Source organism: Photobacterium sp. MCCC 1A19761, from assembly GCF_037389125.1.
Taxonomy (GTDB): Bacteria; Pseudomonadota; Gammaproteobacteria; order Enterobacterales; family Vibrionaceae; genus Photobacterium.
In genome coordinates this window covers 57672-115342 of record NZ_JAZGTF010000002.1, presented here as the reverse complement: position 1 = coordinate 115342, position 57671 = coordinate 57672, and the positions used below count along the sequence as shown (strand labels likewise).

The 57671-nt window shown below is 51.2% G+C and carries 47 protein-coding genes and 6 tRNA genes (1 of these 53 only partly in view); 33 read left to right on the top strand and 20 right to left on the bottom strand.

The features are described 5' to 3' along the window. The first annotated feature begins 319 nt into the window (after positions 1–319). The 10 genes from VV869_RS03260 (at position 320) to map (ending at position 13028) form a co-directional block, all read left to right on the top strand. On the top strand, positions 320–2107 hold the full coding sequence (locus tag VV869_RS03260) for an extracellular solute-binding protein (protein WP_337733883.1): 1788 nt from the start codon (positions 320–322) through the stop codon (positions 2105–2107). A 44-nt stretch (positions 2108–2151) separates the two neighbouring features. Continuing rightward, the gene (locus tag VV869_RS03255) at positions 2152–3237 is read left to right on the top strand and encodes a microcin C ABC transporter permease YejB (protein ID WP_337733557.1); all 1086 of its coding nucleotides are present in this window, start codon (positions 2152–2154) and stop codon (positions 3235–3237) included. 5 nt (positions 3238–3242) lie between these two features. Beyond that, the gene (locus tag VV869_RS03250) at positions 3243–4259 is read left to right on the top strand and encodes an ABC transporter permease (RefSeq protein WP_337733556.1); all 1017 of its coding nucleotides are present in this window, start codon (positions 3243–3245) and stop codon (positions 4257–4259) included. A 3-nt stretch (positions 4260–4262) separates the two neighbouring features. Beyond that, positions 4263–5855 carry an ABC transporter ATP-binding protein gene (locus VV869_RS03245; protein ID WP_337733555.1) on the top strand — a complete coding sequence of 531 codons (1593 nt, stop codon included), beginning with the start codon at positions 4263–4265 and terminating at the stop codon, positions 5853–5855. Between the two features lie 171 nt (positions 5856–6026). Continuing rightward, the gene (gene zwf / locus VV869_RS03240; protein WP_337733554.1) at positions 6027–7526 is read left to right on the top strand and encodes a glucose-6-phosphate dehydrogenase; all 1500 of its coding nucleotides are present in this window, start codon (positions 6027–6029) and stop codon (positions 7524–7526) included. Then, complete coding sequence (gene pgl, locus VV869_RS03235) at positions 7526–8242, top strand: 6-phosphogluconolactonase (RefSeq protein WP_337733553.1); 717 nt, start codon at positions 7526–7528, stop codon at positions 8240–8242. Before zwf ends, pgl begins: the two co-directional genes overlap by 1 nt. Before the next feature lie 10 nt (positions 8243–8252). Then, the gene (gnd, locus tag VV869_RS03230) at positions 8253–9701 is read left to right on the top strand and encodes a decarboxylating NADP(+)-dependent phosphogluconate dehydrogenase (protein WP_337733552.1); all 1449 of its coding nucleotides are present in this window, start codon (positions 8253–8255) and stop codon (positions 9699–9701) included. Positions 9702–10347: 646 nt separating this feature from the next. Then, entirely contained in the window at positions 10348–11895 is a 1548-nt protein-coding gene (locus tag VV869_RS03225; protein ID WP_337733551.1) for an alanine/glycine:cation symporter family protein, read from the top strand. 154 nt (positions 11896–12049) lie between these two features. Further along, positions 12050–12256, top strand: coding sequence for a ParD-like family protein (locus VV869_RS03220; RefSeq protein ID WP_337733550.1), 207 nt, complete (start codon positions 12050–12052; stop codon positions 12254–12256). Next, entirely contained in the window at positions 12249–13028 is a 780-nt protein-coding gene (gene map / locus VV869_RS03215) for a type I methionyl aminopeptidase (RefSeq protein ID WP_337733549.1), read from the top strand. The genes VV869_RS03220 and map overlap by 8 nt, the downstream gene beginning before the upstream one ends. A 120-nt stretch (positions 13029–13148) precedes the next feature. Here the strand turns inward: map and VV869_RS03210 are convergent, their stop codons facing one another. Further along, on the bottom strand, positions 13149–13910 hold the full coding sequence (locus VV869_RS03210) for an isocitrate lyase/PEP mutase family protein (protein ID WP_337733548.1): 762 nt from the start codon (positions 13908–13910) through the stop codon (positions 13149–13151). 161 nt (positions 13911–14071) lie between these two features. Here VV869_RS03210 and VV869_RS03205 point away from each other — a divergent pair, with 161 nt between their 5' ends. The 6 genes from VV869_RS03205 (at position 14072) to VV869_RS03180 (ending at position 18775) form a co-directional block, all read left to right on the top strand. Continuing rightward, positions 14072–14995, top strand: a complete 924-nt coding sequence (locus VV869_RS03205) for a LysR substrate-binding domain-containing protein (protein WP_337733547.1) — start codon at positions 14072–14074, stop codon at positions 14993–14995. A gap of 110 nt (positions 14996–15105) precedes the next feature. Then, the gene (locus tag VV869_RS03200; protein WP_337733546.1) at positions 15106–15705 is read left to right on the top strand and encodes a hypothetical protein; all 600 of its coding nucleotides are present in this window, start codon (positions 15106–15108) and stop codon (positions 15703–15705) included. Between the two features lie 190 nt (positions 15706–15895). Continuing rightward, a complete protein-coding gene (locus tag VV869_RS03195) occupies positions 15896–16114 on the top strand; it encodes a VF530 family protein (RefSeq protein ID WP_337733545.1) in 219 nt (72 codons plus the stop codon). A 151-nt stretch (positions 16115–16265) separates the two neighbouring features. Next, positions 16266–16745 (top strand): GNAT family N-acetyltransferase, encoded by a 480-nt coding sequence (locus VV869_RS03190; protein ID WP_337733544.1) that lies wholly within the window; start codon positions 16266–16268, stop codon positions 16743–16745. A gap of 187 nt (positions 16746–16932) precedes the next feature. Next, positions 16933–17892 (top strand): restriction endonuclease, encoded by a 960-nt coding sequence (locus tag VV869_RS03185; RefSeq protein ID WP_337733543.1) that lies wholly within the window; start codon positions 16933–16935, stop codon positions 17890–17892. Between the two features lie 271 nt (positions 17893–18163). After that, positions 18164–18775 (top strand): DUF6624 domain-containing protein, encoded by a 612-nt coding sequence (locus VV869_RS03180; protein ID WP_337733542.1) that lies wholly within the window; start codon positions 18164–18166, stop codon positions 18773–18775. 68 nt (positions 18776–18843) lie between these two features. On the opposite strand, the gene VV869_RS03175 is transcribed toward VV869_RS03180, so the two are convergent. From VV869_RS03175 to VV869_RS03150, 6 genes are all read right to left on the bottom strand, one after another. Further along, positions 18844–19272, bottom strand: a complete 429-nt coding sequence (locus VV869_RS03175; protein WP_337733541.1) for a GNAT family N-acetyltransferase — start codon at positions 19270–19272, stop codon at positions 18844–18846. 126 nt (positions 19273–19398) lie between these two features. Beyond that, on the bottom strand, positions 19399–19995 hold the full coding sequence (locus tag VV869_RS03170; RefSeq protein ID WP_337733540.1) for a DUF998 domain-containing protein: 597 nt from the start codon (positions 19993–19995) through the stop codon (positions 19399–19401). 1640 nt (positions 19996–21635) lie between these two features. Further along, positions 21636–22100, bottom strand: a complete 465-nt coding sequence (locus VV869_RS03165; RefSeq protein ID WP_337733539.1) for a hypothetical protein — start codon at positions 22098–22100, stop codon at positions 21636–21638. Between the two features lie 21 nt (positions 22101–22121). After that, entirely contained in the window at positions 22122–22409 is a 288-nt protein-coding gene (locus VV869_RS03160) for a hypothetical protein (RefSeq protein WP_337733538.1), read from the bottom strand. A 295-nt stretch (positions 22410–22704) separates the two neighbouring features. Beyond that, on the bottom strand, positions 22705–24573 hold the full coding sequence (locus VV869_RS03155; RefSeq protein WP_337733537.1) for a methyl-accepting chemotaxis protein: 1869 nt from the start codon (positions 24571–24573) through the stop codon (positions 22705–22707). A gap of 257 nt (positions 24574–24830) precedes the next feature. Continuing rightward, complete coding sequence (locus VV869_RS03150) at positions 24831–25937, bottom strand: phosphoribosylaminoimidazolesuccinocarboxamide synthase (protein WP_337733536.1); 1107 nt, start codon at positions 25935–25937, stop codon at positions 24831–24833. A gap of 290 nt (positions 25938–26227) precedes the next feature. Here VV869_RS03150 and VV869_RS03145 point away from each other — a divergent pair, with 290 nt between their 5' ends. Together VV869_RS03145 and VV869_RS03140 are read left to right on the top strand one after the other, a co-directional pair. After that, complete coding sequence (locus tag VV869_RS03145) at positions 26228–28627, top strand: ATP-dependent helicase (protein WP_337733535.1); 2400 nt, start codon at positions 26228–26230, stop codon at positions 28625–28627. A gap of 339 nt (positions 28628–28966) precedes the next feature. Then, a complete protein-coding gene (locus tag VV869_RS03140; RefSeq protein ID WP_337733534.1) occupies positions 28967–30913 on the top strand; it encodes a tetratricopeptide repeat-containing diguanylate cyclase in 1947 nt (648 codons plus the stop codon). Positions 30914–31062: 149 nt separating this feature from the next. Here VV869_RS03140 and VV869_RS03135 read toward each other — a convergent pair whose 3' ends face one another. Continuing rightward, the gene (locus VV869_RS03135; protein WP_337733533.1) at positions 31063–31503 is read right to left on the bottom strand and encodes a L,D-transpeptidase family protein; all 441 of its coding nucleotides are present in this window, start codon (positions 31501–31503) and stop codon (positions 31063–31065) included. 857 nt (positions 31504–32360) lie between these two features. Here VV869_RS03135 and VV869_RS03130 point away from each other — a divergent pair. After that, positions 32361–33728 (top strand): cytochrome ubiquinol oxidase subunit I, encoded by a 1368-nt coding sequence (locus VV869_RS03130; protein WP_337733532.1) that lies wholly within the window; start codon positions 32361–32363, stop codon positions 33726–33728. A gap of 8 nt (positions 33729–33736) precedes the next feature. Beyond that, positions 33737–34735 (top strand): cytochrome d ubiquinol oxidase subunit II, encoded by a 999-nt coding sequence (gene cydB / locus VV869_RS03125; RefSeq protein WP_337733531.1) that lies wholly within the window; start codon positions 33737–33739, stop codon positions 34733–34735. A 235-nt stretch (positions 34736–34970) separates the two neighbouring features. On the opposite strand, the gene VV869_RS03115 is transcribed toward cydB, so the two are convergent. Beyond that, on the bottom strand, positions 34971–36278 hold the full coding sequence (locus VV869_RS03115; protein ID WP_337733529.1) for a YjiH family protein: 1308 nt from the start codon (positions 36276–36278) through the stop codon (positions 34971–34973). A 309-nt stretch (positions 36279–36587) separates the two neighbouring features. Here VV869_RS03115 and VV869_RS03110 point away from each other — a divergent pair, with 309 nt between their 5' ends. The 7 genes from VV869_RS03110 to VV869_RS03080 all read left to right on the top strand — a co-directional run bounded on the left by VV869_RS03110 (position 36588) and on the right by VV869_RS03080 (position 40760). Then, the gene (locus VV869_RS03110) at positions 36588–37067 is read left to right on the top strand and encodes a GNAT family N-acetyltransferase (protein ID WP_337733528.1); all 480 of its coding nucleotides are present in this window, start codon (positions 36588–36590) and stop codon (positions 37065–37067) included. Positions 37068–37144: 77 nt separating this feature from the next. Beyond that, positions 37145–37564, top strand: a complete 420-nt coding sequence (locus tag VV869_RS03105; protein WP_337733527.1) for a GNAT family N-acetyltransferase — start codon at positions 37145–37147, stop codon at positions 37562–37564. An 85-nt stretch (positions 37565–37649) separates the two neighbouring features. Further along, a complete protein-coding gene (locus VV869_RS03100; protein WP_337733526.1) occupies positions 37650–38453 on the top strand; it encodes a GNAT family N-acetyltransferase in 804 nt (267 codons plus the stop codon). 74 nt (positions 38454–38527) lie between these two features. Continuing rightward, entirely contained in the window at positions 38528–38950 is a 423-nt protein-coding gene (locus VV869_RS03095; protein WP_337733525.1) for a DUF1801 domain-containing protein, read from the top strand. Between the two features lie 83 nt (positions 38951–39033). Continuing rightward, positions 39034–39735, top strand: coding sequence for a hypothetical protein (locus VV869_RS03090; RefSeq protein ID WP_337733524.1), 702 nt, complete (start codon positions 39034–39036; stop codon positions 39733–39735). Between the two features lie 108 nt (positions 39736–39843). After that, on the top strand, positions 39844–40263 hold the full coding sequence (locus tag VV869_RS03085) for a GNAT family N-acetyltransferase (RefSeq protein ID WP_337733523.1): 420 nt from the start codon (positions 39844–39846) through the stop codon (positions 40261–40263). Between the two features lie 44 nt (positions 40264–40307). After that, complete coding sequence (locus VV869_RS03080) at positions 40308–40760, top strand: GNAT family N-acetyltransferase (protein ID WP_337733522.1); 453 nt, start codon at positions 40308–40310, stop codon at positions 40758–40760. 94 nt (positions 40761–40854) lie between these two features. Here VV869_RS03080 and VV869_RS03075 read toward each other — a convergent pair whose 3' ends face one another. Both VV869_RS03075 and VV869_RS03070 read right to left on the bottom strand, forming a co-directional pair. Next, positions 40855–44034, bottom strand: coding sequence for an efflux RND transporter permease subunit (locus tag VV869_RS03075; RefSeq protein WP_337733521.1), 3180 nt, complete (start codon positions 44032–44034; stop codon positions 40855–40857). Further along, positions 44034–45134 carry an efflux RND transporter periplasmic adaptor subunit gene (locus tag VV869_RS03070; RefSeq protein WP_337733520.1) on the bottom strand — a complete coding sequence of 367 codons (1101 nt, stop codon included), beginning with the start codon at positions 45132–45134 and terminating at the stop codon, positions 44034–44036. The genes VV869_RS03075 and VV869_RS03070 overlap by 1 nt, the downstream gene beginning before the upstream one ends. Before the next feature lie 220 nt (positions 45135–45354). Between VV869_RS03070 and VV869_RS03065 the strand changes: the two genes are divergently transcribed. The 3 genes from VV869_RS03065 (at position 45355) to deoR (ending at position 47531) form a co-directional block, all read left to right on the top strand. After that, positions 45355–46305: a M23 family metallopeptidase gene (locus tag VV869_RS03065; RefSeq protein ID WP_337733882.1), complete on the top strand. Its 951-nt coding sequence runs from the start codon at positions 45355–45357 to the stop codon at positions 46303–46305. An 8-nt stretch (positions 46306–46313) separates the two neighbouring features. Then, positions 46314–46616, top strand: a complete 303-nt coding sequence (locus VV869_RS03060) for a bactofilin family protein (protein WP_337733519.1) — start codon at positions 46314–46316, stop codon at positions 46614–46616. A 156-nt stretch (positions 46617–46772) separates the two neighbouring features. Next, positions 46773–47531, top strand: coding sequence for a DNA-binding transcriptional repressor DeoR (gene deoR / locus VV869_RS03055; protein ID WP_337733518.1), 759 nt, complete (start codon positions 46773–46775; stop codon positions 47529–47531). A gap of 125 nt (positions 47532–47656) precedes the next feature. On the opposite strand, the gene VV869_RS03050 is transcribed toward deoR, so the two are convergent. Together VV869_RS03050 and VV869_RS03045 are read right to left on the bottom strand one after the other, a co-directional pair. Beyond that, a complete protein-coding gene (locus tag VV869_RS03050; protein WP_337733517.1) occupies positions 47657–50836 on the bottom strand; it encodes an ExeM/NucH family extracellular endonuclease in 3180 nt (1059 codons plus the stop codon). Positions 50837–50882: 46 nt separating this feature from the next. After that, the gene (locus tag VV869_RS03045; protein ID WP_337733516.1) at positions 50883–51965 is read right to left on the bottom strand and encodes a porin; all 1083 of its coding nucleotides are present in this window, start codon (positions 51963–51965) and stop codon (positions 50883–50885) included. A 329-nt stretch (positions 51966–52294) separates the two neighbouring features. Here VV869_RS03045 and VV869_RS03040 point away from each other — a divergent pair, with 329 nt between their 5' ends. The 3 genes from VV869_RS03040 to VV869_RS03030 all read left to right on the top strand — a co-directional run bounded on the left by VV869_RS03040 (position 52295) and on the right by VV869_RS03030 (position 56197). Continuing rightward, positions 52295–53650, top strand: a complete 1356-nt coding sequence (locus VV869_RS03040) for an MBL fold metallo-hydrolase (protein ID WP_337733515.1) — start codon at positions 52295–52297, stop codon at positions 53648–53650. 102 nt (positions 53651–53752) lie between these two features. Next, on the top strand, positions 53753–55264 hold the full coding sequence (locus VV869_RS03035; RefSeq protein WP_337733514.1) for a thymidine phosphorylase family protein: 1512 nt from the start codon (positions 53753–53755) through the stop codon (positions 55262–55264). Positions 55265–55276: 12 nt separating this feature from the next. Beyond that, positions 55277–56197 (top strand): ribose-phosphate diphosphokinase, encoded by a 921-nt coding sequence (locus VV869_RS03030; protein WP_337733513.1) that lies wholly within the window; start codon positions 55277–55279, stop codon positions 56195–56197. Between the two features lie 118 nt (positions 56198–56315). On the opposite strand, the gene VV869_RS03025 is transcribed toward VV869_RS03030, so the two are convergent. From VV869_RS03025 to VV869_RS02995, 7 genes are all read right to left on the bottom strand, one after another. Continuing rightward, positions 56316–56392 (bottom strand) — tRNA-Val (locus VV869_RS03025). Positions 56393–56439: 47 nt separating this feature from the next. Further along, positions 56440–56516 (bottom strand) — tRNA-Val (locus VV869_RS03020). A gap of 59 nt (positions 56517–56575) precedes the next feature. Then, positions 56576–56652, bottom strand: a tRNA-Val gene (locus VV869_RS03015). A 47-nt stretch (positions 56653–56699) separates the two neighbouring features. Then, a tRNA-Val gene (locus VV869_RS03010) sits at positions 56700–56776 on the bottom strand. A 59-nt stretch (positions 56777–56835) separates the two neighbouring features. Further along, positions 56836–56912, bottom strand: a tRNA-Val gene (locus tag VV869_RS03005). A 45-nt stretch (positions 56913–56957) separates the two neighbouring features. After that, positions 56958–57034: transfer RNA gene (locus tag VV869_RS03000), tRNA-Val, on the bottom strand. A gap of 193 nt (positions 57035–57227) precedes the next feature. Continuing rightward, positions 57228–57671, bottom strand: partial view of a ParA family protein gene (locus VV869_RS02995; RefSeq protein ID WP_337733512.1) — the 3' portion only. It continues 366 nt past the right edge of the window; the window shows 444 of its 810 coding nt (coding positions 367–810); its start codon lies beyond the right edge, outside the window; its stop codon occupies positions 57228–57230.

The window sequence follows — 57671 nt, the reverse complement described above, 5'->3', positions numbered from 1 at the left end:
CTGATAGCCTGGGACACCAGTATGACAAACGTGAGACAGGTCCGGATGAATGCCAAGGCGGCGGATTGTGAGATAAATATATGTGCACAGGTGCTTATTTGGTGGGTTTGTCCCGCGGCAAATCGCATCTGTGGAACTATCGTTTGCTTTCATAAACCCGGAATCGATGACCGTTGAATTGACAACATCTGTGGTTGGGGCATTGTTGAAAGTTGATTCCTGTCCTATCGTAGAATAATGATAACTTGAACTTTTTTATCCTCGGGAACGATGCACAGTCAGGGAGAGGCAGATGCAGAAGACGATACCCTTGTTATGGATGCTGTGCTGCGCCGCCGGTGGCCTTCAGGCGGCGGAAGTGATTGAGTCGACCAGCTTGGTCGGGTTCGGCAGTGCAAAATATCCCAGTGACTTCACCCATTTTGATTACGTCAATCCGAATGCGCCGAAAGGCGGCACAGTGACTTTCGCCGAAGTGGGCTCGTACGACAGTTTCAATCGGTATGCCAGCCGGGGCGTGTCAGCCGCCGGGGCCGATGAAATGTATGACACCTTGTTTGTCTCTTCAGCCGATGAGATCGACAGTTACTACCCGCTGATTGCCGAAAAAGTGCGCTACGCCGATGACTATGCCTGGATGGAAGTGGATATTAACCCCAAGGCACGCTTTCATGACGGTCATGCGATTACTGCTGAAGATGTCGCCTTTACCTTTGATAAATTTATGAAAGAAGGGGTGCCGCAGTTCCGTGTCTATTATAAGGACGTGCGATCCGTGACGGCGAAATCCAAGCTGACTGCCCGGATTGAGATGGTAACCCCCAGCCGCGAAACTTTATTCTCCCTGGTGCAGGGGATGAACGTGCTGCCGAAGCATTTCTGGCAGGACAAAAATCTCAGCGAACCGCTGACTACGCCGCCACTGGGTAGCGGGCCTTACCGAGCGACCGATTATCAGCCCGGCCAGAGCGTGACTTATACCCTGGTGGAGGATTACTGGGCCAAAGCGCTGCCGGTCAATGTCGGTCGTCACAACTTCCAGACCAAACGCTATGACTATTACCGGGATGAAACGGTCACGCTGGAAGCGTTTAAAGCGGGGGAATATGATTTTCGTCAGGAGAACGCGGCGAAATTCTGGGCCACCATGTACGAAGGGACGAACTTCGACAAGGGCTATATTGTGAAGGAAGAAATCCCGCATGAGATCCCGCAGGCGATGCAGGCTTTTGTCTTCAATACTCAAAGTGCTTATTTCCGTGACGCACGGGTTCGCGAAGCCCTGAATTACGCGATGGATTTTGAGTGGATGAACAAGAGCCTGTTCTACAACCAGTACACCCGAACCCGTAGTTATTTCCAGAATACGGACTACGAAGCCAAGGGGCTGCCGAGTGATACCGAGCGTGCTGTGCTTGAACCGATCAAGGACAAGATTCCGCCGCGTGTGTTTACGGCCGAATACCAGCCCCCGGTCACAGATGGTTCCGGGCGGATCCGCCAGCAAGTTCGTAAAGCACTGCAACTCATGAAAGAAGCCGGCTGGGAAGTCAAAAATCGGGTGATGACGCACACCAAAACTGGCGAGCCATTCACGTTTGAGCTGCTGATTTATAGTCCGACCACGGAGCGCTTGGCCATTCCAATTCAGAAAAACTTCAAATTGATGGGGATTGAGATGAAGATCCGCACGGTGGATGTCACTCAGTTCACCAAGCGTTTGCGGGATCGGGACTTTGATATGGTCTCGGGCGGGTACAGCGCAAACCCTTACCCCAGTCCTAACCTGCTGATTGTATGGAACAGCCAGTACATCGACAGTACCTACAATACGGCAGGGGTAAACAATCCGGCGATTGATTATCTCACGACGGAAATTGCCAAGAATCAGCAAAACCCGCAGGCCTTGCTGAATTTAGGACGAGCGTTGGATCGGGTGTTGCAGTGGAACTTTTTCGTGATGCCGCAGTGGCACATCAGCAAGTTCCGGGTGGCGACCTGGGATAAGTTTGCCCGCCCGGCAGTGCGGCCGAAATTCGCGTTGGGGCTGGATACCTGGTGGATCGATGCTGCCAAACTTTCCAAGCTGCCGGTTGAACGTCGTTAGCGGTTACGGTTACAGGCTCTCTTTAGTCGTCGGGGTCAGGGAAGATGTCAGCATATATTATCCGTCGTTTACTCTTGGTGATCCCTACCTTGTGGGCGATTATCACGATTAACTTTTTTGTGATCCAAATTGCACCGGGTGGTCCGGTCGAGCAGGCGGTGGCCAAGCTGGAAGGGCGTAGTTCCGGGATCATGGAACGTTTCACCGGCGGCGGCCAGGAAGTACTGGCCACGGCGCAGGAAGAGAGCGGGAGTGGTTACCGGGGTTCACGGGGGCTGGATCCTGAGGTCGTGGCCGCGATCAAGCAGCAGTTTGGCTTTGATAAACCGCTCCTCGAGCGCTATTGGGATATGCTGAAAAACTATGCCACGTTTAATTTCGGCGAAAGCCTGTTTCGTGGCGGCAACGTGATTGATTTGATTATCGAGCGGTTGCCGGTCTCGGTTTCACTCGGGCTGTGGAGCACCCTGATTATCTACCTGGTGTCGATCCCGCTCGGGATTGCCAAAGCGGTGCACCACGGTTCCCGGTTTGACATCTGGAGCAGCGCGGTGGTGATAGTCGGTTACGCCATTCCCGGATTCCTGTTCGCGATTCTGCTGATTATCTTCTTTGCCAGCGGCAACTACTTCAGTTGGTTTCCGCTGCGCGGGTTGGTGTCGACCAATTTTGAACAGCTAACCTGGTATCAGCAGATCATCGACTACTTCTGGCATTTGACGTTGCCGATCTTCGCGATGGTGATCGGCGGCTTTGCCACCTTGTCGATGCTGACCAAAAACTCTTTTCTGGATGAAATTAACAAACAGTATGTGGTCACTGCCCGGGCCAAGGGGCTGGATGAGCAGAACATTTTGTACCGCCATGTGTTTCGCAATGCAATGCTGATCATTATTGCAGGGTTTCCGGCTGCATTTATCAGTATCTTCTTTACCGGGGCCATGCTGATTGAAGTGATGTTCTCACTTGAGGGCATCGGGCTGTTGGGCTTTGAATCAACCATCCAACGGGACTATCCGGTGGTTTTCAGCTCCCTCTATATCATGACGCTGCTCGGCCTGATCCTGAATATCGTGTCTGATATCACCTATACCCTGGTTGATCCCCGTATTGATTTTGAGGCGCGCTAGTGAAAATGAACCCGTTAACCCAGGAGCGATGGGCCAGATTCCGGGCCAACAAACGGGGCTACTGGTCGTTATGGCTGTTTAGCCTGTTGTTTGTGATCAGCTTGTTCGCTGAGGTGATTGCCAATGATAAGCCGTTGCTGATCCGGTTCGACGGCGGTTGGTTTTTGCCGATCGTCACAGAATATGCCGAAACCGAGTTTGGCGGCGAGTTTGAGTCGGCCGCTGATTACACCGACCCGTACGTGGCGGAGCTGATCCAGGCGGACGGCTATATGATCTGGCCCCTAATCCGCTTCAGCTACGACACCATCAACTACAACCTGCCGGGTCCGGCGCCGTCACCGCCTGATAGTGTTAATTGGCTGGGAACCGATGATAAAGGGCGGGATGTCCTGGCCCGGATCATCTACGGCTTTCGCATCTCCGTGCTGTTCGGTTTCGCCCTGACCCTAATTTCCACGGTGATCGGGGTGATTGTTGGTGCCTGTCAGGGGTATTACGGCGGCTGGGTGGATCTGTTCGGCCAGCGGTTTATCGAAGTCTGGTCGGGAATGCCGACGCTGTTTTTGCTGATCATTCTGTCCAGTTTTGTCGAGCCAAATTTTTGGTGGCTGCTCGGAATCATGGTGCTGTTTAGCTGGATGGGGTTGGTGGGGGTGGTACGCGCCGAGTTTCTTCGCTGCCGCAATTTCGATTATGTCCGCGCCGCGCAGGCGCTGGGGGTTGGTGATGGCCGGATCATGCTGCGTCACATGTTGCCGAATGCCATGGTCGCTTCGCTGACCATGATGCCCTTTATTCTCAGCGGCTCGGTGACGACCTTAACCTCGCTGGACTTTCTGGGTTTTGGTCTGCCGGTCGGCTCGCCGTCGCTGGGCGAGTTGCTGGCGCAGGGGAAAACTAACCTGCAAGCGCCTTGGCTGGGGCTGTCAGCCTTTGTGGTGCTCTCAATTATGCTCAGCTTGCTGGTGTTTGTCGGTGAAGCGGTCCGGGATGCCTTTGATCCCCATCATCAGAGATAAATTATGGCGAAACCATTATTAACCATTGAAAATTTATCCGTTGGTTTTCAAACCGGCGGTGGGGTGAGTCAGGTGACGCAGGAGGTCAGTCTGTCGATCCGCCGTGGGGAAACGCTGGCGCTGGTGGGGGAAAGCGGCTCGGGGAAGTCCGTGACCGCCAATGCTATTTTGCGTCTGCTGCCGAAATCATCGACCCGCTATCTCGGCGGTCAGATCCGCTACGACGGTATCGACATGCTGACCTGCAGCGAGCGGGAAATGCGCGGGATCCGCGGCAACCGGATCGGGATGATTTTCCAGGAGCCGATGATGTCGCTCAATCCCCTGCACAAAATTGGCCGCCAGCTGTGTGAAACGCTGGCGATTCACCACGGCACCCGGCAAAACGTGGCCGAGAAGCGGGCGTTGGGCTGGCTGAAAAAAGTCGGGATCCGTAATGCGGAACGGCGGATGCAGGCCTATCCGCATGAACTTTCTGGCGGAGAGCGCCAACGGGTGATGATTGCCATGGCGCTGATTAATGAGCCGGAGTTGTTGATCGCCGATGAGCCGACGACTGCACTGGATGTGTCGGTCCAGGCGCAGATCCTGGAGCTGCTCAAAGATCTGCAACAGGAAATGGGGATGGCGATGCTGTTCATTACCCATGATTTGAGTATCGTGCGCCGGATTGCGGATCGCGTTGCCGTGATGCAGCTGGGCAAACTGGTCGAAACCAATACCCGGGAGATCATCTTCACACACCCCTCTGATCCGTATACGGTGAAGTTGATCAATTCAGATCCCAGCGGTCAGCCGGTCCCGGTCGATCCGCAGTCGCCGGCGTTGTTTACGGTCGATCATCTTCGGGTCTGGTTTCCCGTGACCGGTGGGATCCTTAAACGGGTCCGGGATCACATCAAGGCGGTGACGGACGTTAGTTTTGTTTTGCGCCGCGGCCACAGCGTGGGGCTGGTGGGTGAGAGTGGCTCCGGCAAGTCCACCACGGGAATGGCCTTGCTGAAGTTACTGCACAGTGAAGGGCGAATTGAATTTGACGGGCATGATATTTCGACCCTGAACCGCAAGCAGATGTTGCCTTACCGGAGTCGGTTACAGGTCGTGTTTCAGGACCCGTTCTCGGCGCTGAATCCGAGGATGTCGGTGGCGCAGATCATCGGTGAAGGGCTGAAGGTCCATCAGGCCATTTCAGATGAAGCCGCAGAGGCGGTGATTTGTCAGGCCATGCGCGAAGTTGAACTGGACCCGGCGACCCGCCACCGTTTCCCGAACGAGTTTTCTGGCGGCCAGCGCCAGCGAATCGCGATTGCCCGGGCGCTGGTGCTGAAGCCTGAGTTTATCCTGCTTGATGAGCCGACCTCCTCGCTGGATCGCACCGTTCAGTTCCAGGTGCTGACGTTGCTGAAGAAGCTCCAGCAGAAGCACGGACTGAGTTACTTATTTATTAGCCATGATTTACACGTTGTGAAATCTTTGTGTCATTACACGCTGGTATTAAGGAATGGAGAAGTGGTGGAGCAGGGGGAAACCCGGCAGCTGTTTACGGAGCCCCAACATGCGTATACGCGGGAGTTGGTGAATTTATCATCAGTTTGAGAGCAGATTAAGACATTTAATGCCAGAGATTGCATATATTGTAAAGCAAAATATTAGGTTTTGCCTATTAAAATAATAGGCAAAACCATGTATCTCATATTAATTTAGATGTTAATATCTCGGTCCATCAGGAACGCGTTCACCGTATGTGTGATCTGAATGGATAAACTCATGGTTAAGCCAGAAAATAATTGCATTGTTATTTTTGGTGCGTCAGGCGATCTGACTCATCGGAAATTGATCCCCGCTTTTTACCACCTCTATGCCAACGGCCTGCTCTCAGACAAATTCGCGATTCTCGGTGTCAGCCGGACCGAGTATTCTGACCAAGCATTCAGAGACAAGCTGAAAGCTGCGTTGGTAGCTTCGGAAAAAGTCGACGAAGCGACGCTGGAAGCATTTTGCCAGCATCTATACTACCAGGCGGTCAATACGTCTGATGTCGAAGAATACGCGCAACTGAAACATCGCCTCGATGATCTGGGTCAACAATACGACACCCAGGGCAATACCACCTTCTATCTCGCGACCCCACCAAGCCTTTACAGCGTGATCCCGGAATGTCTTGCCGCCCACGGCATGAACGATGAGTCTCAGGGCTGGAAACGTCTGATTGTGGAAAAACCATTTGGTTATGATCTGGCTTCTGCAGAAGTGCTGGATGACAAACTGCATCAGCATTTTAAAGAGCACCAGATCTACCGTATCGACCACTACCTGGGCAAGGAAACTGTGCAAAACCTGCTGGTGTTCCGTTTTGCCAACGGGATGTTTGAGCCGCTGTGGAACCGTAATTTCATCGACTATGTTGAAATCACGGCTGCGGAGTTCCTGGGTGTGGAAGAGCGCGGCGGCTACTATGACGGTGCCGGTGCGGTGCGGGATATGTTCCAGAACCACCTGCTTCAGGTGTTGTCGATGGTGGCGATGGAGCCGCCGGCAGCGATTAATGCCGACTCCATGCGTGACGAAGTCGTCAAAGTGATGAACAGCTTCCAGCCACTGTCGGAAAGCGATCTGCAGAATAATCTGGTCCTGGGCCAGTACACGGCTTCGGATGTTCGTGACGATCACCTGCCGGGTTACCGTGAAGAGCAGGGCGTGGCCGATGACTCCCGGACCGAGACGTATGTCGGTCTGAAAATGTTCATCGACAACTGGCGCTGGAGCGGCGTTCCTTTCTATGTCCGGACAGGTAAACGTTTGCCAACCCGAGTGACGGAAGTCGTGATTCACTTTAAGAAAACCCCGCATCCGATGTTCAGTGCTAATGCACCGAAGAACAAGCTGATCATTCGCATTCAGCCGGATGAAGGCATTTTAATGAGATTTGGCCTCAAAAAACCGGGTGCAGGCTTTGAATCGAAAGAAGTTTCGATGGATTTTCGTTATGAGAGCCTGGAAGAGACCAACATGCTGACGGCTTACGAGCGTCTGCTGCTGGACTCGATGAAAGGGGACGCGACCCTGTTTGCCCGTTCCGATGCAGTCACGGCCTGCTGGAAATATGTTCAGCCGATTCTCGAATATAAAGAGAATCCTGAGCATCTTTATGGCTATGCGGCGGGTACTTGGGGACCGAAGGAAGCTGACACATTGCTGGCCAACGACCAGCGTGAATGGCGCTTCCCATGTAAGAACCTGACAGATACCGACTACTGCGAGTTATAATGATGAACTATCAAGTATTTGAAACACCTGATCACGTCGTAACGTCACTGGCCGAAACCCTGCTTGCGTACGGCAAGGAAAATCGCCCGGTCCATATTTCACTGTCTGGTGGCAGTACACCGGCCCTGCTGTATAAAACACTGGCTCAGTCGCCGTGGGCGGAGTCGATTGCCTGGCAGAACCTGCACTTCTGGTGGGGTGATGAGCGTTGTGTCGGTCCGGAAGATCCGGAAAGCAACTACGGCAAAACCAAAGCGCAGTTGTTCGATCACATCGCGATCCCGTCGGAAAACATCCACCGTATCCGCGGTGAGAATTTTGCTGCTGAAGAAGCCGGTCGATTTGCCGAAGAAATGCTGGCCGAGATCCCGCTGAAAGACGGTGTTCCTGTGTTTGACTGGATTATTCTGGGCATGGGGGCGGATGGCCACACGGCGTCACTGTTCCCGGGCCAGACCGACTACGAAACCACAGAGATCGCGGCCATTGCGGCGCACCCGGAAAATCGTCAGATCCGAGTGACCAAAACCGCGCATCTGATCCGTCATGCCAAACGCATCACTTACCTGGTGATGGGAGAGAGCAAGGCGTCAGTGATTAAAGAAATTCATGACGAAGCGGAGCAAGCGTCAGCTTATCCGGCTGCCCAAGTCAAGGCCATTGACGGCCTGACAGAGTGGTATTTAGATTCAGAAGCAGCCCAAGAGCTAGCGTGAGGAGTATGAAATGAAAGCAGATATTGGTGTAATTGGCCTGGCGGTAATGGGCCAGAACCTTATCCTGAACATGAACGACAACGGGTTCAAAGTGGTTGCTTACAACCGTACCGTGTCGAAAGTTGACGAGTTTTTGAATGGTCCGGCGAAGGGTACCAACATCGTGGGTGCTACCTCGCTGCAGGATCTGGTCGACCAACTGGAGCGTCCGCGCAAAGTGATGCTGATGGTTCGCGCAGGTGATGTGGTTGATCAGTTCATCGATAACCTGGTGCCGTTGCTGGAAGAAGGCGACATCATCATCGATGGCGGGAACACCAATTATCCTGATACCAACCGTCGTTATGCCGCGCTACGTGAAAAAGGCATTCGCTATGTTGGCGCAGGCGTTTCCGGCGGTGAAGAAGGTGCCCGTTTCGGACCTTCCATCATGCCGGGTGGCGATCCGGAAGCATGGCCGCATGTGAAGCCGATCTTCCAGGCGATTTCTGCCAAAACGGACAAAGGCGAAGCGTGTTGTGACTGGGTTGGTAAAGAAGGCGCCGGCCACTTCGTCAAAATGGTCCACAACGGGATCGAATATGGCGACATGCAACTGATCAGCGAAGCTTATCACTTTATGAAAGAAGGTCTGGGCATGTCTCATGATGAGATGCAGCAGATCTTTGCCGAGTGGAACAAAACCGAGCTGGACAGCTACCTGATTGAAATCACTGCCGACATCCTGGGCTACAAGGATGAAGACGGTGAAGCGCTGGTTGAGAAAATCCTCGACACGGCGGGCCAGAAAGGGACTGGTAAGTGGACCGGGATCAACGCCCTGGAGCACGGCATTCCACTGACGCTGATTACGGACTCTGTATTCGCCCGTTGCCTGTCTTCACTAAAAGATCAACGTGTTGAAGCCGAGAAGCTGTTCAATAACCCAATCAGCAGCATCGATGGTGATAAAGCGCAATGGGTTGATGCCCTGCGCCAGGCGCTGCTGGCGTCGAAAATCATCTCTTACGCGCAAGGCTTTATGCTGATCCGCGAAGCGTCTGAAGAGAATGGCTGGGAACTGAACTACGGTAACGTGGCGCTGATGTGGCGTGGCGGCTGTATTATCCGCAGCGCGTTCCTGGGCAATATCCGTGACGCCTTTGAAACCAATCCTGAGCTGGCATTCCTGGGTCTGGATCCGTACTTCAAAGAGATTCTGGAAAACTGTCTGCCGGCATGGCGCAAAGTGGTTGCTAAGTCGTTCGAAGCAGGCTTGCCGATGCCATGTATGTCATCTGCGCTGACGTTCCTGAACGGCTACACCACAGCACGTCTGCCAGCGAACATGCTGCAGGCGCAGCGTGACTACTTCGGCGCGCACACCTATGAGCGTACCGACAAGCCACGTGGTGAGTTCTTCCACACCAACTGGACCGGTAAAGGCGGCGACATTTCGTCGACGACTTACGACGTTTAATCTCAGTCTGCTGAGAAAGTCATTTAACAATAAGCGCGGTTGATAGAACCGCGCTTTTTTTATCTCTGAATCGTGAACAGTATATCCTGCTAAGGCCGCAGTAAACGTATGAGAACACCGTCAGGAAAAGTCGAACAAATTTCGCTGATCAGCGATGAGAGAACTCATCTTATGTGTTTGCCGCTTGGGATTAATTGAATTCATCCTAAATTGTGACTTAAAACCCCGTTTCATTGCTCACCCTGAGAATTTTCTAAAATTTCTATCTGAATAGCATAAAATTTTACACATTACAGCAGTTCGATGAATTGAACTCACTTTGTATAAATATTGCTCTTTTTGGGCATCAAAACGATGCGATTGACTGGCTAAATGCTGAAATAAGTGTGATCGCTAACATAAAAACTGGCTGCCCGGTCAATAAGTAAACAAATCGAATGTTTTGATCATTTATGCGCAATGAAATGAATACCTATGTGATCTGAGGCAAGAAGAGGAACTTTCTGGATGTTGTTTTATTGTTGTTTAAGTGTGCTAAGGTTCACGCTAAATTGAGTGACAAAATAAAAATCTTAACATTCGGCTTACAATCTGCTTATTATACTGACTGAGCATTAACCATAATCTATAAGACAGGGAGATTTTAATGCAGTCGTTAGTAGATTTTTTGAACGGAATTATATGGAGCCCGGTACTGATTTATTTGTGCCTCGGTGCGGGTTTGTTCTATTCCATTACCACGCGTTTTGTACAAATCCGTCACTTTCGTGAAATGTGGCGTCTGCTGCTTTCCGGTAAAAGTTCTGACCAAGGTATTTCCTCTTTTCAAGCACTCGCCGTTTCTTTGTCAGGACGTGTAGGTACCGGTAACATTGCAGGTGTTGCTGCCGCGATCGGATTTGGTGGTCCAGGTGCAGTATTCTGGATGTGGGTTGTTGCCTTCCTGGGTGCTGCGACTGCATACACTGAATCTGCGCTGGCGCAGATTTATAAAGAAGAAGACGAAGACGGCCAGTTCCGTGGCGGCCCGGCTTATTACATCGAAAAAGCGATGGGGCAGAAGTGGTACGCTTGGACCTTTGCCATTGCAACTGTGTTCGCCTGCGGCATGATGCTGCCGGGTATTCAGTCCAATAGTATCGGTAACGCGGTCGAAGCTGCGTTTGGTACCGGTGGCATGATTGAAACCACCATGGGTACCATCAGCCTGGCGAAAATCCTCACCGGGACCATTGTGTCGATTATCCTGGCATTCATCATTTTCGGTGGTGTGAAACGGATTGCGAACTTCACTCAGGTCGTCGTGCCTTTCATGGCTCTGGCGTACATCGTGGTTGCTTCTGTGATTATCCTGCTGAACATCGATATGGTTCCAACCGTTATCGGAATGATTGTGGGTGATGCCTTCACACCGATGGCTGGTGTGGGTGCCGCAATTGGCTGGGGTGTAAAACGAGGTGTTTACTCGAACGAAGCCGGTCAGGGTACAGGTCCACACGCTGCTGCAGCGGCGGACGTCCAGCACCCGGCACAGCAAGGTCTGGTTCAGTCGTTCTCAATCTACATCGATACCCTGCTGGTTTGTTCTGCGACAGCCTTCATGATCATCATCACAGGTGCGTATAACGTCCACGGTGGTGCAGAAGGGACATTCCTGGTACAAAACCTGGCGGCTGATATTGGTGCCAATGGTCCGGTCTTTACCCAGATGGCAATTGAAAGCACGATGCCTGGTTTCGGTAAGCCGTTCATTGCTTTCGCACTGTTCTTCTTCGCCTTCACCACGATTCTGGCGTACTACTACATCGCGGAAACTAACATTGCTTACATTCGTCGCTCTGTGAAAATTCCGGGCATGATGTTCGCGCTGAAAGTGGTTCTGACAGCAGCGGTATTCTACGGTACGGTGAAAACAGCGAACCTGGCGTGGGCCATGGGTGATGTGGGTGTTGGTCTGATGGCATGGCTGAACATTGTCGGTATTCTGATCATCTTCTTTATGTCTAAACCTGCACTGGCTGCGCTGAAAGATTACGAAGCGCAACAGAAAGCGGGCGTCAAAGAGTTCACTTTTGATCCAGTGAAGCTGGGCATCAAAAATGCGGACTTCTGGGAAAAACGTCTGAAAAATTCAGGCAAGCCTGCAGCGCAGCCTGAAGAAGTCGAAGGTGAGCCGGTGAAGCCGATTGCCTAATCAGGACAAACGATTCATGACGAATAAGGGTTAGCTTCGGCTAACCCTTTTTTTATTTTGTGCTTTTTCGTCGTTATGCACCATTGCACCGAGTATGCCCGGGATATACAATTCGTATATGTTTCGTATTTGAAGTGTATCAAGGTGGCCTATTTTGGGTATTGTGAAAATTTCCGATGACCTCCACGAGGAGATCCGTAAAGCCAGTCAGGTGATGTCCCGCTCCATCAATGCTCAGGCCGAGTTTTGGGTGAAAATGGGCATGCTGGCCGAAATGAATCCGACCATGAGCTATAACGAGTTGGTTCAGAAGCTGTTGCGTGAAGTTGTGGTACCGCCGGTGGAGGCGGTTCATGAATAAGGTGGTGATTAAAACGGCGCAGGAAGCCGATTTGATGCGCGAATCCGGCCGCTTGCTGGCACAGGTTTTCGCTATGCTAGATGATTTTATCGAACCTGGCGTTACGACCATGGCAATCAATGATCGGGTTGAGGCATTTATTACCGCTGAGCTGAATGCCCGACCGGCCAGCAAAGGCCAGTATGATTATCCGTATGCGCTCAACACATCGATCAATGAAGTGATTTGTCACGGAATGCCGAGCGAGCAGAAAAAGCTGGGGCAGCGTGACATTATCAATGTCGATATTACGCTGGAAAAAGACGGCTTTATTGCCGATTCCAGCAAGATGTATGTGATGCCGGATGCAACCCCAATCGCCCGTAAGCTGGTGGATGTGACCTATCAGGCAATGTGGCAGGGGATCCGAATGGTTCGCCCCGGCGCCAGGCTGGGAGATATCGGCCACGCGATCCAACAGCATGCCGAACGCTTTGGTTTTAGCGTCGTGCGTGAATACTGCGGTCATGGCATCGGCCGGGAAATGCATGAAGAGCCGCAAGTGTTGCATTACGGCTTGCCGGATACCGGCCTGGTACTGCGTGAGGGAATGACGTTCACCATTGAGCCGATGATTAACCAGGGCACGGAAAAGACCAAAACTAAGCGTGATGGCTGGACGGTGATCACCCGGGATAAAAAGTTGTCGGCCCAGTTCGAACATACTGTGCTGGTCACCGCCGATGGGGTGGAAGTGCTGACCCTGCGTGAAGGGGAGCAGATTCCGGCTTGAGCGCAGTAACCCGCATTCACAGCAGCTTCTTCATTGTGATGCGAAGAAGTGTCGCGACGGACACTTCTTCTATTCGCTGGTTCTTATCACAAATTCTTTTTACTGAGCTTGGTGTGCGTATTAGCTGAACAACGTTGCGCACGAACCGTGCTGCTTGATTGCAGCCAGTTGTTGGCCCAAATGCGTGTACATCTGTTCAAAAGCGAAATTACCCGTGCTGATACGCTTGACCCCTAATTGTGCCAAGACTTCAAAACTTGGCAGATCCGGCATTGCCATGACATTCAACGGCAACCGGATTGCCTCGGCGACAGCTTTGATATCATCCACTTGGGTGATGCAGGGGACAAACAAGCCATCAGCCCCGGATGCCTGATACAACCGTGCACGTTTGATGGTTTCGGCACGCGCCTCGTCAACGCCCAATAAGAATGCATCACAGCGGACGTTGATAAAGACGTTCACCTGGCGCTGTTGCAAGATTTCACGCACCTTGAACAGCAGGCTCGCAAACTCATCAGCATCACAAAGGTTGCGGCTTGTCTCCACCCGGCTATCTTCAAGATTGATCCCGACCACGCCAAGCTCGGCCAGTTGCTGAATATGATTCGCAATCACTTCCGGCACCTGGCTGTAACCTGCTTCGATATCCACACTCAAAGGCAGTGCAGTTGCGGTGGCAATCCGCTGGACCATAAACACCAACTCTTGAAATGGCATCTGTTCACCATCGTCATACCCAAGCAGGCTGGCCATTGCTGCACTGGAAGTGCCGAGTGCCTGATAACCGGTTTGCTCTGCACAACGGGCGCTGGTGGCGTCCCAAACGTTACCGAGTAATAATGGGTTCGATAGTTGGTGTAACTGGGTAAATGTATGCATTCGATTTGTTCCTCAATAGGGGCTTGGTGACTGTTGCGCCGTTCCTGTTTTGCTGTATTCATTGTGCTTTCCGGTATTGATGAACACCAACGATACAAATCGACTTTTAAAATAAGAAATTCTTATAATACGTGTTTGTGAAACGCCTATAGATCTCTGAAATGTATAAAAATATCAATCTACTCGTCACGTTTGAATGTGCAGCCCGGCACAACAGTTACAGCTTGGCCGCGGGAGAGCTTTGTATTTCTCAGGCCGCCGTCAGCCAGCAAATGCGGCAATTAGAACGAGACTTAGGATGTCGGCTGTTTCTCAGGAAAAATCGGCAAATGTTGCTGACGCAGCAAGGGCAAGCCCTGTTTGATGGCGCGCGACCGGCATTGCGAATGATTGACCGTACATTGAATCAAATACATACAGAGGAAGTTGCAGGGGAGTTGACCATCAGTTCAACCCAGGCGTTTACCACGTTATGGCTGATGCCGCGGCTGCAGCGATTTTCCGATGAACATCCGGAGATTCAGGTGCGTATCGTCTCTTCGCCGGGCTTTGACGATCTCAAGCAATCGCATATCGATCTGGCGATCCGTTTTGGGGTTGATGTGGAGAAACATACACCGCGAAGTCTTGCCTGCGACTATTTTGGCGAAGATTTTGTGTATCCGGTGTGCTCGGCCCGGCTGATGGAAAAGTTGGCGTTCGCATCGCCGCAAGATTTGCTCTCCACCTGGCTTGTGACGCTGGAAAACCCTGGTCACTATAGCTGGCACCACTGGTTTGAACATGCTGGCGTTGACGGTTCTGAGCACCATGAACAGTGGACGCGTGTCAGCAGCACGGATATGGCTTTAAATGCGGTTCAAAGTGGTCATGGTGTCACGCTTGCGGCGACATACCTCTGCCGTCGGCAACTTGATACAGGTGAATTAGTGATCCCATTTGACCAGCCGCATCCGAATTCGGTGAAACGCTACTTCGTGTACGATCCGCATTCAGCGAAAAAGGCTCGCTTACAGGTGTTTATGCAATGGCTGAAAACGGAGATGTCGAGTGAAGGCGAAAATGATTTTTCATCATCGAAGTGAATGATCCATCCAAGTTCCGGATGTATCTGACTGTATGCACCGCTCGGCGCTGTGTCCCCGATTTCTATTCTGATAGCGTTTGTTTGTACTTTTAACCAGAGCGACTGAAGATGAAATCGACTGGGCTACCGGAAGTTTGTGGCATCCAATCCATCCTTTATGGTGCAGAAAAGACCACCGACAGGGTATATGTTTACCTTCATGGCGCGGGTGAGTTCGGCCAAGGGGCTGAAGGGCAATATCAGTATCCGGGGTTTGCCACCATGCTCAGAGATGGCAATCTTTCACTGAAGCAGCCATTGATAATCGCGTGTTGTATGGCGGGCACGCATTGGTTGCCGGACGCCCTCAAGTCATACCTGGATGAAGTTAGCGCGCATTTGGGGCATGCTCAGATTGATCTCATTGGTTACAGTCGCGGCGGTGAAGGGATTTATACGCTCCTTTCACATATACGCAATCCTGATCTTCGAACTGCGACCATCATCAATTCAGAAATACCACCGATGGTTTTACCTCACCCAACCGTTCCGCTGCATGTGATCCATGCATCTCAGGATCAATTCACGTCATTGGCGAGCGTCAAAGCCTTTGTGGAAAGCCATACTGACAGCAATATTAAATTCACTGAGTGGGAAGGCGACCACTTTTCAATAGAAGCCATTGCGCGATCAGGTGTGTGGAAAGACTGGCTTGAACTGCCGAAGTGAAGTTGCGTTGATGGACTTGAAGTGTCTTGAGGCAGTGTCGACCAATCTGATATTGACCGTCTGTGACATTGTACGAGAGTATGATAATCGCGTGGTTGACGGTGTTTTCTGGTAATATCCTGAAATTGTGTCTGTGACGGTCCCCCTGAGTCAGGCACGGCATTGACTATTTTACAAAGGAAACCGCTCCATGAGCCAGCAACAACCGAACAACCCGTTACATGGCCTGTCGCTTGAAAAGATCCTCACACGCTTAGTCGAGCATTATGGTTGGGATGGCTTATACAACGAGATCAAGGTGAACTGCTTTAGCAACGATCCATCCATCAAATCTTCCCTGAAGTTCCTGCGAAAAACGCAGTGGGCGAGGGACAAGGTTGAATCCTTGTATATCCGTACGTTTAGCTGAGCCTGAACACAAGCGGAATAGGTCATTTATACGCCCCGGAGGTAAGGAATAACGCCGGGGTCGTAAGTCTGAGGTTATCTTGCCTTGAGCATATGATTCCCATCTGGAAACGGGACATTCAGCCACATTCATTATTTGTAAAGGACGACGTATGAAAGAAACCGTTGATGCAGTTGTTGAATTAGACCGGATTAATATGGCGCCCATAATTGCTGAATCCGGGGGTGCATTTTCCGTATCCAGACGGAGAAACAAGCTGATTGAAGAGCTTGAAAGTGGTTCGGTGATCCTGACGCAATATCTCCATGATAAACTTGCCGGGTATATTCAATATATTCCAAGAGAAGCGGGTGATGTTTATATCCTCTCGATTCAGATCCATCCTGAGTATCGCTCTGGGCTTGTCTTAAAAAAATTATTGAAGTCAGCTGCGATTGATTTGTTACAGCGACAGCCGAAGTCTCTTACCAGTTCGGTGCACCGAAATAACGGACCATCAATTGCGCTGCATACGCGTTTAGGATTCCTGGTGACGAGTGAGACCGACGAACGAATTGAATATATTTATGATGGTATTGCATTAAGGCATAAGCTGAATCAATTTTCGGGAAATCTTGGCAAGGTTTGCTGACATCAAAGAGCGGCCACAGAGGAAACGGTGAAGGTAGATTTCGGACTGAGCTGTAGCCACGTTGTTATGCCCAATTTCGATGTCATAGTCATTTTTTGAATCTGTACCTTGCCTACATGCTTCTTGAATGGATACTGGGTTGATATTTATAGGCTCTATCCGCTTACCTTATAGAAGGAGAGTGATCGTGAAAGCTTTTGTTCTAAGAATATCACCGAGTAGCGTTGATCAAGTGCAAGAGGCATTGGCATCCAACCAAATCATCATTGGTTGGAGCAAAGCCAAAGGGCTTCTTCAGCCAAATCTAAGTCGAAGTGCATTCAGGACCATTTTGAGTGAAACTTATTATAGTAATGAAAAAAGTCTGAGAAAAGCGGGGTCTGCTACTGGGCATATGTGGCGGTTTATTCGTGATATGGAAGAAGGCGATTTGGTTGTTGTGCCGCATGGATCCAAGTTCTATGTCGCAGAAGTTTCTGGCGCTGCGATTTACCTTCCTGAAAATATTCATGATGACACATGTTATCGAAGGGCGGTGAAGTGGCTGAATAACGCAAAACCAATTCCGAGAAAACGAGCCAAAGCAGCGCTCGTCTCCCGAATGAAAACGTATGGAACATGTGCCCCGGCAACTGACTTAGTCGATGAAATTCAGGATTGTTTGGATAACGAGAAAGATAAGCATAAACCGACGTTTGATAGCGATTTAAAACAAGGATTAGTTTTACAGACGCTGAACGAACTCAGAAATGGGCGACTTGACAGTTTTGCATTTGAACACCTGATCAAAGATGTCTTACTCAGTATGGGGGCAACCGAGTCTATTGTTGTTGCTCGGAGTAAAGATGAGGGAGCTGATGTGCTGGCTACATTCATGGTAGCTGGTATGTTTCAGCAAAAGGTTGCTGTTCAAGCCAAGCACTGGCAACCTAAACCGCCAGTTGGTGCGGATGTTGTTGAACAGTTGATTCAGGGTTTAGAAGCGGAGTCTGCTCATTACGGTATGGTGATAACATCCGGCACCATTTCTGATGAAGCTATAAAAACGGCAGAAGATTATTACGAGCAAACTGGAACCAATATTGAGTTGATTGATGGAGAGCAATTTGCACAAATGGTTGTCGAACACTACGTCGCTAAAAGCTAACGTGTTTTCATTCAAACTTGAACTTTCCCAATGACGCCAAACTGACACGGTGCGTTTAGAGGTTGGGGTACTCTCTGAACAACTGGAAAGCAAATGAATAATACCCCACGTATTGCGAATATTTTATAGATGCTCTCTTTGTTGACCTCCGCTATCGAGGCCAAGGCTTTGGCTAACTAGCGTTAGCCGCGTTGGTGCGTTAGCCTGTGAACTGTGATTGTCGACCAACTATACCGGGCTTGCCTCCCGTTCGGCTTGCAGGAGAATTGAAGTGAAAGTACGTCCTTGGCTCTTGAGCCTTCTATTGTTTTTCTCACCAATGCTTCTCGCAGCCGTCGTGGAACACCCGGACATACGTCACGAATTACTTATTATGGAATCAAGAGATCAGGACGCTCGTCGGGCGTTTCATCGGCTGGATGCTGCTGAACTGGGGAAAGAGGCTGTCAAAAGCAGGGTTCAACAGTTGCAAGCCATTGATCGGGAAAATACACAACGGCTTGAGCAAATCATTGCCAGAATCGGCTGGCCGACACCGGCGCTGGTGGGAGATGATGGCGCTGGTGCGGCTTGGTTAATTGCACAACATGCCGATCAGAAACCGGCGTTTCAGAAATACGTGTTAGGCCTGTTAGAACCCTTGGTTAAAGCGGGGCAGGTCAAGCCGTCACGTTACGCCTATCTCTATGATCGAACCCATATTCCACAACGATTCGGAACTCAAGGCCGCTGCATTAATGGCACCTGGGTTCCTCTTGCTATCGAATCTGTTGAGAAGGTTGAAAGCTTGAGAAAGGAATTTCAGATGCAACCTTTTGATGAATACCGAAAGCTTGCGACGGAGAAACTTTGTCGTGGGTCGAAGTCAAACCACATTGATTGAGGTGGTGTGATTTCTGTTTGATTTGAGGCTACTTGCGTGTTCACTCTGCCCCCTGAAATCGAGAAGGCTTATTGGTGTGATGTGAGTGTTTTCCGGTGGCTGAGATGCTCCTCATGAACAGCGACATAGCCACAAGATTCATAGAATCGACCTGCTGCCAAAGTGTCAGTAAACAACACAACTTGAGAAAATGAGCTGGAAGCATAGTTTTCAAGTTGCTTGAGTAATCTCCGGCCAACACCTGCTCTGCGATACAGTTGACTGACATAGAATCGACGGAGTCGCCCAACACCATTGCAATTACTCATACCGCCAATCGCGATTAAAGTACCATTGTCTCGTATGGCCAACAGAATTTCGCCAGGCCCGTTGAATCGATTTTCGTCACTGTCAAATTCGTCAATGAGGCGCTGTAAGAACCGAAATCCTTCTGACTGACTTTCAAGAACTAACCCCTGGATATCTTGAGGTAATGTTATTATTTGCTCGATTTCCATAAATTTACCTAACAAATGAAATGGATGTTTTTCATCAGGATTTATTATGCCGGGTCAGTCTGATGACGAAATCACGTCTATTTTGTTCCGGCCACGTGGCGATTGTGATGATGCGTAGTTTCGCTTTTAAGCTATCTCGAAGATAGAAAAAACAAACAGCCATAAAATTTGAAAGCCATAACTCAGCCGCTGATGCAGACCAGGATTCGTCTTGGCTTTGAAAGCTAAACTCAGTTTGTATGAAAAGAACAAGCTGCTAATCAGGCAAACAAAGGAAATTGTCCGGAGCGAGAATGGGAACGAACTTGAAAAAATGACGATGGCTGGAGCAATGATGAATGAAAGCAGCATGACCGCGCCAGAGTAAGAATGAATATTGCAACTTGTCGATGGGGTCGCTGTGTAAGGGTCAGCATCCATTGGGAAAAATCCGCAAACCCATGTACATAAGCCGTGAATTATGACCATTGAGCCGATTGCAACGATCACGACGGAAGCGGCGTGGGTCGATACAAGGTAGTAGCCAAATACAATGAAAAGAAAACCCAGGGGATAATTATTGATTGCTGGCGACAACTTCTGCGTGGGGCTGTCCAATGCACCCAGCTCACTACAAAATTGTGTGGCATGGCTGTAGTTGGGATAGAAGAGGGAAGCGATATAAATACCAAGAACTATCCATATGGATGCAACGATACCAGCATACTGAATCAAACTTTCCATGTTTGAAATCCTCCTTGAAAACTCATCAATGACATGGAATCCACCTCATCAGGCTTTTCCAACGGGGTATGTCTGATTTCATACACACCGGAAGCCACCATGTCCAAATCCGTCTATGGCATTGATTTCGCCAAATTGGGCTTCAGTATCCATGGTGAGGACCATCAAGGCAAGTTGTTGATTCACAGAATTTTACCACGCTTGAAAGTTCTTTCTATTTTGCCAGTTTCCCATACATTATCGTTGGTGAGGTGTAGTACGCAATGCTGAATGGCGAAAAGAACAAAGCGAAGTAGACTGCGGTGTTATTCTGAACTATTGGCTTCTCCACAGCTAAAGGATTCGCTTTCCTCCTTGACATCGAGAAGGCTCATATGTGTTATGTCATGATTTATTCCACGTAACTTTTGTTATGACATATATCAATGTAAACAATAATAGGACCGAAAAAAGAGCTAGTGCGTCCGCATACAAAAAAGCGATTAAGCTACATGATATTGTTAGAGTAAATAACTTTTCATGCCCTAATTCGATAATGTAAGCTGCGATAATCACAAGCAATGTAGCAAAGTAATAAAGGTCATCAACATAGTCGGTTGTCTGGAATTCATCACCATAAAAATGACCAGCCCAATACGCTATCAAGAATTGAAAAAATGCAAGCAGTGCATATCCAGATGCTACAAATCGAAAATATAGTGATTTTTGACGTGACATCAAACTTTCCTTCTCATATCGAATATTAATTTAGAATATGATTCTCGCATCAAGATCTGATTGATGACATAACGCTGCAGCTGAGCGCTCTAGTTCTTACTTAGTAAACAGAGGATAAAAGTTTAAACCAAGAGCTTCCAAATTGGCACGGCCTGAACTCTCTCGGTCAAGTACACACAGCACATTCCTCACCACTTTTTAACTCCTTGACTGCATCAATGATAGCCCCATCAGAAGTGACAACGTCTTCAATGATTACGAGCTCTTTACCTGTATTATCACCACCCTCAGCTAACTTACAAGTACCGTATACTTTGGCTTCTTTTCGCATAAACAATACTGGATTGTCTGTTGCTAAAGAGATAGCAGTCGCAAATGGGAGCTCACCCTAGCTTCCATTGGTTCAAACAGAGTTTAATTCCCAATCAAATCTATATAGTAAACCTTATCAGTATATCGACGATACAAATTAGTTGCGATCAATTTTGTCGCTTGATTCATGGCCTGAGGCGAGGATTTAGGGTTATTTCTAGCCTTCTCATCAGGCTTTGCCATACTTGGTATGTCTGATTTCATTCCAACCGGAAGTCACCATGTCCAATTCCGTCTATGGCATTGATATTGCAAACTGAACTCCAGTGTCTACGGTTAAAACCAACAATTCAAGTCATTGAACTGCAAAACAATAATGCGGTTGAAAGTTCCTTGAACGCCTGCCAACATTTCACTTGTCATCAGCGTACTAGCCTTCAAGTGGGGACGTATCTTCTTCCGCTGCTGGCAGAACAGTAAACCTTACGATGAAGCAAAATACATCAATACTCTGGTAGAGAAAATGTCATCGATAGTCGGTTGCTTAGCAGTAAAACAGTAAAGTTAAGATGATGATATTAACTATGGACCGTCCATCTCAGAGCGTGTTGTTATGCCTGTGCTGATAAGTGCGACAATATCACCTTGTAGCAGAATTCAAAGTCACGTTCCAAGCCCGGGTCAGAGTAGTCTTTTAAGTGGATACGAAAATCAGCGATACCATCGTCTGTTGTTTCAAAAGTCTCTAGAAACTCGTTTTCACGTGCAATTATTACTGATGGATTGTCATAACCTCTTGTGTTGAATTGGTCTGCTGTTATGTCAATTTTCAAACCACCCAAGTTAAGCCATACATGAGATTGCAACTCTTTGTGATTACCACCATACTCACCACGAATTAATGTTGCGCCAGAAAACCCATTGTCAGTTAAATACGCAGCTAAAATCTGAGAAGAATCGTCACAACAAGCCGAAGGAAACTGACTAGCAGATAGTGACGTTCCATCAAAATTAGATGGATTTAAACACTCCATTATCCGACGAAAATCCAATACAAGGGCACGCAACTCTTCCATTTTTCCTCCAAAAGCGCTTTGTTATGTGTGTTGCTTAAACCTAGCGATATGACGTTTATACTTCTTCTCACGCCACCACCAAATCACAAAACTAAAAGGAAAGGCACCAATCAATGCCCAGAATCCACTCATTAATATGTCGGTAGTTTGTGCCCAACTTAAAGCGATTTCTGATATAAATATTGGTTCAATACTACGTCCGATCATCACGCCTAAAATAGCAGGAAACGAAGTACGGACAGCAAAACTAAAGCTTCCCTTTTTTCGCTCTAGTTTCCACTTGGAAAATTCGACATCCGGGTCTTTCATTATCTCCTCCATAAGACATTCGGTATGGATACATAACATCTAAATAGCAATATCATGCATATAATCTTACTTAGAATTTAAACACATCAGGTCGAATATCAAGCACTTAAGTCTTTTTTGATATCTATAAATAGTTTTTAGTTTGGGCAAAGTAAGCATTGTGATTTTGTGAGACCTCGTATGCGCTCGAGGTTTTTTAAAAATATCATTCTTATCAAATGGATAGGGTCCAGAATTTTGCAAAAAAAAAGCCACGATGCAACATCGTGGCTTTTGGGTCTTCGGGGTAGGGTCTTTAGACCGTGAACTTGCTCATCACTTCTTCTTGTTGATGAACTTTACGGATTTGCTGTTCCATCGCCTGATTGGTGTTTTCAGCGCCATCCGCAACCTGGACCGACAGCTCTTTGATGTTGAGGGTGTTGTTATTGATCTCTTCTGCGACCAGGCTTTGCTCTTCGGCTGCCGAGGCGATTTGCAGGTTCATTTCGTTGATCTTCTCAATGGCGACATTGATTTGATTCAGCGCTTCGTCCGCTTCCTGAGCTTTGATGACCGTATTGGCAGCGGTTTGCTTACTTTCACCCATCACGGTGGCGGCAGTGGATGCTCCGGATTGTAACTGCTCAATCATCTGACGAATTTCTGTGGTCGATTCCTGGGTGCGTTGGGCCAGCGTTCGGACTTCATCGGCAACCACAGCAAAGCCACGACCGGATTCCCCAGCACGGGCGGCTTCAATCGCGGCGTTCAGGGCCAGCAGGTTGGTTTGATCGGCAATTTCGTTAATCACCTGTAAGATGGACTCGATATTACCGGTATCGCTCTCCAGCTGCTTGACGACGTCTACGGTGCGGTCGATTTGAGTCGACAAGTCGTGGATCGCCGCAGTGGTATGGGAAACAATCTGGCTGCCTTCCGAGACTGAAGATTCAGCCGCCTGGGCCGCCGCCGCCGCATGCTGGGCATTGCTGGCAACGTCGGCAGAGGTCATCGCCATTTCATGCATCGCAGTTGCCAGCTGATCCAATTCCTGCAATTGTGAAGACATGGCATCGGCGGAATGTTTCGCGCCGGCTGCGGTTTGCTCAGTGCTGTGCAGAATATCCTGGCTCAGGGATTTGGACTCGATGATCAGGCGTTGCAGTTTGTCGGTGAAGGCATTGAAACCTTTTGCCAGCTCCGCAAACTCCTGGTCGGTGTTGGTATCCAGGCGGCGGGTCAGATCGCCATGACCCGAGGCGACATCCTGAATGGCGTCGTTGAGATCCTGGATCGGGCGCATCAGCACTTTGATCAGCATAAGCAGGGCAATAATCCCGGTGATCAAGGCAAGTGCAGAGTAGATGATTGAATCTGTTTTCAGTTTATTGACTGCGGCAAACGCCAGGCTCTCATCCAGAACGGCGCCCACAAACCAATTCTGACCCGGAATTTGGGTGAAGGAAACATTCAGCTGTTTGCCGTCTTGTGCCAGGGTCGTCGGTTGCTTGCTAATAGGCAGATTCCCCAGGAAAGAAGACATGCTCTTGCCGTTGAAATCGGCATTCGGGTGCGCGATCACGGTGCCGTGGTTATCAACAATAAACAGGTAACCGGCATCAAACAGCGAGACTTGGTTAACCAGCTTCGCCAGGCCACTCAGGCTGACATCAAAGAAAATTGCGCCCACAAACTGGTTGTTCTCAAATAAAGGGGTGGCGATGGACACCAGCATTTCTTTGGTCAGCGTATCCGGATACGGCTTGGTAATGATCAGCTCGCGACTTTGTTGAGTGGCTTTATACCAGGGACGGCTACGGGGATCCCAGTTGGCGCCCGGGTTCCAGTTCGGATCGCTGCTGGTGTAGCTGCCGTCACGCTCAAAGCCCTGTCCGGCCAGCAGAAAGGCATCGTGAATGGTCGGCTGGTTCAGCACGGTCTGGATATTGTCTTTCGACAGATCCTGTTCGATCAGGCTGGTTGCGTAACGGGCCAGCGATTTACTGCTGTTGAGCTCCGCGTTAATGGTGTTACTCATGCCGGAAACAATTTCATCAATGCTGTGTACGACAAGCGACTGTACTTCAGCTTTGGTTTTGAAGTATTGATTGGCAGAAAGCAGAGATAGGGCAGCAAGCAAGATGGTAGAAGATGTTGCGACAATCTTATGGCTGAACTTCATAGAATGAGACCTCAACAAGCACATGGTTAAGGCCTATTTTCCCCTTGCGCGGATAGGGATGTTAATCAAAGATTTCAAAATATGTGATCATGGAATATGAATTATTTGTGCTAAGTCATTTTTTGATGAAAATTTGAACGATTATGTATGTAATCTCAGCGGATTGTTGTTCATCTCAGCAATTTGTTAGCGTTTAAATATGCAACAAAATGAAAAATGGCGGCAATGATGCCGCCATTTTTAACAAAATCGAAACCTTATTCTGCAATCAAGTCATACTCTCGACGCAAGATATCGATGATTTCTGCTTTTGGATTGTCACTCAGGTGGATTGGCTGACCGGTCACTTTTTCGGCAATCCCGGTATAGACTTTGGACACCTGCATCAGGACTTCTTGCGGCAGGGCGTTATCGCGCGCCAGGGCTTCGCGCTCATCCATCCGATCTTTGTTCAGCAGAATGTCCGGATCCGGAAAATAGTTGAGCAGGAGCTGGCGGAACTCTTCTTTTGAGTTTTCGACAATCTTGCCGTCACGATAGGCCGCGCCATCCCAAATGCGTGATGAGTCCGGCGTACCGACTTCATCCATGTAAATGAGTTTCTCTTTGCCTTCGGCATCGGTGACATAACCAAATTCAAACTTAGTATCGACGAAAATCTGATCCAGTTTGGCCAACGCGTCGCTAATGACGTTGAAGCCTTCTTTCAGCAGGGTTTCGTAACGGCTGATATCTTCGGCGGACGAGAAATTGAAGGCCGCAAAGTTCTCTTCGATGTTGCGGCGGGTAATATTGACGTCGTCAGCTTCCGGCACCCCAGGAATACCTTTGAGGATCCCTTTGGTTGATGGGGTGATCAGCAGCTCAGGCAGCTTCTGATCTTTGGTCAGTCCTTCCGGGACTTCAATCCCACAGAATTCACGCTCGCCTTTGTCGTAGGCGCGCCACATTGAGCCGGTGATGTACTGGCGGCAGATCGCCTCGATTTTCACCGGTTTGGCTTTCTGAACAATCCAGACAAACGGATGCGGAATATCCAGGATGTGGCTGTCGGCCAGGCCATTGTCACGGAACAGCTGGAACCAGTGATTGGAAATCGCATTGAGGGCAGCCCCTTTGCCCGGAACGCCTTTCATCCCACCTTCACCGTGCCAGATACAGTCAAAGGCAGAGATACGGTCACTGATCACCATGATGGCCAGTGGCGCATCCGGCTGGACGTTGTAGCCTTTTTCCTTGATCAGGCGGCGGCTGTCGGCTTCAGTCAACCAGTAGACAGAGCGCACTTTACCACTGTGAACAGGTTGGTCAGTACGGATCGGGAGGTCATCATTTACAGCGAGAACTTGATCGGCAAGGCTCATGGTGAATTCCTATTTCAAGAGTCGGGATACAGTCAAACCGGCAGGAAAGCGTGACTGAATAAGCAACAAAATAGCGGCTTCCGCTGCCAGTGGCGCTGATCATAGCAGAAGCTCAGGCGGCTTTCAGCAACTAAAGCAAACGTTTGCGCAAATATTTTCACCGGTCCGTTCAGATGCGTGGTTACATCTTGGGCAAATGAAATTTTTGTCAGGCGAATTCGCCGCGCCTGTGGCAAAATCTCCTGTTTTCTCGTTTAATTTTCTTACTCACGATCAGGCTATCGTTATCTATGACCCGCTATACCCCCGAGCAGATCGCATTTATCCACCACGATGCAGGGAACGCCCTGTGCATCGCGGGGGCTGGTACCGGTAAAACCACCACGCTGGTGGGCTTGATCGAACAAAAGCTGGCGCACATACCGGCGACGGAAATGCTGGTGTTGATGTTCAACCGTGATATCCGGACCGACTTCCAGCAAAAGCTCCAAGATAATGGAATTGGGCAAGCGGTCCCGGTGCATACGTTTCACAGTTTCTGTCTTCGGTTGCTCAATCAAACCGGGTTTCTGGCCCAGACGGGGTTTCAGGTCGATTATCAAAGCGGCGAGAGTGATAAATCCCTGGTCAAGCAGGTGTTGCGCTCGATTGCCGCCGGAGAGCAGAACTATCAGCGCCAGCAGATGATCAAAGATCCCAAAACCATCGAGCTGCTGCTGAGCTTTATCGGCCTGGTCAAAGCCTATATGTTGTCGCCACGCGAAGTGTTTCAGCTGGCAGAGATCAGTCGGGACTATCTGTTTATCCTGGATGGATTTGAGCAGTTCGAATCCCTGCGCAAACAGCACCGAGTACTGTTTTTTGATGACTGGCTGGTGGAATCCGTCAAGTTGCTGGAAGACAATGTGGCGATTCGCAGCCATTATCATCAGCATTGCAAACTGGTTGTTGTTGATGAGTTTCAGGACATCAATACCACCCAGTATCGACTGCTCAAGCAGCTGCTTGGTCCGCAGACCCAGTTGCTGGCCGTGGGGGATGTCGATCAGTGTATCTATAAATGGCGGGGCAGCGCGCCGCAGTTTATGCTCAACTTCGAGCAGGATTTTTCGCCGGCGAAAACCTACACCCTGTCGCGAACCTTCCGCTTCGGCCACAGTCTGGCGCTGTCGGCCAGTCATCTGATCGCCAACAACAAGCAGCGCTTCCATGATTTTCTGACGGTTTCGGATACCGGCGTGGATGATACCCGCATCGAGGTATGCGGCACGTCACGTCAGGTCGGAGAAATTGCCCAGTCAATCCAGAAAGATCTGGCCGCCGGTGGCGATCCGTCTCAGCAGGCCATTCTGGTTCGGCGCTGGTCGCAGACCTTGCTGTTTGAGCTGGCATTTCTCAGCAAGCAGGTGCCGTATCACATGCCGGTGCCGTCTGTGCTCGCCAGTAGCCGGGAAGTGAAACTACTGATTGAGTTGATGTCGCTGGCAACCGGCCGTTATGACCAGTGGCCGGTGCCGAACAAAGGGCAGTTGCTGTTTAATCTGATGAGTTTTCCGCACTGTTATGTGCCGAACAAAACCTTGCGCCCGCTGTGCGATCAGCTGGCCGGGATGGACAGCGGTCAGTGGCTGACCTTTATCGGTCGTTATGAAAAAGCCAACAGCAACCTCAAGCTTGAAAATCTCATTGAGCGGCTGGACTTGCTGGTGCGGCTGCAACGCAAAGGCAGCTTCAAAGCGCTGGAAGTGTTTAATCAGTACCGTAACGAAAGCGGGTTGGATAACTGGATCTGGAAAACTGAAGCCACCGCCACCGAGATTGAAGAAGCGGTGGAGCGGCTCGACAGTGTCGCGACCGTGCTGGAAACTATGGATCAGCCGTGCGAGAAAGCACTGCAATATTTTGAATACTATACGCAGCAATCGGTCAATCACGACAGGGAAGCGGGCAGCCGCGGGGTACAGCTCACCACAATTTTCCGTGCCAAGGGTTGTGAGTATGACCGGGTGTACCTGCCATTCTGGGACAAAGATGCCTTTCCGTATATGAATAAATCTTCCGGCAGTATCGGGGCGGACATTGAAGAAGAACGGCGTCTGGCTTATGTGGCGATGACCCGGGCCAAGCAACAAGCGACGGTTTATTTTACCGAGCCGGAGGTCACGGCGGCGAATGCCGGTAAAGCCACCAATGCCAGTACCTTTGTGCTCGAAGCCAAAGCCGGATTAGCCAAAGAAGTCGGCCCGCTGTTGTACGAAGAAGGTGAGTTGCCGTACCACGCCTCGCCGATTGTCACGGAATACTACAAGCGACTGGGACGGGAAGCCGATGTGCAAGCACCTTGCAAAGAACCACCTAAGCAAGAGGCACCGCGTAAAGAAGCACCTGAGCAGGCGGGGCCCGCTTTGGATGCGGAAGCGTCCCATGATTTAGAGTCCGGATTGGCTATCGCCGCAGGTCAACGTGGCGGACAACCGGATTACAGCTATGGATGGGCGCTGCGCCAGCCCTTGCCAGACAATGCCACCAAGGTGCTGCAGGCGATGATCCGGACCAAAACGGCCAAGTACCTGGATGGGGAGCTGAGCCGTCTGCGTCGTGAACTGAAATCCGCCGCGGCGACCAAACAGCAGGTGCTGGTCAATCGTTTGATTGTTGCTGCGCACGCCCGCAGCCGGGTGCGGCGTTGACCCTTCTTGCTCGTCTCAAGCTCGGGCATGAAGCGAATGTTTGAGAAAAGGTACATGGGCCAGGCATACACGCCCGGCTCGTTTTTTCTCGGGGCAGGGGCTGGGGGACAAGTTCCGAAGCCGATACGAGACGTGCCGTGATGCTTGCTTTTTTCCGACCGTCGAAAGCATGGATCACACGGCATCGCAGTGCAACGTCGCTGTTTATCCGCTTGGCATCGTGAAGGATTCATTCATAAAGCCTATATTTTCGACATAAACTTTGTTACAAATACAAATCAGGGATTGAGGTTAGGGAGTGACAGTGACTTAAATTCTTAAGGTAGTATGCTATTTCTTATGCCTCAGCGTCGATGCGCGCTTTTTCTTGTCTTCTCTTGTCTGTTTGTCGGCCTTCTCATACCTGTCTTACCGGCTAAAGCAGATATTCTTCAACCTTACCTGCAAGCGCAAGTATCGCCTGTCGATCAGCTGTATCTCGAAACGTACCTCAAAGCCACGAATTGTCCGAACCGAGCGAAAGAGCAGCTCCGTCAATTGGAACGAACCCTGAAGCCGGAAGAAAATCCGGTTCGACAGGCGCTCCATCTACTGGCCTCATTACAAATTGAACTGGCAGATATGGAAGGGGGGCAGCAAGCCGATCTTTTTCTGGCGCAATTGGCGGCGTTGGGAGAGAAGAGCAAGCTCGCCTGGATTGAGGCTGAAGCCCGCTATTACCAGGGCGTGAACCTGGTGGACAGGTTCCAGTTGGAAGCCGCACAGGCAACCTTGCAGGCCGTTGAAGCGACTGCCCGTGAGCTTGGCTATGAAGCCTTACGGGCCAGGGCCCTGAAGTGGCTCGGCAATATTGATGCGGATCGCGACCGTCTTCAGTCTGCGTTGGTGTACTATCACCAGGCGTATCAGATCTTCAACAAGCAGCATGATTTCATGCAGGTCGCCAAGTTGCTCTCTAATACCTCCACGGTGTATATGCGCATGGAAGTGTGGCCCAAGGCCGAAGAATATCTGAATCGCGCGATAGAGCTCTATCATGCGAATCATTATTCCCAACCGGCGACCGAGGCGTCACTGCACATCAATGCCAGCTTGATCGATAAATACTTTGATCGGGGTGCGCAGCGGCAAGTGCATTTGCGTGAAGCACATAAACTGGCGGAGCAGACCAGTTCTTATCGCTTAAAAATGGCGACGCTATTGAATCTGGCCGACATCCAGCTGGACTTGGCGCAGAGTCGGGAGGCTTATAATAGCGCGAGCCGTTGTCTGATCATGTCCTACCGCAACCAGGACGAAAAAGGAACGCCATATTGCAATGTGCTGATGGCTTCGGCGCTGCTGCAAATGGGACAGCCGGATCAGGCGAAAACGCTGGCGCTGGCGTCGGCCGAAAAGCTGGATGAGCGCGACGATCGAAAGTTTTATCTGTTTGCCACCAAAATCACTGCCGAAAGCTATGAAGCACTGGGGGAGTATCAGCAAGCGCTCACCTATTACAAGCGATATATTGAAGATAGTCGGGATTACCTGATCGAAGCCCGGCGCCAGGCGAAGATCGTGGTCCAACAGGAGCTGGGCGCTGAGCTGGAAGAAAATGAGCTGACCTTGCTCAAGGCAGAAAATGCGCTGCAAACCGCTCGGATCGCGACTCAGAATGCCAGAGAGAATGTCTGGTTGCTGGCTGCTGTAGTCGGCACATTGGGCTTGTATATTCTGTACGGGCAATACAGCCGGATCCGTCGCCGCCATCATGATCTGGCCAAGTCCCACGCAGAGTTGGCGATCCGATCCGGTCAGGATGTGTTGACCGGCCTGTCGAATCGCCGTTTCGTGGAAAACTGGCTGCGCACGAAAGCGACCAAGCTGCGCCAGCCCCTGATGGTGGCCGTGCTGGATGTGGATCATTTTAAACGGATCAATGATACCCTCGGCCACGATGTCGGGGATCAGGTGCTGGTCGAGCTGGCCGCCAGAATGAAGCGAGCGCTGCCGGCCGACGATATGCTGGCCCGCTGGGGGGGCGAAGAGTTTGTGGCGGTGATGCGATGTGAGCCGAAGGTTGCCAGGCAGCGACTGGCGGCATTACAGCAGGCAATTATTGAAAAGCCTTTTGAGACAACTGTGGGAGAGCGGACGATCACGGTATCAATTGGGGCGACGATGGCTACATCCGGCGAGAACCTGGCGGCCGATTGGGAAACATTACTCAAGCAGGCCGACAGCGCTTTGTATCAGGTGAAGCATAATGGCCGAAACAGCTACTTGATAGCGGAGGGCCAGTGATTGGCAAGTCGTGGGGCATCCAATCAGCGTGCAGAGTGGCACGATAGGCCACTCTGCTTTGACTCAGGAAAAGCTTGATCAGCTTGTGTCAGACTGTTTGTTTCATTCTGTCTCTGTTTGTCGGCAAGGGCGCAGCAACAGTGATGGGGTTAGGGGTGGATCCGGATGGGGGTGCCGTCTGCAACATAGCTGGCGATTTCCTGGATCTGCTTGTTATTGACTGCAATACAGCCACGGGTCCAGTCGACGCCCTGATATAGCAGCGGTAGATTTTTCCCATTCGGCAGGCCATGGATGAAGATGTTGCCGCCGGGGTTTAAGCCTTGTTGGTTTGCACGGCGCTTGTCCTGTTCATTCGGATAATCTATGTGCAAGCTGAGATGATATTTGCTATTACGATTGCGGAAGTCGATGGTATACAGTCCCTCCGGCGTCCGGTAATCCCCCTGAGACTGTTTATGTCCGACCGGTCGTTTACCCAGGCTGATCGAGTATTCTTTGAAGATTTGATTATTCTTGATGAGAAATAGTTTTCTTTCAGCTTTTTTGACCAGCACCATATCGACAGTTGGGAGTGAACTGAACGCCATGACACTGTTTGAAACGAGCGCAAATAAAATTACTAATAATATTTTCATTTTTTTGTTGATATATAGGTTAATTGTTGTCTAGTGGTTTAAATTTGCATCGTTAAATGAAATGATAATTCGAAAGTTTGATGTCATCCCCTGATTTCAAAAGCTGCTCTCCTGCGTTGATTCCGAAAATATTAGTGAATTTTTAGCGCCTTGACATTGCCCTGACACAGCTGACTTTAATCAATGCTGAACCAGGGATCAATCGAAAACAGTGTCCAAAACAGGTGATTTTGATTCCAGTTTTACCGGGTTTGTTTCAAACGCTTGATCTGAAATTAGTATTTTTTTGCGCCAATCCTTGCAATTTTCTGCGTCATTAAATTGTCGTCAAATTATTGTCGTTAAAAATAGAAGAATTGGGTTTTAATGATCTGACAAATGAAATAAGTTGTTTGAATACTCAGGCTTGTGTGTCTTTTAATTTATACATTGCTTGATGTTTAATTTAGGATGAATTTGGAGTTTGAATGATTTAGATATACTTAATTTAATTGGTTGGTGAAATGAATGAATGCTATTAATAATTTCACTTTTAGTGGTTGTGTGTATTTCGATTCCTGCTTGTCTTATGAACCATTCCTCCAGAATCGATAAGCCACGGCATGCGTGAAGCGATTGGCTGAGGCCTCTCGATTAAGCCCGTCAATTCAACTTCGAATTAGGGGCAGATCGGGGGCAGGCATGAGGAAAACGTCCCGGCCTGGAGCGAGATGAACCATAATTTAACTTTGTTCGTATCAGCATAAACGTCTGGTGCGGGGACGTTCTGGTTCCGGTTGTGGTCGAAAGAGCCGGGCTAAGGGGGGACGATGGGTGAACTTGCAGTCGATCTGGCAAGATTTCAATTTGCCTTCACGGTGTCATTTCATATCATTTTTCCGGCATTTACGATTGGCCTTGCCAGCTATCTGGCGGTTCTGGAAGGTTTGTATCTGAAAACGGGCCAGCAAAAATATATCGAGCTCTATCACTACTGGATCAAAATCTTCGCCATCAGCTTCGGCATGGGGGTCGTGAGCGGAATTGTGATGAGCTATCAGTTTGGGACCAACTGGAGCGTCTTTGCAGACAAGACCGGGCCGGTGCTCGGTCCGTTGATGGGCTATGAAGTCTTTAGCGCCTTCTTCCTTGAAGCTGGATTTCTGGGCGTGATGCTGTTCGGGATGAACCGGGTCGGCAAGCGGCTTCATTTTATGGCCACGGTGATCGTGGCGATCGGGACCTTGTTCTCCGCCTTCTGGATTTTGTCGGTAAACAGTTGGATGCAGACACCGGCCGGATACGGCATGAACGCGCAGGGCCAGTTCATTCCTGAAGACTGGTGGGCCGTGATTTTTAATCCTTCCTTCCCGTATCGTCTGACGCATATGGTGCTGGCTGCCTTCCTGACCACGGCGTTTGTGGTGGGTGGGGTCGGGGCCTTTCATCTGCTGCGCTCACAGCAAAACCATCTGGCGCGAACCATGTTTTCCATGGCGATGTGGATGGCCGCGATTGTGACGCCCATTCAGGTGTTTGTGGGCGATTTGCATGGCCTCAACACCCTGGAGCATCAACCGGCCAAAGTGGCAGCGATGGAAGGGCATTTCGAGACCCATGAGGGCGCGCCGTTAATCCTGTTCGGATTGCCGGATCAAGCGAACAAGGTCGTAGATTATCAGGTGTCGATTCCGTATCTCGGCAGTCTGATCCTGACGCACTCGTTTACCGGTGAAGTGAAAGGGCTGGACGCCTTCCCTGAAGCCGATCATCCACCGGTGGCGATTGTGTTCTGGAGTTTTCGCATCATGGTCGCGCTGGGCTTTCTGATGCTGGCCGTCGGTCTGGTCAGCCTGTGGTTGCGAAAGCAGCAAGAACTGTACCATGCCGACTGGTTCCACCGGTGCTGTCTGGCGATGGCCCCGTCCGGATTTATTGCGATTCTCTGTGGCTGGATCACCACCGAGGTGGGTCGGCAGCCTTTTACGGTGTACGGGTTACTGCGCACAGCTGAATCAATTTCTCCTGTGAACGCTGCGGCGGTCAGTGTGTCGTTGGCCGCATTTGTGGTGGTCTATTTTACCGTGTTCGGCGCGGGCTTTTTCTACATGCTGCGACTGATGCGCAAGTCACCCATCAAGTACGAACGTCCGCTTGATAGTGACACCGTCACCTCGGCCACACATTCAAATCTCTAGGAGGCCATATGGATTATGCATTGATATGGTACATGCTGATTGCGATCGCCGTGTTTGCCTATGTTGCCCTGGATGGGTTTGACTTGGGGATCGGGATTTTGTTCATCGGCGGGGAGTCGGTCCAGGAGCGGGATTTGATGATGAACAGCATCGCGCCGGTCTGGGACGGCAATGAAACCTGGCTGGTGCTGGGCGGTGGCGGTTTGTTTGCGGTATTCCCGCTGGCGTACTCGGTGGTGATGCCTGCGTTGTATGCACCGTTGATCATGATGTTGCTCGGACTGATCTTTCGCGGCGTGGCCTTTGAATACCGCTTCCGAACCCATCGCGGCCAGTTCCTGTGGGACAGCTCCTTTTTTATCGGTTCACTGATAGCCTCTTTCACGCAGGGCATGATGCTGGGCACCTTGCTGCAAGGGATCACCGTGGTCGATCGTCAGTACAGCGGCGGCTGGTTTGACTGGTTCACGCCGTTCACGGTGTTCTGTGGTCTGGTGACGGTTGCAGCCTACACCTTGCTGGGGGCTTGTTGGTTACTGATCAAGTTGCCGAAACCCTATCATCGTCGCTACTACGTGACCGCCAAGCGCAGCGCGCTGATCATGGTGGCCATGGTTGCGATCCTCAGCCTCTGGTTGCCAATCTCCAATCATGAAATCGCGGCTCGCTGGTTCTCGTTCCCGCAAGCGTTGTTGTTTTTGCTGATCCCGGCTGGCTCGGGTTATCTGGTTTACTTGCTGTTCAAAGACTTGATCGAACATAAACCGGTGAAAGCGTATTTAGCGAGCCTGGGGCTGTTTTTCCTCGCCTCGCTCGGCTTTGGCGTCAGTACTTATCCTTACATTGTGCCGCACAGTCTGACGTATGCGGATGCCGCAGCGCCGGATACCAGTCTGAAGTTTTTGCTGACCGGGACTGTGTTCCTGCTGCCGTTGATCATTGCCTATACCGCTTACTCTTACTGGGTGTTTCGCGGACGGCTCAAGGAAGGCGAGGGGTATCACTAAATGTTCAATCCATGTCTGAAGCGCTGGCTATGGTTTCTGGCCCTGTGGGCCGGCGGGGTATTGACGCTGCTGGTGGTTGCGCTGTTGATCCGCTGGGCGTTGCCCGGGACATGATGGGCGCGAGCGAAGCGGGACAGGCGACTTGCCTTCGCGATAAAATTGGAGACCGAAGTCTCCATTTGTTGTTGAGCCGGACGGTGTTTCTGCCCGACTCACAGTCGTTAGGATTGGTAGGTTAGCCGAGCAGCAGCATGGCGGTTGGGATTGCCAGGAACAGGCTCAGCATGGTCCGGATCAACCAGATGATCACCAGTTTTGCCACGGTCAGCGGGATCCGGGTTGCCAGGATGCACGGGATCGAAGCGGAGAAAAACAGCACCGACGAGACACACACCACCCCGGCCGCAAAGCGGGCAATGTCGCTAGCTTCAGTCATCAACAGCGCCGGGAGGAACATTTCCGCTAATCCGGCCGCACTGGCGCGGGCCAGCGCCATGCCATCTTCCAGTCCCCAGATTAGCGTGACGGGGTAAAAGACCATGCCCAGCCAGTCAAAGACCGGCGTGTATTTGGCGACCAGCAAACCAATCAGGCCGACCGACATAATGGACGGCAGAATGCTGATGGTCATGATCAGGCCATCTCTGAAGTTCTCAACAATGCTTTTGCCCAAACTTGGTGCTTGCTCCGCGACGGTGAGACCGGTGTCCAGCGCCGTTCTCATCCGGTTGCCGGGTTCGCATTCCGGCTCACGGTGTTGCGCCTGATCATCCATGGTCGACAGCGGCGGCAGACGCACGGTGATCGCGGTGACGATGAAGGTGATCAGCAGGGTTGCCCAGAAGTAGACATTCCAGAGCTCCATCAGGCCCAGGGTTTTCGCCACGATGATCATAAAGGTCGCGGAGACCGTCGAGAAACCGGTGGCAATGATCGCCGCTTCCCGGGCGGAATACTGACCGGCGGTATACACCCGGTTGGTGATCAGCAGGCCAATCGAGTAGCTGCCGACAAAAGATGCCACGGCATCGATCGCGGAGCGGCCCGGCGTACGCCAAATCGGTTGCATGAGTTTCTGAACCAGGATCCCAATGGCTTCCAGTAACCCGTAGCTGACCAGAAACGCCAGGAAGACCGACCCGATCGGTACTATCAAACCGACGGAAATCACCAGCTTATTAAACAGAAACGGCAGCATATCCGGCGACTGCAAGGCTTGCGGACCTGTGCCGGTGATGGCAAAAATCGCCGCGATGACGCCGAGCCATTTCAGCCCCAGAAACACTGTATCTGTGGTGCTTTGCCGCCAGGATTTGGTGAACAACGGGTAGATGGCACCGGCCAGGATCATCGCCATCGCGTACCAGCTGGTTCCGCTACCGAGCCAGCTTTTGAGCAGGCTGACCAGATGATCCAGGGGAATACTGGTTTTACCGTTAAAGCTGATCGGAATAAAAAAGATAAACACACCCAGGGCACTGAGTCCGAACAGCCGAAAATAGTTGCGGCTGTGTGCCTGTGATGCTGCATTGGAATTTTCCATAACACCTCCTTGTTTATTGATTAAAATGTATATACAAAAACGCGCTATTGTTACAGTTCTGTTTTATTTATGTGATCGATGTGACTAAAAACTCGATTTCCCCCACGAAATTAATGGTGATACAGTAAGCAATTGACTTGATTTGTATACTCAGATAAGGAAAGGATCAGTGCGGATGAAGGTGAGTTGCCATTGCGGAAATATTCAAATATCGGCGGTGCCCGCTATTAACGTTCAGGCCGTGAGCGTTCGGCTAATGTCGATTGAAGGCACGCTGGGCGCTATCACCACACAAGGAAACATTCGGATATGACTTTGGAAACATCGACCGAGGCTAAACCCAAGATCCGTAGCTATGTTGAGAACGACTTTTCAGACATTCAGAATATTTATGCATTGTGTAAGCCTGAAGAGTTCGCCCATGAAGTGGGGAAAATTACCTCCCGGGCATTGGCAGATGACCCGGTCCGTCTGGCGCAGTTCCTCAACTCTGATGTTTATGTCATGGAAATCAACAACAGTGTCGTAGGGTTTATTACGATATCTCAGCAAGAAATTGGCTGGTTATATGTCCATCCCGGTTTTCGCCGCTTGGGGCTGGGGCGTGCTTTATTGGCGCATGTCATGACTTTGTTTCAAGGCCAGGCACTGACGTTAAATATCGTCAAGTCCAATCGGCCAGCACTCCGTCTCTACTTACAGCATCAGTTCAACGTGGTCGATGAATTTATGGTTCAGGTGAATGGCCAGCCAGTGGAAGTGTTGAAGTTGATCCAGTCTATCCACTAAGAAGGAATGGAGATTAATTGCTTCGCGTCGTTGGGGCGTAATCTGGCTTATCAATTCATGAATGCAAGGATGCCAATTTGGAAATAAAGATCAGAAGAAGTAAAGTGACCGACTATGTGCGAATGAAAGAATTCGATGAGTTTGCAGGCGATCGGCGAATGGATATGGAGCGTGGCGAACTATTTATAGCCGATCTGGGCTCAATCCCTTGCGTAGGATATTTGAAATTAACCAGTAATGAGTTTTTTAACAAGCCGCTGATCTCACTGGTGAATACGCATCCTGACTATAGAGGGAAAGGGATTGGCGCTGCGTTGATTCGGTCTGCGGTAGCACAGGCGGGTTGGCATAAGGTTTATTCAACAACCGAGGAAAGCAACACCCGGATGCAGTCCCTATTTGAATCGATTGGATTTGAGAAAGTCGGCACCATTTGCGACTTCAACTTCGATGGGGAAGCAGAGTGGGTCTATTGCTACACCGTTGACGGTAAATAATGCTTCTTTGGGGTGAACGACCATCGCGCGTATTTGCGAAGCTGCCTCTGTAAATCATGGTATTGAAATTGAGTTGGGGAAAATCATGAGCGTCATGAAAAGCTATGAGCCGCACAACTTACCGTTGTTGATCGATAACAATCAGCGGGCGTATGATCTATTTCTGGCGCAGTCCGATGTGATCTCGTTGAGAAAAAATGAAGATTATCTCCGTATTGAAAGCGCAAGCTGCGTGCCAATATTGAATGGGGTGCTGGCGGCGGACCTTAGTACGCCTGATGCCGAAAGTCGTATTGATGACATCTTGGCGATTCTTAAATCTCGACAAAAGAGCTTTTGCTGGAAAGTATGGTCTTCATCGAATTTGCCGGATTTGGGAAAAAGACTTCATTCTAAAGGACTCACCCTTGCTTCAGAATGTCCGGGGATGGCCGCTGAGCTTTCAGCGCTGGATCTTGATTCGAAACCGTTAGAGAAATTGACGATCAAGCCCGTGGATACGGAACTGGGGTTAAGAGAATGGATTGCGACCTTGTTTGATGGGTTTCAGTTCAACCGTGCATTGAGACCGATTTATCAGCAGATGCTAACCGATGCCGGCTTTCGTGATCCGGTCAAACATTATATCGGTGTTTATGATGGGAAGCCTGTTGCGACAGCGAGTTGTTTCTTCAGTGACGGGGTGGTTGGTGTGTATTGGGTCTCCACAAAGCCCGATTTCAGAGGCAAAGGAATCGCTCAGAAGATGATGCGCGTGATCTTGCGAGATGCCCTCCGTGATGGTTATCAAGTGGCTATTTTGCAGTCCTCGGAGCAAGGTTTTCCGCTGTATCAGAAGTTAGGATTCACACAGTTTTGTAAAAACATCCGCTATGAATGGCGGGTATAGATTCAGCCAGAACTCAGCAGTATTTTGAGTGCCGGGACGATTTTGGCCCGACACTTTCGAACAGGAGATTTTACATGGACAGGGCAGTTCAAACCCGATTTAACGATTATCCGCCAACCGTTCAACCTTTACTCGAAAACTTGCGGGCGCTGATTTATCAAATCGCCGAGGAATATGCGTTGGGGGAGGTTGAGGAAACGCTCAAGTGGGGAGAGCCGAGTTATACCGTCACTGCCGGGAGCCCTGTGCGCATCGACTGGAAACTGAAAACACCGCATCACTATTACCTCTTTTTTAACTGCCAAACCAAGCTGGTGGACACCTTTCGGGAACTGTATGGCGAGAGCTTGGTATTTCAGGGGAACCGGGCAATTGTCCTGAGTCTGTCTGAGCCGTTGCCGGAGCAAGCCATCAGGCATTGTCTGCAATTGGCGATGACTTATCACAAGATCAAACACCAGCCACTTCTGGGTGCATCCCCTTCAACGGTTATTTGATGCCCCGATTTAAGTTGAGTTACTTTTTGATGGCGCAGGACGCGCTCCGGCACACATAAAGCAGAATGGAAGCCTGAAGTGAGATGAAACGATGTTTAGTCGGTTTGATCGGTATCGCCGTCCTTGTGATTGCGGCATATATTTCATTTGGCCTGTATCGCAATGCGCTGTTGGCCACCAACATCGCCCACGGGAGTTATCCCAAATGTTTTGACGACCCGTCTCTTGTGCATCAAACGGTGAACGGGTGGGGGAGCGCTGCTGAGTTCGATATCCGGTTTGTCGCCCAAGGCAATGGCGACTGCTACGCCCCGAAATTTCCGTCGGTTGAAGTCTCGTCAGCAGCGGTGACGCATTGGCTTCATATCGTGACCACCACCGGACAGAAACAGCTCACCGGCAGGCATGCCTCATTTGGCGCCCAAGATGATCTCTGGACTTTTGTCGATGTCGGCGCGCAGGAAAAAAGAGATAAGAGTATTCCATTTTACAGTCTGGGTCCGGTGTTCAGAGACAATCCCGGATGGCAGGTCGCGCCGCATATGGATTTAAACTGGCAGGGAATGTTGTTTGGATTAACGGAACGTCATGGCGTGTTGTATCCGGTGGGCGGGGTTTCCTGGGGTTTTCATTTGGCGCCGTGGGCGCTATTGCCTGCTGCAATAACACCGCTCTCGCTGGATCCGCAAGCATGGCTGAATGTGGTCGATTTACTGAATCAGGAATATCCGGATTATCAGTTTAGCCGGGAAGTTGTAACGATCCATGCTGAACCTTCAAGCTAACGCGTTGAAGTTAATTTATTTTCTGGAGGTTGCTGGATCTCATGGTGCCTGTTTATTTGCACAGTATTCGTGTGTATGATTATCCGCCTGAACAAGGAGTGATCAATCATGACATTAAATATTGTTGAACAATTACCCAGTGCAGAAATGTTCTGTGCATTACGAGTGAAAGCCGGCCTGTCCGCAAAATCCCTGCAGGCGGCAACCATCGGATTACCGAATTCCTTGTATGGTGTTTCAATTTACGATGGCGAAGCCCTTGTTGCGATGGGGCGTGTCGTCGGTGACGGCGCCTGTAATTTTGAGGTGGTGGATGTAGCGGTGGACCCGCACTATCAGGGACAAGGCTTGGGGCGGCAAATCATGATGCATATTGACGGCTATCTGGCTTCCGTGGCCCTTGAGGGGTCTTATGTTTCCATGATTGCGGACGAACCGGTGTTTTATGAAAAACTGGGATACAGAATGGTTGCGCCGTCGAGCCATGGGATGACGAAGAAATTTGTGCCGAACTTGCCATCGTCCTGATTGGCGAGTGCGGCGTTCCGGTCAGTACCAAACAAGGAAGTCAAATGAGAATTGTGAAAGCATCCCGGGCAGAAATAGTCCAAGTGTCGGCTTTGTTCGATGGTTACCGTCAGTTCTATGAACAGGCACCAGACCTCGACGCGGCCACGACTTTTATTGAAGCACGTTTAGAACATCAGGATTCGGTGATCTTTCTGGCGTTGGCAGACGATGGTGAGCCGCTGGGCTTTGTTCAGCTGTATCCGTCGTTTTCATCAGTGGCGATGAAAAGCATGTGGTACCTCAACGATTTATTTGTGGCGGATTCGGCCCGCGGCCAGGGGGTCGCCCGGGCTTTACTCAAGCATGTCGAGTCCTTTGCTAAGGAGACTGGGGCGCTGACGGTGAAATTAGCCACTGCGGTATCGAACGTAAAGGCGAAGGCACTTTATGAATCGGAAGGCTATGTGAAGGTGACGACTTTTGATCACTATACGCAGCGTGTCAAATCAGCCTGATTCTCATGCCGAACGGAGAATAAAACAGCCAGCTTGACGCTGGCTGTTTTTATTTTCGGCGTATGGATATGGTTAAAGCGCACCCGGTAAATCGCTAATAAACATCTTCCGTTTTCTCCCGCGAAACTTCTTTCGGTTTTTCCAGTTGCTGGTGGTGACTGGGTTTATAGACAAACCGACGGCGCTGAATTTTCTGATGTTGATCCCGACCCAGCATCAGCAAGCAAGGGGTGAGGATCAGGGTCAGCAGGGTCGCGAAGGTCAAACCGCCGGCAACCGCCGTGGCCAGCTGCGACCACCATTGGGTACTCGGCGCGCCGAATTCCACTTTCCGGCCGATCAAGTCGATGTTCATTTCCAGAACCATCGGTAGCAGCCCGAGAATTGTGGTGATGGTGGTCAACAGCACCGGGCGCAAACGTTGGGCACCGGTGTGCATGATCGCCACGGTTTTCTCGTAGCCCTGCTTACGAAGTTGGTTATAGGTGTCAATCAACACGATGTTGTTGTTGACCACAATCCCGGCCAGTGAGATCACCCCGATCCCGGACATAATGACGCCAAACGGCCGCTGGAAAATCAGCAATCCGAGGAAGACGCCCACGGTTGAGAACAGCACCGCACTCAGGATCAGAAAAGCCTGGTAGAAGCTATTGAACTGAGTGACCAGGATCAGCCCCATCACGGCCAGCGCTACGACAAATGCAGTTTGCAGGAATTGCTGGGAGGCCGCCTGTTCTTCGTTCTGCCCGCGAATTTCAACCGTCACACCAGCTGCAATCGGCATTTGATCAAGGGCTGCCTGAATGTTGGGGATTTCCAGGCTCAGGTTGAAACCCGGTGCCATATCCGCCATCACCTGAACTACCCGCTTTCCGTCTATCCGGCTGATGGTATGTTGCTTCGGTGACGGCGTGATGCTGGAGAAGTTGGTGATCGGCACCAACCCGTACTGGGTTTTGATCCGCAATTCGTTGAACTGACCGATATCCCGTTTATCTTGCGGATAACGGACCAGGATATCGACTTCTTCGTCGGTATCGTTGGGCAGGTATTCGCCGATTTTTAACCCGTTGGTGACGAACTGAACCGTGTTGCCGACCAGGGTGGCATCCCCGCCGAAGCGGGCGGCATCATCCCGGGCGATATTAATCTCCCAGTCGATCCCCGGTTTGTTGTCTGAGTCAGAGATATTGGTAAACGCGGGCTGGGACTCGATCCAGCGGCGGACCTGCTGAACGGTCTGCGACATCTCAGCGCTGTTGGTGCCGCTGACCTCAATTAACAGATCATGCTCACTTGGTGGTCCGGCATCCGGGGAGGTAAATTCCAGCTCAATCCCGGCCAGATCGGCCGTTTTCTCCCGTAGCTCAGCAATGATGTCTTTAATCGGCGGGCGGTATTGCCAGTCAAGCGGGTTGATCTGGATATGGCCGATTTGATCATCCCCTCCGGTTCGGGTGTAGACGCTGCTAATCCCCTCGGTGCCGATTACGCGGGCCTCGACTTGTTGCATCAACAGATCTTTTTCATAGATGGACAAATCGCCCTGTGAACGAGCCTTAATCGTGAAGTGCGGTGGATCGACGTCCGGGAAGAAAACCACGCCCAGTCCGGCCTTGGCATAGGCGACAGCGACCACAACGGTAAAGGCTAATGCTCCCAGTAAGATCTTCACCGGATGGCGGAGCGCCAGATTCAGGCTGTTGAGGTAGAGCCGGGTGAGGCCAGTCGCTTGGTCAAACTGACCGTTCTCCACAGCAATTTGCCGCTGTTGCTGTTTCGGGCTGATATATTGCGGCTTGCCGAACACACTGCCGAGCACCGGCACGAACAGCATGGCCATGACCAGAGACGCACTCAGGGTCGCGATGAGCGTGAGTGGCAGGTAGCGCATGAACTCCCCGGTGGTATCCGGCCAGAACAGCATGGGCGCAAAGGCTGCCAGGGTGGTCGCGGTTGAGGCCGTGATCGGCCAGGCCATGCGTTTGGCTGCTTCCTGGTACGCCTGTTTGCGCGGAATGTTCTCCTGCATTCGCCGGTCGGCATATTCGGTGACCACGATGGCGCCGTCGACCAGCATCCCGACCGCCATGATCAGCGAAAACAGCACCACAATGTTGATGGTCACGCCGCTCACGGCCAGGACCAGCAAACCGGTGAGGAAAGAGCCGGGGATCGAGATCCCGACCAGCAGTGCCGTGCGGGCACCGAGGATCGCCAGGATCACGATCACCACCAAGATGATCGCCGACAGGATGTTGTTCTGGAGATCCACCAACATGGTTTTGACATCCTTGGATTGATCCAGGGTGTATTCCACCAGCAGGTTATCGGGCCAGTCATCTAACTGCTGGGCTTCCGCCATCACCGCTTTGACAATGTCGACCGTCTCAATGATGTTTTCCCCGGCCCGTTTTTTCACATCCAACACCACTGCGGGTTGGCCGTTCAGGCGGGCAAAGCTGTCGGGATCACGAAATGCCCGGCGCACGGTGGCGATGTCTCCGAAGGTGATCACGGTGTTGCCTTCGACTTTGATCGGCAACTCGAGAATATCTTTCAGGGAGTCGAAGACGGAAGGGACCTTCACGGAGAAACGGCCGTATCCGCTGTCGATATAACCGGCGGCGACCACCCGGTTGTTCCGGGCCACCAGGTTGAATACGTCAGCCTGATCCAGGCCGTAGCTTTCCATCAGTAGGGGTTCAACCACCACTTCGACGACATCTTCCCGGTCTCCGGCAATATCGACTTCCAATACCTGGCGATAACTCTCCAGCTCATCCTGAAGTTTGCGGGCGATCTGGACGATAGTCCGCTCGGGGACGGTACCGTAGAGCACCATGGACAAGACCGGGTCAAAACTGGCGATGGTGATCTCTTTGACTTTCGGCTCGTCACTGTCGCTGGGCAGTTTCACCTTGGCCAGATCCACCGCCTCGCGCACATCGGTCAGGGCCTCTTCGATATCGATCCCGGCATTGAATTCCAGAACAACCGAGGCATAGCCTTCGGCTGCGGTGGCTTCCATTTCTTTGATGCCTTCAATGGTGCGCAGTTCTTTCTCCAGCGGACGTACCAGTAGCCGCTCGGCATCTTCCGGACTGATCCCTTCATGGGTGACCGAGGTGTAAATGACCGGGATCGTAATGTCGGGGTTTGATTCTTTGGGCATCAAGCGATACATGATGGCCCCGGCGATCAGAATGAGGATCAGCAGGGTGATCATGGTTCGGGAGCGGCTGAGCGCCGCATCGATTAACGTCAGCATTACTTCGCCTCCGCCTGTCGTACCGGGATCACGCTTTCACCATCACGAACGAATCCCTGGCCCACAGTGATCACCGACACTTGCTTGCCGACGCCGTCGAGCCAGATGCCGTCAGGCTCGACTTTGACGATTGAAATCGGTACGAAGCTGACTTTGTTGTCATCAGCCAGCGTTTTGATCCCTAAGTTACCGGCTTCATCGAGCGCCAGCATGGAAGGGCTGACTTTGATGGCTTCCAGGGTATCCAGTACCAGCTCGACACTGGCGCTGGCACCAGCGTTCAGGCGCATGTCCGGGTTGGGGATTTCAATTTCAATAGCAAAGGTGTTGGTTTGCGGGTCGGCCACCGAGGCCTGATACCGCAGTTCCCCCTTGGTTTTCGCGCCATCCACCAGGGTAATATTGGCATCCAGTCCGCTCCGGATGTTCTGGATGTGGCGTTCGCTGACATCTGCGCTAATCACCAGCGGGTTGAGATCGACGATGGTCGCGACCGGATCGCCTATGCCGAGGTAATCGCCTTTCTCAACCAGCAATTTTTCGATAATCCCGTCAAAAGGCGCGGTGATGACGGTATCTTCCAGCGCCAGTTCCAGGTTGCGAACCGTGGCCTTGGCTTCAATCAGTGCTGCTTCGGCCTGGCTCAGGGCAACTTCGCCTTGCAGTCCTTTGGCGCGCAGCGAGCGTGAGGCGTTGAACTCTTTCTCTCGAACCCGAAGCTGCGCCTGGGCCCGTTTCAGTTGCAGCTCACGGTCGGCTTTGTCGAGCCGGAGCAGCGGCTGGCCTTCAGTGACGCGTTGCCCTTTGCGGATCTGGAGGGATTCCACTGCGCCAGCCACCTGGGCTGCCAGGGTCGCTTCGCGATCCGGCGCCGTGCGACCATAGAGGACGATGACTTTTTGTGTCGGGCTGGCCTGAAATTGTTCCACCACAACTTTTGCCAGCGGCGGCGCCGAGGACTGTTGCGTGTCTTTGGCACTCTCTGGTTTTTCGGCATCAACCGTCGTACGTCCGCTGAGAAGCCAGAGGGCGATGATCAGGATAACAAACAGGGAGATAATCCAGGGTTTTCTGGAGAGCACTTTTTTTAACGGCAACATCAGCAACTGTCCTTGTGGAAGATACGGCGCGGGCATACGCGGCACAGATTATTGTTAGTTTACAGCCTGACTGTCGACCTTGATAAGGTATTCAAGTTGCTTATGTGTTTTGTTTCATTTGTTTTTTTGCGTGATGTCTCAAATATTGTGAGATGAAAATTAACAGTGAGCGGGCGTTGGTCGCCATTCAGGGCTGAGGCATTCTTGAGTATGCAAAATGATGAAGGAACATATCACGATCTCTGTCTCCTCGGCGCATGGTTCCAGACACTTCCGGGTCGGGAAAAAAATCCGTCATGGCGTATGGGGCACCGGGGTGCTGGCGTTAATCTCCGGTATATTCGCAGTGGGCACCATTCTGTATCTGCAGACGGCGCTGGAGGCAGCGACAGAGAAACAACAGGCGTTGGCGCAACAGTCCCGTGAGGTTCTCGACCAACTGGCCGAGTTGCAGCAGCAACGGGCCGATTTGGAGGGGGCGCTGGACGACAAGGATTTGCGCTTAACTCTGGTGTCAGAGCGCCTGGATCAGTTGGAGCTGGTTCTCGGGGGCGATTCCGGGGGGCTGAAAACGCTGGAGGATCGGCTGGATGTGGCTGCGATTAATTCGGTGGTGCGAAGAATTGTGCTCGATACGCTGCCCAGCGGCTCGCCGGTGAAAGATGCCAGACGCTCTTCACGATTTGGTGTACGCAAGCACCCGGTGACCGGGCTGAAGCGAATGCACCAGGGACTTGATTTTGCCGTGAATACCGGTACGCCGGTATATGCGCCGGCCGATGGTGTGGTGTCGGCGGTCCGACCGAGCCAGAAGGGTTCGGGCAACTACTTGCGACTGCGACATGCATTTGGATTTACCTCTTCCTATTCCCACCTGAAAAAATTCGCTGTCCGCAATGGTGACTTTGTCAACAAAGGGGACTTGATTGCCTATTCTGGCAATTCCGGGCTTTCTTCCGGTCCTCATCTGCATTACGAAGTTCGGTTTGTCGGTCGGGCATTGGATCCGGCACCGTTTGTGGACTGGGAAATGGATAACTTTGAACAGATATTTGAGAAAGAGAGGAACGTGAAATGGGTTTCTTTAATAAACAAGGTGACGCAGCGGGTCAGTCTGCAGGTACAACTCTCATCGCAGAAGGATGCTTTATCCAGGGAGAGCTCCAGTTAGCGTGTAATATGCAGGTTGACGGAATGATCGAAGGGAAGATCTGCCTGGAGAAAAACCTTATGGTCAGTCGTAAAGGCCGACTGAAAGGGGAGATTCAGGCTGACAAAATTGTGGTGAACGGTTTGGTCGAAGGCACCTGCCGGGCCAACGTGATGGAAATCCTTGAAAACGGGGTGGTCTCCGGCACGATTTACTGTGACAACCTAAGCATTGAGCGGGGGGGAAAGTTCCTGGGCACCACCCATGCGACTGAGCAGGAGCAGGTGGTGGCACTGATCCCGAAAGAAAAAGCTGTGAATTCCAAATCCTGATCAAACTGTTGATAATGCTCGTTTTATAGAAGTTTGAACTTGTTCTATCCTAGCAGTTACAGTCATTCACCAAAGCGTCCGCCGCTGATTTAACGGGGTGGCGCGATGCTTCTGGTGTTGCATTTGATGATGATTGAAGGAAGAGCAGGGCTGCGAATGGCAGAAACGAAAAGAGATCGCAGGTTGAAGCAGCTCCATGCGCTTCTGGCGGGTCGGGAAAAGATACATTTAAAAGAGGCAGCCCAACAACTGGGGGTGTCTGAAATGACCATTCGGCGGGATTTCAGCGACCCCTGCGAGCTGGTGAGTCTGATTGGCGGGTATATCGTCAGCAAGCCAAGAAATCAGCCGGGCGGTCGCTATATCTTGCAGGAGGAGACCGGGAATCACGTCCAGGAAAAGCAACTGATTGGCTCCATGGCTGCGGCTTACGTGGCCGAAAATCAGACCATTTTCTTTGATAACGGGACGACCAATATTCACTTGATTGCGGCGATTGACGAGCAGATCTCGTTTACCGGGGTCTGTTTTTCCCTCAATACGTTTATGGCCTTGAAAAAAAAGGCCAACTGTACCGCGATTCTGTGTGGCGGGGAGTATGATCCCCAGCACGACAATTTTTACCCGCTCGGGGATCAGAGCGAAATCGATAACCTGCGGTTTGATTTGATGTTTGTCTCTGCGGCCGGGGTGGATGTGGCCATGGGGATCACCTGTTATTCCTACAAAGAGCTGCCGTATAAGCGAAAGGCTATTCGCCAATCGCGGCAAAAAATTCTGCTGGCGGATCACAGCAAACTGGGTACCGTGAAATCGGCGTTTGTTTGTGATTTGAAGCAAATGGATCAGTTTATTTGCGATGCGGATATTCCGCTCGCTTACCAGGAGTGCGTCCTTGGTTCCGGAGCGCAGTAAGCCTTACTTCACCGATGTCGTCGGGTTTTGACCGCTTTACTGCGGGAGGTGTAAGCAAAAAAAAGAGGCCGGAAGTCGGCCTCTTTGCGTGATGGGATTTGCTCCCTTGTCTTGCTTAACGTGGCTTAGCGCTTATTACGGCGTAGGAAGCCAAGGCCCAGCATCGATAGCAGACCAAACAGGCCGAATGAACCGCCGCTGCCGTCATATGGCTGAACAGTGGTTTTCGGGGTCAGCGAATCACGTTTAATGACGGTGACCTGCATGGTGCGAGTCGCTTCTGTTGTAGCCGCTTTGGTCAGCGGGTTGACCAATTCCATGGTTACCGTGTAATCACCTGGCTTGATGCCGTTGACATCAAACATCACGGTCTGGTCGCCGCTCTCTTTCAGGGTGACTGACGGCAGCGCTACGTTGGTCATGTCCGCCGGTGCCGGGGAGAACGAAATCTTGGCAATTTGCCCCGCTGTTCCGCCTTTCACCGGGTAGGCCACTTCGATTCGGTCACTCTTACTCGCCAGGATCACACGCTCGCCTGCGGTTTCACCGTAGCCATAACCCAGGGCGATAATCGCGGAATCATGGTCAGAAGAGCGGAATGCATTGGCACTGTAGAGGCGGTCGATAACCGTTGAGCTGCCCTTGTTCTTATGCTTGTAATCAAACAGTGGCGACTCGGAAGAGTTAATATGCCAGTCGGTGGCATCCAACAGTTTGGTTTCCAGGGTTTTGGTGATCAGGACATGATCCAGAGAGCCGATTTCATCATTGAACGAATAGCTCCAGCTGGTACGTTTATTGGCTTCATCTTTCAGGGATACGGCATTGATATAACCATAGCCTTTGGTGATGACGCCACCGTTCTCACCAAACTGAGGCTTATAGCCAATGAAAGTATCGCGAGCGGCTTTCAGGGTTTTCCCGGCAGGGATTGTTGTCAGCACCAGCATCGGGTCTTCCTGAGCGTAAGAGTTCATGTCGCCCATGACGACTCGATCGCCACCGATTTTAGCCATTTCTTTACCTAGGTGATCAGCGGCTGCGACCCGGAAGTTTTCGCAAGAGCCCTGGAAGTCATCATCTTTGACATCGTCTTTTGCCGGATCAAAGTTGTCCCATTTCTCCCAGCCCTGCCAGTCTTCCCAACAAGTTGAACCTTTGGATTTCAGGTGGTTGACGGCCACGGTCAGTTTCTTACCGGTATTGTTCACCCAGAAGGTGGCAGCCACGGTATCACGCTGGTAGTTCTTACCGCTCTCACGGATTTCGCCTTTGCTGTCGACGATTGCAGCGCCGTTCTCATCGGTGATCATCGGTGCCTTCTGGTATGGCATCGGGATGACTTTCGAGAATTCCAGCGTCACCTTGCTCGGGCGGTAGAGCAGGCCGGATGAAATCGCATCGCCGCCGATGGCGTCCAGGTCGTCCAGCAGGGCGTTGCCGTCAGAGTCGAAACCAACGAAAACATACTTGTTTTCAATCGAGTTCTTGCCATGGCGCGCAGAGTAGCGTTCGTCGGTGTATTTCTCGTTTACTGCGTTGACCAGCTCCGTGATGGCGCTGTAGTCGCCAAAACCGTTGTTTTCGATTTCCATCAGGCCGATGATATCGGCATCCAGGCCATAAATGGCTTCAACAATTTTATCTCTCTGCTTGGTGTATTCAATCTCACTCTTGGCGCCCCGGTTATCCCCGTGCTGGTTATCCGCGCCGCCGTATGGCGAGTTGAAAAAGTTCAGCACGTTTTGGGTTGCAATTCGGATTGGGAATTGCTCGAACGTGGTTTCATCGTTCAGCTCGGGTGAGGAGGTCCGCGGCGTATTGCGGATAATGTAAGGATTCGTGTTGCCATCAGGTAACTTTCCAGGCTGGATAGCGAGCTCAATATTATTGGTTGGGACAAGACGGAACTCACCTTTTTTGTAGGTGATCATCCCTTCCAGGCCGACAATACTGTCATTTACCCGAATGTAGTCCTTGTGCGGGTTATCCTGGAATTTCGGGTAATACGGGATTTCGCCGCTTGGCGCTTTCTGGTCGCTATCGACGAACAGGCGGAAGTTACGGTTCTGGCTGGCCTGAAGTTGCGATTCCACGCTGCCCGCGACATGGTGCTGATTCGGCTGCATGTTCGGACGGGTGTAAGCCAGCACCATATTGTCTCGGCGGCTGTCATAGTCGTAGCTGAAGGTCCGCGACACTCGCATGTCCTGGTCGCCTTCTTGGCTGGCATCCATATCTTTCGGCAGCTTGACCTTCATGCCTTCAAAACGCTCCAACGTGGCGCGGAAGTCCTCTTTGTCTGTTGTGATGCGGGTCAGATCAACAGCTGCTGGCGCGGTGGTGCTGTCATCCACCACTTCCCACTGATCATCTGTCGGCAGAATCTGTGTCAGGCCATAAGCTTCCTCAACTTTACCAATCACACAAACGGTTTTGCCGACCAGGCTTTCATCCACATAAGCCTTTGTGGCGACAAAAACGCCGTCTGAAGTCAGTTCATTGCCATCGCTTTGATACAGATAGAAGCCTTTCATCAGGCTGCTGCCCACCGCGCTGACTACGCCATCAATTTGATATTCGCTGTCGCTGATATATTTACCGTCGGCAAGCAGCGGCGAGCGGAATCCCGCCCCCTGGATTTCGCCAATTGTTTTGGTTTCAAACTTACCACTGGCATCTGTACATGGGGTCGGGACAGGGGGTTGATCAGAAAGGGTCGGATCGCCCAGGCCTGAGAAATCATCCTTTGCTAACTGTGCCCAGTCGCCACCCTTATAAGTTGCGCTCGGCATGGTGGCGGTTTTCACGCGGCGAAGGGTTTTGTCAGCGCCCCAGAAATTGCCTTTTACCCCAATGATATCGTGAACCTGAGTCGCATCATTGGCGTTTGCCAGTAAGACGGCATCATCACCATTGAAATTTAATGAGTTAAACTTAATTTCAGTGTAAGAGCCGGTGAGTACAAGAGTGCTGTTATTTGTTGTCACCGCGTCCTTTAGATCTTGACTGGCGGCACCATTGACAATAACCACAGATTTATTTGCCGGAACTGTGATGCCTTTTAAAATTGGATTTTTGTTCTTATCCTGTACCGGATTCGTGTGCTGGCCATCGGAATAGTAAAGTGCAATGGTGTCGTCAAAGGTAAAGTCGATATTTCCGAGGTTGGTCAGTTCAATGGCTTTGTTATTAGAAGAGCCTTCGACATACTCGGAAATAATAATATCGTTGATATCCGCCAGCACAGGGGCGGAGAGGGCGGTGGCAATGGCCGCAGAGAGGACAGTAATTTTCTTATTCATTGTGAGTTCTCATTCGTCAGTCGCAGATAGCGTATTCACAAAATGTTTAGAAGTAGACACGGGCGTAGGCGTAGGCATCCTGGGCCGCTTCGCCGACGTTACCTTCGATCGCGATCACCGAGGAGCGGGTTGGCTTGAAGTTCACGCCCAGGGTGCCCCAGGTACGGCTGTTGCCCCAGTCGGTGTTCTTACCGTCCCAGAATTCACTGTCCGCTTCCCACTTCTCATAAGATTCGTAGTTTGCCGAACCCACAAATTCCCATTGTTCGGTCAGAATGTATTTGGCAGAGACCAGCGCACCCTCGTTCTTTAAGGTCTGGTAGTCGTTAAAGGCGTAAACCTTGTTGTTCGGGTCCGTTGCATCAACGGTTGTTTTCGACTGGGCAATATCTTCTTCTTCGTAGAAGGCATTGAGGCCGAACAGCAGGCTGTCGGTCAGGGCAAAGCGCATACCAAAGCCGACGAGTCGCTGCTCACCATATTTCGATTCGCCTTCAGAGCCGGCACGACCTTCCAGCCCCACCACAGCAGAGAAGCGGTCGCCGAAGTAGCCAAGATAACCGTTCACCACGTCACCCAGCAGGGCACCGGAAGACGACTGGGCGTTGTAACTGTATGAGGTACCCAGTTTCACGCTGCCATAAGTCCCTTCATATTTGACGGTGGCATCCTGATCGCCTGCTTCACCGGTTTCGACCGTGGTGTCAAACGTAAAGTCGCCCCACTTGTCGTAGTCGTCGAAGGCGGTGTCGGTCAGGCCGAATTCAACGTAGTGGTAGTCATTCAGGATGTAGCCCAGGTACAGCTTGTCGATGCTGAGCACCATATCGCCGGAGCCGTAGGCCCAGTTTTCACGCTCGTAGTCGACTTCAAGGCGGTACTGAAGATCGCCGTTGTTGCCTTTAACCCCGAGTGTGGCGAATGAATCGTCAATGTAGCCCTGATCGGCATAGAACTCGCCGTATTCGTAGTTGGCACCGAAGTGTCCGCCAACGCCGACTTCACCATACAGGTTCATGGCATTACCTTGCTCGTCCTGGTAGATCTTGGCTGCATGTGCGCTGGATGCGCAGAGCAGGGCAGAAACGAGTGCCGCAAGTTTGGTTTTGTGAGCCGTTGTCATTTTCATTATTTGACCTTAGAAAGTGTTAGATTTTTAACATTGAATCGCAAATAACTGTTTATATGCTCACACTTAGAGTAATTACTCGCAATCGGTTGCTTTTGGAATTGTGATAACTGTCAACAATATGCCTTTGTAGAATAGAAACCATGTGATTACATTCTGTTTAAAATGTGATTATTTTCACGCAACTAACATCAGTCGATGGCCATCTGATGACGGCATCGTTACGTAGACATGGCATGGCTATGCACTGAAGCAGAGATGAAATTTCGTGGAATGGCGGAAGCGACACTACTATTGATGGAGCACCCTCTTTTTAGTTGTGGAAAACGATGAAGATTTTCTGTCTTGGCGGTTGTGAAACGGTCACGGGATCGAAATTCCTGGTGGAAACCCAAACCACCCGGATTCTGGTCGATTGTGGTTTGTATCAGGGGTACAAATGGTTGCGTCGGCGGAACTGGCAGCCGCAACTGTTTGATATCGATAAATTGGACGCCATTGTGCTGACCCATGCGCATTTGGATCATTCCGGTTTTATTCCGGTGCTCTATAAGCGCGGGTACCGGGGACCGGTGATTACGCACAGTGCGACGAAAGAGCTCTGCGGGATTTTGTTGGCCGATAGTGGACACTTGCAGGAAGAAGATGCGAATTTTTATCACAAGCATCAGCTAAGTAAGCACGAAAATCCGGAGCCACTCTATGATCGGCCGACCGCGGAAGCGTCGATGGCGCTGTTTCAGTCGGTCAATTACGAGGAAACATTCGAGGTCGGGGATATTCGGCTTCGACTGCAAAATGCCGGACATATTCTCGGTGCGGCCAGCGTGATCCTGCAGGCGGAAGGCAAGGTGATCGGATTCTCCGGAGATGTCGGGCGCCCGGATGACATTCTGATGCGCCCGCCGGAACCGCTGCCGACTCTGGATATGTTGTTTCTGGAGTCCACATACGGGAACCGGCGGCATGATGCAGGCGATCCGATGACCGCACTGGCCGATGTGGTGAATCGTACGGCGCAGAAGGGGGGAACCCTGCTGATCCCCAGCTTCGCGGTCGGGCGTGCTCAAACTTTGCTGCACATGTTATCGCGACTGATGGCCGACAAGCGGATCCCCAAACTACCGACTTACCTTGACAGCCCGATGGCGATTGATGTGTCCGATATTTACTGCCGATACGCAGTGGAGCATAAGCTGAATCCGGATCAATGCCATGCAATGTGCAACGTCGCAGTGTTCACCCGCACGGTGGATGAATCGAAGATGATTGCTGAAAAGCAGGGACCGATGATTATTATTGCCGGTAGCGGCATGGTCACTGGCGGGCGGATTCTGCATCACATGAAGCAGCGATTGTCGGATCACCGTACCACCGTTTTGTTTGTCGGTTACCAGGCCGGGGGGACCCGCGGCGCCAAAATGCTGGAAGGTGCCGAGCACATTAAAATCCACGGGGATTGGGTCGCAAACAAGGCCGAAGTTGAAGTGATCGAAGGTTTGTCGGGGCACGGGGATTATGTCGATATCATCACGTGGCTGAAACGTTCTTCTTTACGCCACAACACCCCCATCCAGCTAATTCACGGCGACCCGGATGCCCTCGAAGGGATGCGGGATCACTTGCAACAAACGACCAAGTACCGGGTCGATATTGCCGGATACCAGAGCATTGTGACCATTTAACCGGAGATCAGGGACGCGGGTGAGCCCGTGTGGGGCATACATCAAGGATGCTGTTGAGATCCGATGGGTCATGGATAACCACAACATGAGGTGCCGAACCGTATGGAGAAGAAGCATCTGCTGACTGCAATGAAAATGGGGATTGATACTCACCAGGAGCCGGTGGTCTATATGCGGAGTGACTGTCATATCTGTCGCGCCGAGGGGCTGGTGGCCAGCTCCAGGGTTGCGGTCGAATCGGATGGGCAGGTGATTATTGCGACACTGAATGTGGTGGCGAAGCACGTGATGCCGCACCATCATATCGGTTTTTCTGATGTAGCCTTTCAACGCCTGGGGGTTGCCAATGGCGATCAGGTCCAGGTGAAGCATGTTCCCTTAGTGCCCTCACTGAGCGCGTTGCGGAAGAAAATTTATGGCCATGAACTCAATGATCGGGATATCCGCTCCATCATTTCGGACATCCGGGCTCACCATTACAGTGATATCGAGATTGCCAGCTTTCTGACAGCTTGTGCCGGTCAGCGGCTGAGTTCCATTGAGATTATTGCGCTGACGCGTGCGATGGTCGATTGCGGCAAACGGCTGACATGGCCGGGGCATGAGCGGGTCTTTGATAAGCACTGTGTCGGCGGGCTGCCGGGTAATCGGACGACACCCCTGGTGGTTGCGATTGTCAGTGCCGCCGGATTGGTGATCCCGAAAACCTCCTCGCGGGCAATCACGTCACCTGCCGGAACGGCAGATACTATGGAAACTCTGACGACGGTGGATCTGAAACTGACACAGTTACAAACCGTGGTGGAGCAAACCGGCGCCTGTCTGGCCTGGGGTGGGGCAGTGAGCCTGAGTCCGGTAGATGAAGTGTTGATCCGGGTAGAGCGGGCGCTGGATCTGGATGGTGAAGGACAACTGATTGCATCGGTGCTGTCGAAAAAAATTGCTGCTGGTTCTACCCATGTGTTGATCGATATTCCGGTCGGCGAGACGGCTAAAGTACGGAACCAGGAGGATGCCTATCGGCTGGCGGAGCTCTTCCCGTTGGTCGGTTTGGCGCTCGGCCTGAATGTTCGCTGCGTGATCACCGATGGTAGTCACCCGATTGGGTTGGGCATTGGTCCGGCGGAGGAAGCCCGGGAGATCCTGGCCATCCTTAAAGGCGACGTCGGGCCGACCAGTGAGCTCAGGACACGGGCGCTACAGTTGTCAGCTGAGCTGCTCGACTTTGCGTTTGGTGAGGGGCTGGATGCCGCGTTGGCTCAGGCTACCCAGCTTCTGGATAGCGGGGCTGCCTGGGCGCAGTTTGAACGAATTCTTCAGGCGCAAGGCCCGGTAAAAATCCCACCGACAGCAAAACATCAGCAGGTTCAGTATGCCCGGCGCAGTGGCAGGGTGTTGCGGATTGATAATCGTCGCCTGGCCCGGTTAGCGAAGTTGGCCGGGGCACCGAATGAAGCCAGCGCAGGCCTGCGGTTTCATGTGTCTGTGGGGGATTGGGTCGAGGAAGGGGCGCCGCTGTTCACCCTGTTGACGCAAAGCCTGGGCGAGCGGGATTATGCTTTGGCGTACTACCGGGAAAATTTGGATATGTTTGTGATTACAGATGGCTTGTAATGGAGGTGGCCCATGGTCGACGAAATGGCACAGGTGCATCAGCAGCAGAATCATCCGGTGTTGTTTGCGTTGACACCGCATCCGTTAGCCCGGAGCTTGTGTCAGCAACTGCCGGCACAACCGGGGCAGCTCGCCTCCCGGCGCTTCCCGGACGGCGAGTCTTACCTGCGTGTGGAAAGCGATGTCAGCGGGCGGCCTTGTATCATTCTGGCAGACCTGTCCCGGCCGGATGACAAGTATTTGCCGATGATCTATCTGGCGGCGACCTTGCGTGAACTCGGTGCAACAAGTGTGGGGCTGGTTGCGCCTTATCTTTGCTATATGCGCCAGGATCGCCGATTTATGCCGGGAGAAGCCGTGACTTCACGTATTTTTGCCGGGCAACTGTCCCGGGAGGTGGACTGGCTGATCACCGTGGATCCACACCTGCACCGTTATCAATCCCTCGATGAGATTTATACGATTCCCAGCCGGGTACTGCATGCCACATCACTATTGACGGCGTGGTTGGCGACAAGGGAACAGTTGTTGCTGATTGGGCCGGATCAAGAAAGCCACCAGTGGGTGTCGGATGTTGCAAAACAAAGTGGTCACCCGTTCGTGATTGGCACCAAGTTACGCCGTGGGGATCGGGATGTTCAGGTTACGCTGCCGGATCTGCGTCCATATCAGGGTCGAACAGCGGTGATCATTGATGATGTGATTGCCAGTGGTGAAACTTTGCTGAAAACCGTCGATGCCTTACAGGCACAGGGACTCGGAACCATCGACTGCGCGGCCATTCACGGTATTTTTGCCGACAGCTCGGATCAACGATTGTTGGACAAAGGGGTACACCAGCTGGTGACGACCAACTCGATTCCATATGCCGGACCGCAGCTGGATTTGACGGCTTTGTTGCTGGCGCCCATTCGAGAATATGTAGTCCGATAGATTGTTTCGAGGAAATCTGATCCGATAAAACTTGGCTGAGAAAGCAGGTTGGCAGTGACGTCGGGATACAAAAAAGCCTGTTCCGGAGAACAGGCTTTTCAATCTCTTTCGAGAGAAATGGTGCGTCTGAGTGGACTCGAACCACCGACCCCTACCATGTCAAGGTAGTACTCTAACCAGCTGAGCTACAGACGCAAATTTTGTTGCAGTATTTCGAAACGTTCTGGTTTAACGTTCAAAATTGGTACGACCGAGTGGACTCGAACCACCGACCCCCACCATGTCAAGGTGGTGCTCTAACCAGCTGAGCTACGGTCGTATTGTTTGTCATGTACCGCGTTTTATCGATAAAAACCGAAAGGTCGGGGCATGTTAATTTGGTGCGTCTGAGTGGACTCGAACCACCGACCCCTACCATGTCAAGGTAGTACTCTAACCAGCTGAGCTACAGACGCAGATTTTGTTTCAGTATTTCGAAACGTTCTGGTTTAACGTTCAAAATTGGTACGACCGAGTGGACTCGAACCACCGACCCCCACCATGTCAAGGTGGTGCTCTAACCAGCTGAGCTACGGTCGTATTGTTTATGATGCACCGCATTTGTCGACATAAATCGAAAGGGCAGGGCATTCTTAATTTGGTGCGTCTGAGTGGACTCGAACCACCGACCCCCGCCATGTCAAGGCGATACTCTAACCAGCTGAGCTACAGACGCAGATTGTTCACAGTTTATCGAATATTCTGGTTTGATATTCAAAATTGGTACGACCGAGTGGACTCGAACCACCGACCCCCACCATGTCAAGGTGGTGCTCTAACCAGCTGAGCTACGGTCGTATCACTGAACTGTCATGTTCCTGAGAACAAGGTGGATATTAAACACTTCATGATGGGGGCGCAAGTGCAACTATCCATAAAAACTGAAAAAAGCGCGTGTTTGCTTACTGTTTATGCAAAGCGCCAGCCAAATCAGCAATAACAGCCTCCAAAGCGCTATCGAGATTTGGGATGTCTGACAAGTAATACCTTGTTATTGTTCAGTTTCTAGCCTGTTGGATGTGGTTTGCTCTAGATGCGCAAATAACTGTTCAAAGGCTTGGGTCAGCTTATGATTCGGGAGCATATGGATCAGTGGTTGCTGGTGGTAATGTGACTCTTTCATTTTGACTGATAAAGGCAAATAGGGCTTGAGGATCGGTAAGCCGATGTCACTCAAATCAGCAATGATTTTGGCCGGAAAATTCGCCTGGGCGTTGAACATGTTGACAATCACGCCCTCGACTTCCAGTGTTCGGTTATGATCTTCGCGAAGCTCGGCGACATTATTGAGCAGAGTCATCAGGGCTTGCTGGGAAAAGCTGTCGCAATCGAATGGGATCAGTAGCCGCTGTGCGGCAATGAGTGCTGCTTTGCTGAAAAAGTTAAAGTTGGGCGGGGTATCGATGTAAATGCGATCATAATCTTTTTCGAGTTC

Excerpts from the sequence above, each read along its gene's own strand:
- VV869_RS03260 (WP_337733883.1), top strand. The coding sequence starts at position 320 with ATGCTGTGCTGCGCCGCCGGTGGCCTTCAGGCGGCGGAAGTGATTGAG.
- VV869_RS03255 (WP_337733557.1), top strand. The coding sequence starts at position 2,152 with ATGTCAGCATATATTATCCGTCGTTTACTCTTGGTGATCCCTACCTTG.
- VV869_RS03250 (WP_337733556.1), top strand. The coding sequence starts at position 3,243 with ATGAACCCGTTAACCCAGGAGCGATGGGCCAGATTCCGGGCCAACAAA.
- VV869_RS03245 (WP_337733555.1), top strand. The coding sequence starts at position 4,263 with ATGGCGAAACCATTATTAACCATTGAAAATTTATCCGTTGGTTTTCAA.
- zwf (WP_337733554.1), top strand. The coding sequence starts at position 6,027 with ATGGTTAAGCCAGAAAATAATTGCATTGTTATTTTTGGTGCGTCAGGC.
- pgl (WP_337733553.1), top strand. The coding sequence starts at position 7,526 with ATGATGAACTATCAAGTATTTGAAACACCTGATCACGTCGTAACGTCA.
- gnd (WP_337733552.1), top strand. The coding sequence starts at position 8,253 with ATGAAAGCAGATATTGGTGTAATTGGCCTGGCGGTAATGGGCCAGAAC.
- VV869_RS03225 (WP_337733551.1), top strand. The coding sequence starts at position 10,348 with ATGCAGTCGTTAGTAGATTTTTTGAACGGAATTATATGGAGCCCGGTA.
- map (WP_337733549.1), top strand. The coding sequence starts at position 12,249 with ATGAATAAGGTGGTGATTAAAACGGCGCAGGAAGCCGATTTGATGCGC.
- VV869_RS03210 (WP_337733548.1), bottom strand. The coding sequence starts at position 13,910 with ATGCATACATTTACCCAGTTACACCAACTATCGAACCCATTATTACTC.
- VV869_RS03205 (WP_337733547.1), top strand. The coding sequence starts at position 14,072 with ATGTATAAAAATATCAATCTACTCGTCACGTTTGAATGTGCAGCCCGG.
- VV869_RS03200 (WP_337733546.1), top strand. The coding sequence starts at position 15,106 with ATGAAATCGACTGGGCTACCGGAAGTTTGTGGCATCCAATCCATCCTT.
- VV869_RS03195 (WP_337733545.1), top strand. The coding sequence starts at position 15,896 with ATGAGCCAGCAACAACCGAACAACCCGTTACATGGCCTGTCGCTTGAA.
- VV869_RS03190 (WP_337733544.1), top strand. The coding sequence starts at position 16,266 with ATGAAAGAAACCGTTGATGCAGTTGTTGAATTAGACCGGATTAATATG.
- VV869_RS03175 (WP_337733541.1), bottom strand. The coding sequence starts at position 19,272 with ATGGAAATCGAGCAAATAATAACATTACCTCAAGATATCCAGGGGTTA.
- VV869_RS03170 (WP_337733540.1), bottom strand. The coding sequence starts at position 19,995 with ATGGAAAGTTTGATTCAGTATGCTGGTATCGTTGCATCCATATGGATA.
- VV869_RS03165 (WP_337733539.1), bottom strand. The coding sequence starts at position 22,100 with ATGGAAGAGTTGCGTGCCCTTGTATTGGATTTTCGTCGGATAATGGAG.
- VV869_RS03160 (WP_337733538.1), bottom strand. The coding sequence starts at position 22,409 with ATGAAAGACCCGGATGTCGAATTTTCCAAGTGGAAACTAGAGCGAAAA.
- VV869_RS03155 (WP_337733537.1), bottom strand. The coding sequence starts at position 24,573 with ATGAAGTTCAGCCATAAGATTGTCGCAACATCTTCTACCATCTTGCTT.
- VV869_RS03150 (WP_337733536.1), bottom strand. The coding sequence starts at position 25,937 with ATGAGCCTTGCCGATCAAGTTCTCGCTGTAAATGATGACCTCCCGATC.
- VV869_RS03145 (WP_337733535.1), top strand. The coding sequence starts at position 26,228 with ATGACCCGCTATACCCCCGAGCAGATCGCATTTATCCACCACGATGCA.
- VV869_RS03140 (WP_337733534.1), top strand. The coding sequence starts at position 28,967 with ATGCCTCAGCGTCGATGCGCGCTTTTTCTTGTCTTCTCTTGTCTGTTT.
- VV869_RS03135 (WP_337733533.1), bottom strand. The coding sequence starts at position 31,503 with ATGGCGTTCAGTTCACTCCCAACTGTCGATATGGTGCTGGTCAAAAAA.
- VV869_RS03130 (WP_337733532.1), top strand. The coding sequence starts at position 32,361 with ATGGGTGAACTTGCAGTCGATCTGGCAAGATTTCAATTTGCCTTCACG.
- cydB (WP_337733531.1), top strand. The coding sequence starts at position 33,737 with ATGGATTATGCATTGATATGGTACATGCTGATTGCGATCGCCGTGTTT.
- VV869_RS03115 (WP_337733529.1), bottom strand. The coding sequence starts at position 36,278 with ATGGAAAATTCCAATGCAGCATCACAGGCACACAGCCGCAACTATTTT.
- VV869_RS03110 (WP_337733528.1), top strand. The coding sequence starts at position 36,588 with ATGACTTTGGAAACATCGACCGAGGCTAAACCCAAGATCCGTAGCTAT.
- VV869_RS03100 (WP_337733526.1), top strand. The coding sequence starts at position 37,650 with ATGAGCGTCATGAAAAGCTATGAGCCGCACAACTTACCGTTGTTGATC.
- VV869_RS03095 (WP_337733525.1), top strand. The coding sequence starts at position 38,528 with ATGGACAGGGCAGTTCAAACCCGATTTAACGATTATCCGCCAACCGTT.
- VV869_RS03090 (WP_337733524.1), top strand. The coding sequence starts at position 39,034 with ATGAAACGATGTTTAGTCGGTTTGATCGGTATCGCCGTCCTTGTGATT.
- VV869_RS03085 (WP_337733523.1), top strand. The coding sequence starts at position 39,844 with ATGACATTAAATATTGTTGAACAATTACCCAGTGCAGAAATGTTCTGT.
- VV869_RS03080 (WP_337733522.1), top strand. The coding sequence starts at position 40,308 with ATGAGAATTGTGAAAGCATCCCGGGCAGAAATAGTCCAAGTGTCGGCT.
- VV869_RS03075 (WP_337733521.1), bottom strand. The coding sequence starts at position 44,034 with ATGCTGACGTTAATCGATGCGGCGCTCAGCCGCTCCCGAACCATGATC.
- VV869_RS03070 (WP_337733520.1), bottom strand. The coding sequence starts at position 45,134 with ATGTTGCCGTTAAAAAAAGTGCTCTCCAGAAAACCCTGGATTATCTCC.
- VV869_RS03065 (WP_337733882.1), top strand. The coding sequence starts at position 45,355 with ATGAAGGAACATATCACGATCTCTGTCTCCTCGGCGCATGGTTCCAGA.
- VV869_RS03060 (WP_337733519.1), top strand. The coding sequence starts at position 46,314 with ATGCAGGTTGACGGAATGATCGAAGGGAAGATCTGCCTGGAGAAAAAC.
- deoR (WP_337733518.1), top strand. The coding sequence starts at position 46,773 with ATGGCAGAAACGAAAAGAGATCGCAGGTTGAAGCAGCTCCATGCGCTT.
- VV869_RS03050 (WP_337733517.1), bottom strand. The coding sequence starts at position 50,836 with ATGAATAAGAAAATTACTGTCCTCTCTGCGGCCATTGCCACCGCCCTC.
- VV869_RS03045 (WP_337733516.1), bottom strand. The coding sequence starts at position 51,965 with ATGAAAATGACAACGGCTCACAAAACCAAACTTGCGGCACTCGTTTCT.
- VV869_RS03040 (WP_337733515.1), top strand. The coding sequence starts at position 52,295 with ATGAAGATTTTCTGTCTTGGCGGTTGTGAAACGGTCACGGGATCGAAA.
- VV869_RS03035 (WP_337733514.1), top strand. The coding sequence starts at position 53,753 with ATGGAGAAGAAGCATCTGCTGACTGCAATGAAAATGGGGATTGATACT.
- VV869_RS03030 (WP_337733513.1), top strand. The coding sequence starts at position 55,277 with ATGGTCGACGAAATGGCACAGGTGCATCAGCAGCAGAATCATCCGGTG.